This window comes from Nonomuraea sp. NPDC049141, from assembly GCF_040648415.1.
Classification (GTDB): domain Bacteria; phylum Actinomycetota; class Actinomycetes; order Streptosporangiales; family Streptosporangiaceae; genus Nonomuraea.
Genome location: NZ_JBEZDR010000038.1, coordinates 1 through 57472, shown reverse-complemented (window position 1 = coordinate 57472; position 57472 = coordinate 1). Strand labels below are relative to the sequence as shown.

At 68.9% G+C, this 57472-nt stretch carries 50 protein-coding genes and 5 pseudogenes (1 of these 55 cut by a window edge); 17 read left to right on the top strand and 38 right to left on the bottom strand.

Annotated elements, in window-relative coordinates:
• The 3 genes in view from AB0B91_RS60795 to AB0B91_RS60785 are tightly spaced (at most 2 nt apart) and all read right to left on the bottom strand, a layout consistent with a single transcriptional unit that may run on beyond the window.
• Positions 1 to 3006, bottom strand: partial view of a 5-oxoprolinase/urea amidolyase family protein gene (locus AB0B91_RS60795; RefSeq protein WP_358341715.1) — the 5' portion only. Its footprint begins 453 nt before the window's first position; 3006 of the gene's 3459 nt are visible here — the first part of the coding sequence; it begins with the start codon at positions 3004 to 3006; its stop codon lies off the left edge, out of view.
• A 2-nt stretch (positions 3007 to 3008) separates the two neighbouring features.
• Positions 3009 to 3599, bottom strand: a complete 591-nt coding sequence (locus tag AB0B91_RS60790) for an urea amidolyase associated protein UAAP2 (protein WP_358038926.1) — start codon at positions 3597 to 3599, stop codon at positions 3009 to 3011.
• Positions 3599 to 4393: an urea amidolyase associated protein UAAP1 gene (locus AB0B91_RS60785; RefSeq protein ID WP_358341699.1), complete on the bottom strand. Its 795-nt coding sequence runs from the start codon at positions 4391 to 4393 to the stop codon at positions 3599 to 3601. Before AB0B91_RS60785 ends, AB0B91_RS60790 begins: the two co-directional genes overlap by 1 nt.
• 122 nt (positions 4394 to 4515) lie before the next feature.
• On the opposite strand from AB0B91_RS60785, the gene AB0B91_RS60780 reads away from it, so the two are divergent.
• Complete coding sequence (locus AB0B91_RS60780; protein WP_358038932.1) at positions 4516 to 5175, top strand: helix-turn-helix domain-containing protein; 660 nt, start codon at positions 4516 to 4518, stop codon at positions 5173 to 5175.
• On the opposite strand, the gene AB0B91_RS60775 is transcribed toward AB0B91_RS60780, so the two are convergent.
• From AB0B91_RS60775 to AB0B91_RS60765, 3 genes are all read right to left on the bottom strand, one after another.
• On the bottom strand, positions 5098 to 6642 hold the full coding sequence (locus AB0B91_RS60775) for an amino acid permease (RefSeq protein ID WP_358341696.1): 1545 nt from the start codon (positions 6640 to 6642) through the stop codon (positions 5098 to 5100). The genes AB0B91_RS60780 and AB0B91_RS60775 overlap by 78 nt on opposite strands.
• A gap of 387 nt (positions 6643 to 7029) precedes the next feature.
• Positions 7030 to 8136, bottom strand: coding sequence for a M24 family metallopeptidase (locus AB0B91_RS60770; RefSeq protein ID WP_358341693.1), 1107 nt, complete (start codon positions 8134 to 8136; stop codon positions 7030 to 7032).
• Positions 8136 to 9239 carry an aminotransferase class V-fold PLP-dependent enzyme gene (locus tag AB0B91_RS60765; protein ID WP_358341690.1) on the bottom strand — a complete coding sequence of 368 codons (1104 nt, stop codon included), beginning with the start codon at positions 9237 to 9239 and terminating at the stop codon, positions 8136 to 8138. Before AB0B91_RS60765 ends, AB0B91_RS60770 begins: the two co-directional genes overlap by 1 nt.
• A 251-nt stretch (positions 9240 to 9490) precedes the next feature.
• On the opposite strand from AB0B91_RS60765, the gene AB0B91_RS60760 reads away from it, so the two are divergent.
• Positions 9491 to 10312 carry an IclR family transcriptional regulator C-terminal domain-containing protein gene (locus AB0B91_RS60760; protein WP_358341687.1) on the top strand — a complete coding sequence of 274 codons (822 nt, stop codon included), beginning with the start codon at positions 9491 to 9493 and terminating at the stop codon, positions 10310 to 10312.
• Position 10313: 1 nt separating this feature from the next.
• On the opposite strand, the gene AB0B91_RS60755 is transcribed toward AB0B91_RS60760, so the two are convergent.
• The 7 genes from AB0B91_RS60755 to AB0B91_RS60725 all read right to left on the bottom strand — a co-directional run bounded on the left by AB0B91_RS60755 (position 10314) and on the right by AB0B91_RS60725 (position 17106).
• A complete protein-coding gene (locus AB0B91_RS60755) occupies positions 10314 to 11084 on the bottom strand; it encodes an SDR family NAD(P)-dependent oxidoreductase (RefSeq protein WP_358341684.1) in 771 nt (256 codons plus the stop codon).
• A complete protein-coding gene (locus tag AB0B91_RS60750; RefSeq protein ID WP_358341681.1) occupies positions 11084 to 12067 on the bottom strand; it encodes a transketolase C-terminal domain-containing protein in 984 nt (327 codons plus the stop codon). Before AB0B91_RS60750 ends, AB0B91_RS60755 begins: the two co-directional genes overlap by 1 nt.
• Complete coding sequence (locus AB0B91_RS60745; protein ID WP_358341712.1) at positions 12060 to 12977, bottom strand: thiamine pyrophosphate-dependent dehydrogenase E1 component subunit alpha; 918 nt, start codon at positions 12975 to 12977, stop codon at positions 12060 to 12062. Before AB0B91_RS60745 ends, AB0B91_RS60750 begins: the two co-directional genes overlap by 8 nt.
• A gap of 148 nt (positions 12978 to 13125) precedes the next feature.
• Positions 13126 to 14184, bottom strand: a complete 1059-nt coding sequence (locus AB0B91_RS60740; protein WP_358341678.1) for an ABC transporter ATP-binding protein — start codon at positions 14182 to 14184, stop codon at positions 13126 to 13128.
• 86 nt (positions 14185 to 14270) lie between these two features.
• Entirely contained in the window at positions 14271 to 15041 is a 771-nt protein-coding gene (locus AB0B91_RS60735) for an ABC transporter permease (RefSeq protein ID WP_358341676.1), read from the bottom strand.
• A 17-nt stretch (positions 15042 to 15058) separates the two neighbouring features.
• Positions 15059 to 15946, bottom strand: coding sequence for an ABC transporter permease (locus AB0B91_RS60730; protein ID WP_358341673.1), 888 nt, complete (start codon positions 15944 to 15946; stop codon positions 15059 to 15061).
• Positions 15947 to 16065: 119 nt separating this feature from the next.
• Positions 16066 to 17106, bottom strand: a complete 1041-nt coding sequence (locus AB0B91_RS60725) for an ABC transporter substrate-binding protein (RefSeq protein WP_358341670.1) — start codon at positions 17104 to 17106, stop codon at positions 16066 to 16068.
• Between the two features lie 372 nt (positions 17107 to 17478).
• Here AB0B91_RS60725 and AB0B91_RS60720 point away from each other — a divergent pair.
• Positions 17479 to 17955, top strand: a pseudogene (locus AB0B91_RS60720) (DUF4158 domain-containing protein); the annotation flags it as partial.
• Between the two features lie 609 nt (positions 17956 to 18564).
• On the opposite strand, the pseudogene AB0B91_RS60715 reads toward AB0B91_RS60720, so the two are convergent.
• Both AB0B91_RS60715 and AB0B91_RS60710 read right to left on the bottom strand, forming a co-directional pair.
• Positions 18565 to 18966: pseudogene (locus AB0B91_RS60715) on the bottom strand (aminotransferase class V-fold PLP-dependent enzyme); the annotation flags it as partial.
• 70 nt (positions 18967 to 19036) lie between these two features.
• Entirely contained in the window at positions 19037 to 19447 is a 411-nt protein-coding gene (locus AB0B91_RS60710; RefSeq protein WP_358341667.1) for a RidA family protein, read from the bottom strand.
• Positions 19448 to 19618: 171 nt separating this feature from the next.
• Here AB0B91_RS60710 and AB0B91_RS60705 point away from each other — a divergent pair, with 171 nt between their 5' ends.
• Positions 19619 to 20005: a hypothetical protein gene (locus AB0B91_RS60705; RefSeq protein WP_358341664.1), complete on the top strand. Its 387-nt coding sequence runs from the start codon at positions 19619 to 19621 to the stop codon at positions 20003 to 20005.
• Positions 19984 to 21363: a M20/M25/M40 family metallo-hydrolase gene (locus AB0B91_RS60700; protein ID WP_358341662.1), complete on the top strand. Its 1380-nt coding sequence runs from the start codon at positions 19984 to 19986 to the stop codon at positions 21361 to 21363. The genes AB0B91_RS60705 and AB0B91_RS60700 overlap by 22 nt, the downstream gene beginning before the upstream one ends.
• Here the strand turns inward: AB0B91_RS60700 and AB0B91_RS60695 are convergent.
• From AB0B91_RS60695 to AB0B91_RS60675, 5 genes are all read right to left on the bottom strand, one after another.
• Positions 21336 to 22577 (bottom strand): glycoside hydrolase family 71 protein, encoded by a 1242-nt coding sequence (locus AB0B91_RS60695; RefSeq protein ID WP_358341659.1) that lies wholly within the window; start codon positions 22575 to 22577, stop codon positions 21336 to 21338. The two genes, AB0B91_RS60700 and AB0B91_RS60695, sit on opposite strands and share 28 nt — an antisense overlap.
• Before the next feature lie 52 nt (positions 22578 to 22629).
• Positions 22630 to 23097, bottom strand: coding sequence for a hypothetical protein (locus tag AB0B91_RS60690; protein ID WP_358341656.1), 468 nt, complete (start codon positions 23095 to 23097; stop codon positions 22630 to 22632).
• Positions 23098 to 23403: 306 nt separating this feature from the next.
• Positions 23404 to 26637, bottom strand: a complete 3234-nt coding sequence (locus AB0B91_RS60685) for a S8 family serine peptidase (RefSeq protein ID WP_358341653.1) — start codon at positions 26635 to 26637, stop codon at positions 23404 to 23406.
• 298 nt (positions 26638 to 26935) lie between these two features.
• The gene (locus AB0B91_RS60680; RefSeq protein WP_358341650.1) at positions 26936 to 27898 is read right to left on the bottom strand and encodes a CU044_5270 family protein; all 963 of its coding nucleotides are present in this window, start codon (positions 27896 to 27898) and stop codon (positions 26936 to 26938) included.
• On the bottom strand, positions 27895 to 28467 hold the full coding sequence (locus AB0B91_RS60675) for an RNA polymerase sigma factor (RefSeq protein WP_358341647.1): 573 nt from the start codon (positions 28465 to 28467) through the stop codon (positions 27895 to 27897). Before AB0B91_RS60675 ends, AB0B91_RS60680 begins: the two co-directional genes overlap by 4 nt.
• A gap of 315 nt (positions 28468 to 28782) precedes the next feature.
• On the opposite strand from AB0B91_RS60675, the gene AB0B91_RS60670 reads away from it, so the two are divergent.
• Positions 28783 to 29736, top strand: a complete 954-nt coding sequence (locus tag AB0B91_RS60670; RefSeq protein ID WP_358341644.1) for a M24 family metallopeptidase — start codon at positions 28783 to 28785, stop codon at positions 29734 to 29736.
• 299 nt (positions 29737 to 30035) lie between these two features.
• On the opposite strand, the gene AB0B91_RS60665 is transcribed toward AB0B91_RS60670, so the two are convergent.
• Positions 30036 to 30557: a hypothetical protein gene (locus tag AB0B91_RS60665; RefSeq protein ID WP_358341641.1), complete on the bottom strand. Its 522-nt coding sequence runs from the start codon at positions 30555 to 30557 to the stop codon at positions 30036 to 30038.
• A gap of 213 nt (positions 30558 to 30770) precedes the next feature.
• Positions 30771 to 31337, bottom strand: coding sequence for a TetR/AcrR family transcriptional regulator (locus tag AB0B91_RS60660; RefSeq protein WP_358341638.1), 567 nt, complete (start codon positions 31335 to 31337; stop codon positions 30771 to 30773).
• Positions 31338 to 31432: 95 nt separating this feature from the next.
• Between AB0B91_RS60660 and AB0B91_RS60655 the strand changes: the two genes are divergently transcribed.
• The 5 genes and pseudogenes from AB0B91_RS60655 to AB0B91_RS60635 all read left to right on the top strand — a co-directional run bounded on the left by AB0B91_RS60655 (position 31433) and on the right by AB0B91_RS60635 (position 39268).
• Positions 31433 to 32356 (top strand): NmrA family NAD(P)-binding protein, encoded by a 924-nt coding sequence (locus AB0B91_RS60655; protein WP_358341635.1) that lies wholly within the window; start codon positions 31433 to 31435, stop codon positions 32354 to 32356.
• Positions 32357 to 32879: 523 nt separating this feature from the next.
• Positions 32880 to 35510, top strand: coding sequence for a caspase family protein (locus AB0B91_RS60650; RefSeq protein ID WP_358341632.1), 2631 nt, complete (start codon positions 32880 to 32882; stop codon positions 35508 to 35510).
• Positions 35511 to 36288: 778 nt separating this feature from the next.
• Positions 36289 to 36510, top strand: a complete 222-nt coding sequence (locus tag AB0B91_RS60645; RefSeq protein ID WP_358341629.1) for a Tn3 family transposase — start codon at positions 36289 to 36291, stop codon at positions 36508 to 36510.
• Positions 36511 to 36986: 476 nt separating this feature from the next.
• Complete coding sequence (locus AB0B91_RS60640) at positions 36987 to 38297, top strand: DUF4158 domain-containing protein (protein WP_358341626.1); 1311 nt, start codon at positions 36987 to 36989, stop codon at positions 38295 to 38297.
• Positions 38276 to 39268, top strand: a pseudogene (locus tag AB0B91_RS60635) (Tn3 family transposase). Before AB0B91_RS60640 ends, AB0B91_RS60635 begins: the two are co-directional and overlap by 22 nt.
• Positions 39269 to 39359: 91 nt before the next feature.
• Here the strand turns inward: AB0B91_RS60635 and AB0B91_RS60630 are convergent.
• From AB0B91_RS60630 to AB0B91_RS60610, 5 genes and pseudogenes are all read right to left on the bottom strand, one after another.
• Positions 39360 to 39880, bottom strand: a pseudogene (locus AB0B91_RS60630) (M55 family metallopeptidase).
• A 132-nt stretch (positions 39881 to 40012) separates the two neighbouring features.
• A complete protein-coding gene (locus tag AB0B91_RS60625; protein ID WP_358341623.1) occupies positions 40013 to 40489 on the bottom strand; it encodes an isoprenylcysteine carboxylmethyltransferase family protein in 477 nt (158 codons plus the stop codon).
• A 57-nt stretch (positions 40490 to 40546) separates the two neighbouring features.
• Positions 40547 to 40753 carry a hypothetical protein gene (locus AB0B91_RS60620; RefSeq protein WP_358341620.1) on the bottom strand — a complete coding sequence of 69 codons (207 nt, stop codon included), beginning with the start codon at positions 40751 to 40753 and terminating at the stop codon, positions 40547 to 40549.
• Complete coding sequence (locus tag AB0B91_RS60615; protein WP_358341617.1) at positions 40754 to 42010, bottom strand: FAD-dependent monooxygenase; 1257 nt, start codon at positions 42008 to 42010, stop codon at positions 40754 to 40756.
• A gap of 222 nt (positions 42011 to 42232) precedes the next feature.
• Positions 42233 to 43282, bottom strand: coding sequence for an NAD(P)/FAD-dependent oxidoreductase (locus AB0B91_RS60610; protein ID WP_358341614.1), 1050 nt, complete (start codon positions 43280 to 43282; stop codon positions 42233 to 42235).
• 363 nt (positions 43283 to 43645) lie between these two features.
• On the opposite strand from AB0B91_RS60610, the gene AB0B91_RS60605 reads away from it, so the two are divergent.
• Both AB0B91_RS60605 and AB0B91_RS60600 read left to right on the top strand, forming a co-directional pair.
• Positions 43646 to 45286, top strand: coding sequence for an FAD-dependent oxidoreductase (locus AB0B91_RS60605; protein ID WP_358341611.1), 1641 nt, complete (start codon positions 43646 to 43648; stop codon positions 45284 to 45286).
• Positions 45287 to 45609: 323 nt separating this feature from the next.
• The gene (locus tag AB0B91_RS60600) at positions 45610 to 45819 is read left to right on the top strand and encodes a hypothetical protein (protein WP_358341608.1); all 210 of its coding nucleotides are present in this window, start codon (positions 45610 to 45612) and stop codon (positions 45817 to 45819) included.
• Between the two features lie 122 nt (positions 45820 to 45941).
• On the opposite strand, the gene AB0B91_RS60595 is transcribed toward AB0B91_RS60600, so the two are convergent.
• Positions 45942 to 46784 carry an alpha/beta hydrolase gene (locus tag AB0B91_RS60595; protein WP_358341605.1) on the bottom strand — a complete coding sequence of 281 codons (843 nt, stop codon included), beginning with the start codon at positions 46782 to 46784 and terminating at the stop codon, positions 45942 to 45944.
• A gap of 108 nt (positions 46785 to 46892) precedes the next feature.
• The gene (locus AB0B91_RS60590; RefSeq protein WP_358341602.1) at positions 46893 to 47708 is read right to left on the bottom strand and encodes an oxidoreductase; all 816 of its coding nucleotides are present in this window, start codon (positions 47706 to 47708) and stop codon (positions 46893 to 46895) included.
• 138 nt (positions 47709 to 47846) lie between these two features.
• Here AB0B91_RS60590 and AB0B91_RS60585 point away from each other — a divergent pair, with 138 nt between their 5' ends.
• The 4 genes from AB0B91_RS60585 to AB0B91_RS60570 all read left to right on the top strand — a co-directional run bounded on the left by AB0B91_RS60585 (position 47847) and on the right by AB0B91_RS60570 (position 51047).
• Entirely contained in the window at positions 47847 to 48470 is a 624-nt protein-coding gene (locus AB0B91_RS60585) for a TetR/AcrR family transcriptional regulator (protein ID WP_358341599.1), read from the top strand.
• 269 nt (positions 48471 to 48739) lie between these two features.
• Positions 48740 to 48940, top strand: a complete 201-nt coding sequence (locus tag AB0B91_RS60580) for a hypothetical protein (RefSeq protein WP_358341596.1) — start codon at positions 48740 to 48742, stop codon at positions 48938 to 48940.
• Between the two features lie 82 nt (positions 48941 to 49022).
• Complete coding sequence (locus AB0B91_RS60575; RefSeq protein ID WP_358341593.1) at positions 49023 to 49637, top strand: NADP-dependent oxidoreductase; 615 nt, start codon at positions 49023 to 49025, stop codon at positions 49635 to 49637.
• A 453-nt stretch (positions 49638 to 50090) separates the two neighbouring features.
• Positions 50091 to 51047 (top strand): tyrosine-type recombinase/integrase, encoded by a 957-nt coding sequence (locus AB0B91_RS60570; protein ID WP_358341590.1) that lies wholly within the window; start codon positions 50091 to 50093, stop codon positions 51045 to 51047.
• A gap of 224 nt (positions 51048 to 51271) precedes the next feature.
• Here the strand turns inward: AB0B91_RS60570 and AB0B91_RS60565 are convergent, their stop codons facing one another.
• From AB0B91_RS60565 to AB0B91_RS60525, 9 genes and pseudogenes are all read right to left on the bottom strand, one after another.
• A complete protein-coding gene (locus AB0B91_RS60565) occupies positions 51272 to 51805 on the bottom strand; it encodes a helix-turn-helix domain-containing protein (protein WP_358341587.1) in 534 nt (177 codons plus the stop codon).
• On the bottom strand, positions 51792 to 52070 hold the full coding sequence (locus tag AB0B91_RS60560; protein ID WP_358341584.1) for a hypothetical protein: 279 nt from the start codon (positions 52068 to 52070) through the stop codon (positions 51792 to 51794). Before AB0B91_RS60560 ends, AB0B91_RS60565 begins: the two co-directional genes overlap by 14 nt.
• Positions 52071 to 52184: 114 nt before the next feature.
• Complete coding sequence (locus AB0B91_RS60555) at positions 52185 to 52997, bottom strand: alpha/beta hydrolase (RefSeq protein ID WP_358341581.1); 813 nt, start codon at positions 52995 to 52997, stop codon at positions 52185 to 52187.
• An 80-nt stretch (positions 52998 to 53077) separates the two neighbouring features.
• Positions 53078 to 53464, bottom strand: coding sequence for an ATP-binding cassette domain-containing protein (locus tag AB0B91_RS60550; protein ID WP_358341710.1), 387 nt, complete (start codon positions 53462 to 53464; stop codon positions 53078 to 53080).
• On the bottom strand, positions 53416 to 53655 hold the full coding sequence (locus tag AB0B91_RS60545; RefSeq protein ID WP_358341578.1) for a hypothetical protein: 240 nt from the start codon (positions 53653 to 53655) through the stop codon (positions 53416 to 53418). Before AB0B91_RS60545 ends, AB0B91_RS60550 begins: the two co-directional genes overlap by 49 nt.
• A gap of 869 nt (positions 53656 to 54524) precedes the next feature.
• On the bottom strand, positions 54525 to 54920 hold the full coding sequence (locus AB0B91_RS60540) for a carboxymuconolactone decarboxylase family protein (protein ID WP_358341575.1): 396 nt from the start codon (positions 54918 to 54920) through the stop codon (positions 54525 to 54527).
• A gap of 261 nt (positions 54921 to 55181) precedes the next feature.
• Positions 55182 to 56180, bottom strand: a complete 999-nt coding sequence (locus AB0B91_RS60535; RefSeq protein ID WP_358341572.1) for an amidohydrolase family protein — start codon at positions 56178 to 56180, stop codon at positions 55182 to 55184.
• Positions 56177 to 57334 (bottom strand): FAD-dependent monooxygenase, encoded by a 1158-nt coding sequence (locus AB0B91_RS60530; protein ID WP_358341569.1) that lies wholly within the window; start codon positions 57332 to 57334, stop codon positions 56177 to 56179. Before AB0B91_RS60530 ends, AB0B91_RS60535 begins: the two co-directional genes overlap by 4 nt.
• A gap of 4 nt (positions 57335 to 57338) precedes the next feature.
• A pseudogene (locus AB0B91_RS60525) lies at positions 57339 to 57472 on the bottom strand (transposase); the annotation flags it as partial.

The window sequence follows — 57472 nt, the reverse complement described above, 5'->3', positions numbered from 1 at the left end:
GTCGAGCAGTTCCTGCGCGCCGACCGGGTACCAGCGGATGCGGTCGAAGAAGCGCAGCAGCCAGGGCGTGCCCTGCCCGTAGGTCGACCAGACCTGGACCGTGCGGCCGACGAACTGGTACCCGCCGGGCCCCTCCATGCCGTAGACGCACAGGTAGGCGCCGCCGATGCCGACGGAGTTCTCCGCGGTCCAGGTCCTGGCCGGGTTGTACTTGGTGGTGACCAGCCGGTGCCGAGGGTCGAGCGGGGTGGCCACCGGCGCGCCCAAGTAGACGTCGCCGAGTCCGAGCACGAGGTATTCGGCGTCGAAGACGGTGTCGTAGACGTCCTGCACACTGTCGAGCCCGTTGATCCGGCGGATGAACTCGATGTTCCACGGGCACCAGGGAGCGTCGTCCCGTACACCCGCCATGTAGCGTTCGATCGCCTCGCGTGTCGCCGGGTCGTCCCACGACAGCGGCAGGTGCACCGTACGCGAGGGGACCACCATCTCGTCGACGGGTGGCAGCCCGGCTTCGAGCTCCATCAGTACGTCCAGCAGCCGCTCCTGCGCCAGTACGGTCGGATCGAGGTGGACCTGGAGCGAGCGGATGCCGGGGGTGATGTCCACGATGCCGGTCAGCCGGGTCGCCGCCACCGCCTCGGCGAGGGCGTGCACCCGCATGCGCAGGGCCAGGTCGAGCTCCATGGGGCCGAACTCGACGAGGAGGTTGTCGTCGCCGCTCCGCCGGTAGGTGACGTCACCCCGGCGGGCCAGCACTCCTCCGTCACCGGGCCGGCCGACCGTTGAGGGCAGGCGGACGAAGCGCAGCGTGTCACCCGGCCGCAGCTGGCCGAGTTTCCATCGCTCGCCCGTCACGACGGTGGCGGGGCAGACGAAGCCGCCCAGCGAGGGCCCGTCGGGTCCGAGGATGACCGGCATGTCGCCGGTGAAGTCGATCGCCCCGACGGAGTAGGGGGTGTCGTGGATGTTCGACGGGTGCAGTCCCGCCTCGCCGCCGTCGGGCCGGGCCCAGCGCGGTTTGGGGCCGATGAGCCGGACGCCGGTACGTGCCGAGTTGTGGTGCACCTTCCATGTGGTGGCGTAGAGGTCGGCGATGTCGTCGTCGGTGAAGAACTCGGGCGCGGCGTGCGGCCCCTCCACGACGCCGATCTCCCAGGTGCCCGGCTGCCAGGCTCCGGTGGTTCCGGTGAGCCCCCGGCGGACCGTACCGCCGCGCAGCACGTCGCCCGCGCGCAGTGCCCGCCCGCCGTGACCGCCGAAGTTGCCGAGCGTGAAGGTGGCGGCGCTGCCCAGGTAGGCGGGCACGTCCAGGCCTCCGGCGACCAGCAGGTAGGTGCGCATGCCGGTCGGCGGGGCGCCGATGTCGAGCGTGGCGCCCGCCGCGACGGTCACCGTCTCCCACATCGGGATGGGCGTGCCGTCGAGGGTGACGGGAGCGGGCGCGCCGGTCACGCAGAGCGTGGTGGCGTGGGTGAAGCGCAGCGCCGAACCCTGCAGAGTGCACTCCAGCCCCGGTGCGCCCGGCTCGTTGCCGAGCGCCTGGTTGCCCAGGCGGAAGGAGCGGTCGTCCATCGGGCCCGACGGCGGCACGCCCACCTGCCAGTAGCCGGTGCGGCCCGGCCAGTCCTGGACCGTGGTCAGCACGCCGGGCCGGATGACCTCGATGCGCCGCGAGTCGTCGCCGATCCCGGCGAGGGTGGCGGTGTGGTGCGTGGCCGCCAGTACGGCGGGGTCCTCGACGACCGCCCGCAGCAGGGCGAGGTTGGTCTCGACGCCGTCGATCCGGGTGCCCGCGAGGGCCGTGCCCAGCCTGGCCAGCGCCGTCTCGCGGTCGGGCCCGTACGCGATCACCTTGGCCAGCATGGGGTCGTAGGAGGTGGTGACCACGGTCCCGGTCTCGATCCAGGTGTCCACGCGGACGTCGGCGGGGAAGTCCACCCGGGTGAGCAGCCCGGCGCTCGGCCGGTGGTCCTTGCTCGGATTCTCCGCGTAGACGCGCGCCTCGACCGCGTGGCCGCGCGGCCGCGGCACTCCCGCCTCCAGCGGCGAGCCGTCCCCCTGCGCCAGCCGCAGCATCCATTCGACCAGGTCGACGCCGTAGCGTGCCTCGGTCACCGGGTGCTCGACCTGCAGGCGGGTGTTGACCTCCAGGAAGTACGGCAGGCGCCGCACGGGGTCGTAGATGAACTCGACCGTCCCGGCCGATCGGTAGCCGATGGACTCGCACAGTCGAACCGCGCTGTCGGCCAGCAGGTCGCGTACCGAGTCGGGCAGGCCGGGGGCGGGCGCCTCCTCCAGCACCTTCTGGTTGCGGCGCTGCAGCGAGCAGTCCCGGTCGCCGAGGGCCACGACGCGCCCCCGGCCGTCGCCGAACACCTGCACCTCGACATGGCGGGCACCTTCGACGAGCCGCTCAAGGAACACTCCGGCGGTGGCGAAGTTGGCCGCGGCCACGTGCTGCACGCTCTCCCACGCCTCGGCCAGCTCGGCCGCGTCGCGGCAGGCCCGCATCCCGATCCCGCCGCCGCCTCCGGTGGCTTTGAGCATCACCGGGTAGCCGATCCGCTCGGCGGCGCTGCGCGCGTCCGCCAGGTCGGCGAGGAGTTCGGTGCCGGGCAGCAGCGGGACGCCCGCCGCGTGGGCCGCGGCGCGGGCGGTGTGCTTGGCGCCGAACAGCTCCAGCTGCTCCGGGGTGGGGCCGACGAACGCCATGCCGGCCGCCTCGACCCGGCGCGCGAAGGCGGCGTCCTCCGACAGGAAGCCGTAGCCGGGGTGGAGCCCGTCGGCGCCGGAGGCGATCGCGGCCTCCAGCACCCGGTCGGCGTCGAGGTAGCTGTCCTTGGCTGGCGCGGGGCCGAGCCGTACGGCATGGTCGGCCAGCCGGACGTGCGCGGCGCCGCGGTCGGGGTCGGAGTAGACCGCGACGGTCCGCAGGCCCATCCGGCGGGCGGTGCGGATGATCCTGACGGCGATCTCGCCCCGGTTGGAGACCAGAAGGGTCATGCTCACTGGATCGTGATCCTCACCGGGGTCGGGTCGAAGCCGTTGCACGGGTTGTTGACCTGCGGGCAGTTGGAGATGAGCACCAGGACGTCGGTCTCGGCGCGCAGCGTCACCCGCAGGCCGGGGGCGGAGATGCCGTCCACGATGCCGAGGACGCCGTCGGCCTCCACCGGGACGTTCATGAACCAGTTGATGTTGCTGACCAGGTCGCGTTTGCCCAGGCCGTGCCGCAGGCCCTCGGCCAGGAAGTTCTCCACACAGGCGTGCTGGGACCAGGTGTGCTGGCCGTAGCGCAGGGTGTTGGACTCCTTGGAGCAGGCGCCGCCGAGCGTGTCGTGCCGGCCGCAGGTGTCCTCGACGACGGTCAGCAACGGTGTGTGCTCGTTGGACAGCAGCACGGTGCCGGTGGTCAGGAAGACGCCGCCCTGGGCGTGGACGGTGTCCTGGGCGCTGTAGCGCACGGCGGTGTCGTGGGCGTCGTAGATCAGGCAGTCGACGGCCTGGTTGCCGCCGAGGTCGGTGATGGTCAGGTGCCGGCCGGCCCGGACCACCGAGGACCAGGGAGCCCGGGCGGGAACGGTCACGTCGGTCATCACATGCCCCTGGCGGTGAGGTGGTCGGCGGTGTTCTCGAAAGCGCGGCGGCCTTCAGGAGTGGCTGCCCAGAGCGGGTCACCGGGCGCGGTCGGCCTGCCGGGCGAAGCGGCGACCTCCAGCGGGCCACAGTGGTAGCCGGGACGAGGGTCGATCGGGTGGGCGGCGTTGGCGATGAGGACGGTTACCGGCATCTCCAGGCGGAGCGTGATGCTCGCGCCGGGGCCCGCCGAGCCGGTGAACTCCAGGCGTCCCGACTCGGGATCGACGCGGACGCCCTGGAAGAAGGAGATGGAGGGCGGCAGGTCGCGCGGGCTCAGTCCGTGCTTGGCCGCGGCCAGCGTGAACAGCTCCCGCCCGGCGGGCGAGCTGCTCTGCGGGGCGCCGTCGCCGTAGCGTTCGGTGTTGCGACGCAGCGTGGAGACGCCGCACAGGGTGTCGGCGGGCGCGGTCGACTCCAGCACCGAGGCCAGCACCCGGCCCTGGTCGGACAGCAGCAGGTGCCCCGCGCCGGGGTAGGCGTTCCACAGGACCTTGATGGTGTCGGCGATGTTGAGCCGTTCCCAGGGCCGGTCGGTCACGTAGAGCAGCAGGTGGGCGCATGCGTCGCCGGTCGCGTCGGTCAGCGTCAGCTCCGTGCCACGGGCCAGAGCGCGGTGCGTGTAGTTGCCGCCCGCGACCGTCTCCGACCAGGTCAGGCCTGCTGGGGCCGGTACGCGTGGCATGGCCGGGACCACCGTGCCCTCCTGGGCACGGGCGTGCTCACGCGCGCCGTACGTGGTGGCTGTCGCCATCGGGCTCCTCCTTTATTTTCTGTCGCTTGACAGAAATTAAGATCGTGACGTTTCGCCCGCGAATCGCGGCTGTTTCATTTCTGTGAAACGGAGGGGTCCGCGGCCTGTGGAAGGATCGGTACGTGACCAGACGAGGGGTAGGACGTCCACGGGCCGTCGCGCGGCCCGAGACCGGCCTGTCCTCGCGCGAGGAGCTCCTGGCGGCGGCGGCGGAGCTGTTCACGTCCAACGGCTACAGCGCCACCACCACCCGGGAGGTGGCCGAGCGCGCCGGGGTCCGGCAGGCGACTCTCTACCACTACTTCAAGGGCAAGGAAGAGCTGCTCGCCGAGTTGCTGGAGAGCACGGTGCGGCCGTCGCTGGAGGCCGCGCGCCTGCTTGCCGCCTCCGACGCGCCCGCGGGGGCGCGGCTGTGGGCGCTGGCGCACCGCGACGCGGCGCTGCTCTGCTCCGGCGAGCACAATCTGGGCGCCCTCTACCTGCTGCCCGAAGCCGACCGGTTCCTCGACTTCCAGGAGTTGCGGACCGCGCTCAAGCAGGCCTACGCCGGACTGCTCGCACCGATCACCGCCGAGCTGCCGCAGAACGAGCGTGACATGCGCGCGGACCTGGTCTACTCCGTGGTGGAGAGCGTCATCCTGATCCGCAGGAACGCCTCCGCCCTCGCGGTCGAGGCGATGGCGGAGGCGGTGGCCGACGCCGCGTTACGTGTTGGCGGCGTCGGTGAGGGCGACCTCGCCCACCTGCGGGAGCTGGGCCGCGCGCTGCTTGGCGGTGGCTGAGCGCCGATACAGCAGGCCCGCCCCTACCGCCACGACCAGGAACAGCGTCGTGAACCACTGGAAATACCACTCACCGCTGGCAGGGGCATACACCTCGGCCCGCGGCCAGGCCAGGTTGACCGCCATGCCGACGCCGTAGACCACGGCCAGCACGTTGACCGGCAGGCCCCAGCGGCCCAGGGAGAACAGCGGCTTGCCGTTCTCGTCCACCCCCTCCGGGGCGCCGCCCCGCCACAACCCGCGCAGCCGCTGCCACAGCAGTGGCCCGGTCACCATCGCGTAGGCGATGTACAGGGCCACGATGCAGGTGGTGCCGATCGCGACGAAGGCGTCGGGCGAGACGAAGTTGATCGCCGTGACGAGGGCCGCCAGGACGCCGGTGACCAGGGCGGGGCCGGTCGGCATGCCGCTGCGGGGCGAGACCCGCCCCAGCCGCGCGGCGAAGGGCACCACGCCGTCGCGGGCCATAGAGAAGAGCATGCGGGTCGCGGAGGTCTGGATCGCCAGCGTCGCCACGCAGATCGCCACGACGACGTCGGCCAGCAGCAGTTTGCCCACGCCGTCGCCGAGGGTGCTGGTCAGCACGTAGGACAGGCCCTCGGTGGCCAGGTGGCCGTCGGTGAGGCTCGGCGCGGCCAGCAGCGCGGCGAAGACGATCAGGCAGGCGAGCAGCCCGGCCGCGCCGAGCGCGGTGATGATCGTGCGCGGCGCGACGGTGGACGCCTTGCGGGTCTCCTCGCTCAGCTCGCCCGCGCTGTCGAAGCCGATGAACACATAGGACGCGGCGAAGGCGGCCACCAGCAGCGCGGCGAAGGCGCCGCCGGGCAGGCCCGTCTCGAAGGTGATGGTGGGCGAGCGGTCGGCGTGGGTGAGCAGCAGGACGACGATGAGGACGGCGCCGATGATCTCGGCGGTGACCCCGACGACGTTGACCCGGGCCATGATCTTGTTGTCGAGCAGGTTGACCGCGGTGGTGACGGCGAGCAGGAGCAGGCCGAACAGCGCGGCGTTGGCCGCGCCGTCCGCCGACACCGGCGAGGGGTCGGTGCCGATCAGCTGGAAGCCCGGCCAGATGGCCGGGAGCACGACCTGCAGGGCCAGCGCCGCGGCGGCGATCACCACGACCTGGCCGAGCACCATGATCCAGCCGGCGAACCAGCCGAACGTGGGACTACCCATGCGGCTGGACCACTGGTAGATGGCCCCCGAGATCGGGTAGCGCGCGGCCAGTTCCGCGAAGCAGAGCGCGACCATGAGCTGGCCGGCCAGCACCAGCGGCCAGGTCCAGAAGAACGCCGGGCCGCCGAAGGAGAAGCCGAGGCCGAAGAACTGGAAGACCGTGGTGAGGACCGAGATGAAGGAGAAACCGGCCGCGAACGAGGCGTAGCGGCCCATGCTGCGGTGCAGTTCCTGCCGGTAGCCGAACTTTTCGAGGACGCTCTCGTCGGCGGAAGGTGAAGACGCCATGGGCACTCCCGAGGGGGCAATTTCTGTCGATTGACAGATAATTAGTCTCGGTCTGTTGCCTCCACATGTCCCTGCAGTTCCCCAGCGGTAACGCTGCGCTCACATCAGCAGGTGCGCGGCTGGTCAGCGGCGCGTGTCGCACGCGGGGTCAAGCTTTGTAGGCGCTCGTCAGGCGTGACCGCGACGCCTCGAGGAGTCCCCGTAGCAAACGGCGAAAATCCAACGTATCGAGGCCTGACCTGGGGGTTCTCGCGTTCCACGGTTCTTGTTGATCATCTCCGCTACGGTTCGCCACGAACTGGATGATCTGTGACTCGTGGAGTGGCTGATTTGACAACATGATTACCTCATCTGATACGTACGGTACTTGCGCTCAGGGGTAACGCTTCATGTCCAGACCGCGTCCGGACAGAGTTCGCGTGCTCCGTCCTCGGTGATGAAGACGGGGCCGCCGATCATCGCGGTCTCCCCGCCAGGACGACGCACTGCTACGTGGACGGCGACGACGGCACCTGCGGTGACGGTCCGACCTGTGCCGTGGAGCAGGCGTGGGTGCTCGGGGGTGTCGCAGCCCAGGCCGTGGCCGAAGTCGTACTCCTTGAAGGCGAGTAGCGCATGTTCGGCCAACATGGTGTCGCCGGCCGTGACGACCGCGTCCACGGTGTTGCCGGGGCGCAGCGCGTCGATCAGCGCCGTCCGTGCCGCCCGGCACGCGGCGATTGCCCGGTGATCCACAGGGCGTGACGGGATCGGGGGAAGGGTGGTGTTGACGTGCATGAACGCGCCCGCGGCGTACAGGCTGACCTCCAGGCCGACTGGCTGGCCTGGAGCGACCACGGCGCCGGTCGCCTCGGTGATCACCGCGCCGTCTCCGATGCCGACCAGGCACAGGCAGCGCAGCGCCCCTGCGGCGCGCGCCGCTGCCTCGACCCGTGCGGCGATCTCGTAGTCACTCATGCCGGGAACCGCCACGTCTCCCGCGGCGCGTAGCGCCAGGTCGCCGATGTGTGCGGCGTGTGTGAGGAGCTGTCGTTCGGGGTCGGTCTTGTGCTGGCGTGCTTCTGCGGCCCACGCGACCAGATCGACAGGGTCGATGTTCCGGCTCCTCAGCCCCTCTAGCAGGGCGGGGGTTCTCTCGTCGATGACGAGGTCGCCGGCCAGGAGGCCGATCCTTTCGACGTCGGCCGGGATCAGGTCGAGCGGTGAGGACATGGGGACCGTGTGCAGCCCGCTGTGTTGGGCGCGCTCCACCTCGAAGGGGAATTCCACGCCCAGCACGGGCTCACCTGTGGTGGGCATCCACAGTGCCGCGCTGTTGGAGATGAATCCTGGCGCGTATCCGGTCAGCCACGTGACGGCCGACCGTCGGCGGGAGTACACCAGGGCTCCGCGCAAGCCCAGTCGGGCGAGGTGGTCGCGCAGGTGGGCGCGCCGGGTGGCGGCCGCCATGGCGATGATGTCCTTGAGGGATTCGGTGGGAGCAGGGAACCTCATCACAGCGTGGATTCACCTCGCAGGGCGCTCGCGGCCCTCTCGACATCGGAGTTGTTGTTGAAGTAATGGAAGCCGACTCGGAGTCGGTCGCCGAGCAAAGTCGCCCGTACACCGTCTCGTGCCAGTTGGGCGCTGACCGCGGCTGGATCGGTCACGCGCACCACGGCGATGTGGCTCTGGCCGCTGCCGACGGCGGCGCCGGCGTCGATCGCGCGGGCGCGAAAGTCGGCGGCGAGCTGTACACAGTGCCGTTCGACCTGCTCGGCGTCGAGGTCGAGCAGGAGGTCGAGCGCGGGCAGGGCGCCGATCCAGGACAGCCAGGCCGGCGAGGTGTCACAGCGGGCGGCGCCGCGGGCGGGGACGAACGGTCCGCCGAAGTATCGATGCGGCGGGTCGGTCGACTTCCAGCTCGGCAGCAGGGGGATGAGTTCCTCGGTCAGCTCCGGCGTGGTCGCCAGCCAGGCGGTGCCGCGGGGGCACAGCATCCATTTGTAGCCGTGCACTGCGAGGTAGTCGGGGCCTACCTTGCCCATGTCGAGGCGGAGGGCACCAAGTGACTGGGTCGCATCGACGAACAGACGGGCACCCACATCGTTCGTGGCCTGGCGCAGCGCCATGAGGTCGGCTCGGTGGCCGTCGACCGACAGCACATCGCTGATGGCGAGCAGGACGGTGCGCGTGTCGAGAGCGGCCACGATGTCCTCGGTGCGGGTGCGGCCATCCCGGGCCGGTATCAGGACTATCTCGTGGCCGGTCCGCTCCAGTTGCTGCCAGGGAAACAGGTTGCTGCGGAACTCTTGGGCGGGCACGATGATCCGGCCGGGCGGCAGTGACTTGGCGACGGTCGCGGCTGCTTCGGCGACTGAGCCCATGAGGGCGATCTGCTCCTCGGCGATGCCCAGCAGCCGGGCGATGGAACCCTTGCTCGCGGCGGGTGCGCGGTCCCACTCCGCCCAGTCGAACTCCCCGTACAGCCACGCGTCCATGGCGGACTGCAGCGCTCGCACGACACCGAGCGCTGCCGGCGGGCTGGCTGGTGTGTCCAGCCAGACGTGGCGCTGCAACGCGGGAAAGTGTGCGCGAAACTGCTCCGAGCTGAGCATGTGATCCTTTCTGTCCGGATGATGGCTGCGACACCTGTTCGGTGCTTCGCAGCATGACCCTTTCGTGGGCACCAGCCCCAGTTGGCGGCGAGTCTTTTCGCTATAGTCGAAAAATCGAATCGACAGTCCTAAGGTGTGCCTGGCCTGCGGCTTAGCGTGTGACCATAGGGGCCGACCATGGTGGCGGCCTTTCGCGAAGAGGGCACCCGCCGGTGCCCCTTCTATGGGCCAGCCTTCTCTGGGAGCGCATCATGACCGACCCAGTCGTATCGAGTACGGCCACCGAGGACGACGAGGATGGCGTCCTGCAGACCTTGGTACGTGGGCTCGATGTGTTGTATGCCGTCGCGGACATGGGCGGCGGGGCCACGGCCAAGAGCCTCAGCCGGCACCTCGACCTCAGTCTGGGCCGCTGCTACCACATCTTGAGGACGCTTAAGACGGCGGGTTACATCGTGCGGCTGCCTGGTGGAAGAGTTGACATCGGCGCGCAGGGCGCCTCGCTGGGACGGCAGTTGCGTGCGCGGTTCGAGCCGCTGCCCGAGCTGTTCGCGGTCCTGTCCCGGCTGCACAGCCGGACGCGGGAAACCTCCTATGTCAGTGGGTGGCACCATGGCGTCATCACGCTCTTGCAGTTCATCGCCGGCGAGCAGGCGCTCAGTGTGCGCGGGCTCGACGTGGGCTACACCGGCAACATGCACGCTCGGGCCTCCTGCAAAGCGGTGCTCGCCCATCTGCCGCATGAGCAGATCGACATCATGTTCCGCGGGGTCGACCTCCGACGGCTGACCGCCCACACCCACTGCGACGCCGACAGCTTGACGGTGGAGCTGGGCAATGTCCGCAGACAGGGCTACGCCCTCGACTTGGAGGAGTTCAGCGACGGCATCTGCTGCGCGTCGGCCGCTTACTTCGATCATGACGGCGCTCCCGCCGGCTCGTACACGGTCTCGGTGCCCGTGACGAGGTTCAGGACCTCTCAGCGTGAGCTGGTCGCTGCGGTGCAGGAGGCCGCCGCGATCGCGACGAACCTCCTGCGCACTCATCGCCTCACGGTGCCGTGCCGGGACTGACTCAATCACCGGTTGTGCCGGACGGCTTCGGCTGGAGGAAACCGGCGCTCTCCCCGCCGTCTACCGGGATCGCCACGCCGTTCACGTAACTCGCCTCGTCGCCGAGCAGCCAGGCGATCACGTTGGCGACCTCTTCGGGCCGGCCGAGCCGGGCTGCGGGGATCTGCGCTGTCACGGCTGCGCGCAAGCCGTCGTCGGCCTGCACTCTCGCCATCATCCTCGTGGCGATCTGCCCCGGGCAGACGGCGTTGAAGCGGATGACGTGGCCGAGTTCCAGGGCGAGCGACCTGGTCAGAGCGATGATCGCGGCCTTGGTGGCGCTGTAGACGGACAGATCCTCCGCGCCGACGAGGCCGGCCACGGAGGCCACGCTCACCACAGCACCGTGTCCGGCGCTCAGCCCCTCCAAACAGGCCTGGGTGAAGGAGAAGACGCTGCGGAGATTGACATCGTGGAGTCGCTGCCACGTCGCCTTGTCGCAGTCGGCGAAGCGGACGCGGGCGGTCTGACCCGCGTTGTTCACCAGAGCATGGAGCCGCCCCTGGCCGATCTCCAGGGCTCTGTCGACGACCCGCTGGACATCCGTGGGCGAGCGCACGTCGCAGGGCACGAACTCGGCGCCCGGCACTTTCGCGGTCACCTGGGGCCCGGCATCGGCATCAACGTCGGCCACGACGACGCGGAAGCCGTCGCCGGAGAGCCGTTGTGCGCAGGCCAGACCGATGCCGTTGGCGCCGCCGGTGACGACGGCCACCCGTGCACGGCCGTCCATCAGTCGTTCCCGGGCTTCAACAGCGACAACAGCCGGCCGGCCACCAGGTCAGAGCCGGGGATCGCGGCCCTCTGCAGCCCCGGCGCGGCGGGGATCCGCAGGTCATCGGTCGCGACACGCAGCGGCGGCGCCGACAGCGGGACGCCACGCTCGACGACGCGGGCGACGATCTCCGCGCCGAACCCGCCGGTGAGATTCGCCTCGTGGATCACGGCCAGCCGGCCGGTACGGGAGACGCTCTCCGTGACGGTGTCGGTGTCGAAGGGATTGAGCCAGCGGGCGTCGATCACCTCGATGTCGATGCCGTCGCCCTCCAGGGCATGGGCGGCCTCCAGAACGGTGTGCAGCATAGGCCCCCAGGTCACCACGGAGATGTCGGAGCCCGGCCGGACGATGCGCGCGCCGCCGATCGGCGACCGGGGTGCGTCGAGGTCCACCGTGTCCTTCAGCGAGTGATAGAGCGCCCGGCTCTCGATGACGACGACGGGATCGTCGCACTCGATCGCGGCCAGCAGCAGGTCGTGGGCGTCCTGCGGGGTGGCGGGCAGGCATACCCGCAGGCCCGGGATGTGCGCGAACAACGCCTCCACGCACTGGGAGTGCTGGGCGCAGGAGCCGGGGGTCGCGCCTTGTTGGGTGCGGATGGTCATCGGCGCCTTCAGGCGGCCGCGGGAAACGTACCGGACATTGGCCGCCTGGTTGATCAACTGGTCGAACGCGACGAAGGCGAAGTCCGCCCACATGATCTCGACGATGGGACGCAGCCCCATCATGGCGGCGCCCACGGCTCCGCCAAGGATGGCGGACTCGGAAATCGGTGTGTCGAAAACCCGGTCGCCGAACTCCCGGCGCAGGCGACGGGTCACTCCGTGAACGCCTCCCGGCAGGGCGACGTCCTCGCCGAACAGCAGGGTCTTGGGGTCTTCGGCCAGAGCGCGACGCAGCGCGGCGTTGATGGCCTGGGCATAGGTGATCTCACCCATAGAGGTGCTCCTTCACAGCAGTGGGGTCGGCCGGCGGCGCCGCCAGGGCCGCGGTCGCGGCCGCGGCGACTTCGGCGCGGACTCGGGTCTCGATTCCGGCGAGTTCGTGTTCAGAGACGCCGTCGGCGCGCAGGGTCGCGGACAGGACGATGATCGGCTCCTTGGCCCGGGCTTGCTCCACCTCATCGTGTGGCCGGTACACCTGCGCGTCTCCGATGTAGTGGCCGACCAGGCGCTGAGTGAGAGCCTCGATGAGTACCGGCCCTTGGCCGGCCCTGCAGGTGGCGACCGCCTCGGAGATGGTCTCTCGGACGGCGTTGACGTCGTTTCCGTCGATTCGCGATGCCCGCATGCCGTACGCGGCGGCCCGCGAGACGAGGTCGTCGCGGCGCACCATCGCGGCGATCGGCGTGAGCTCGGAATAGCGGTTGTTCTCGACCAGGAAGACGACGGGCAGGTCGAAGGCGCTGGCCATGTTCATGGCCTCGTGAACCGCGCCCTGGTTCATCGCTCCATCACCGAACACGGTGAGTGCGACGCGTCCGGAGTCGTCGTATCTGGCAGCCAGCGCGGCGCCCATCGCGATGGGGGCTCCAGCTCCCACGATCGAGTTCTCGCCGTAGAACCCGTGATCCGGATCCGACAGGTACGCTGAGCCGGCCCGGCCGCCGTTGGTGCCGGTCTCGCAGCCCAGGAGTTCGGCGAACAGCGCTACCGGATCGGTACCGCAGGCCAGCGCCCAGCCGTGGCCGCGGTAGGTGGCGAACACGGCGTCGCGGGTCAGGTCGAGCGCCGCACAGGCGCCGACCGGTATGGCTTCCTGGCCGATGCACAGATGGACGGAACCGACGATCTTCTCCTCGATCCGCATCCGGGTGACTTCTTCTTCGAAGCATCGGATCCGCCACATGTTCGTCAGATCGGCTAGTGCTGCTTCGGTAGGGAGAGAGGACAAGTCGTCCACCTTTCATGGGTTGGTCCTACAGTGCGGTCGCAGCCACACCAGGCCGCCGAAACGGGATGCCGTGTGGCGATGCCTAGGAGCGAGCCGTCGTCGCTCATGACGTGGACTCGACGAGCGCATCGCCAGGCAGGCCGGCCACCGGCACGCTCTGCGCGGGTACGATCACCCCGTCGCCGACTCTCCAGCACAGCGTCACCCGGTCACCAGGCATGGCGGAGGACTCCGCTCCGGCTGGTTCGCGCGCGCTTCCCGTCGTACCGGCGTCGGTCCGGAATGCCACTTTGCGATACGAACCCTGGTAAACGATGTGGGTGACGGTGGCGGTCATCGCGTTGACGTCGTGCTCGACGGCGACGTCCCCGACTGTCAGACGGATCCGTTCGGGGCGCACCACGACGACGCCGGCCGTGCCTACGAGCCCCGCGCTGCCGTCATCCGTCAGCACCTCGAATCCTTCACCGACGAGGGACACGCGTCCGCGCCGTTCGGTGATCATCCCGTGGAACACGTTGGACTCTCCCAGGAACTCCGCGGCGAACAGAGAAGCAGGGTGCGCGTACAGTTCCTGCGCAGTGCCGACCTGCTCGATCCGGCCGCCCTCGAAGACCGCGATGCGGTCGGACAGGGCAAGCGCCTCCTCCTGGTCATGGGTGACGAAAACGAAAGTGATCCCCAGCTCGCGGTGCATACGGGCGATCTCGCCCTGGAGTTGCTCCCGCAGCTTCTTGTCCAGCGCGCCAAGCGGCTCATCCATGAGCAGCACGTGGGGTTCGAAGACGACGGCGCGGGCCAGGGCCACCCGCTGTGCCTGGCCACCCGAGATCTGACCGGGCAACCGGTCGCGCAGGTGTGCCAAACCGACAAGATCGAGCACGTCGTCCACGCGCCGCTGGATATCGTGCTTGCGCATCTTGCGCTGTTGGAGGGGGAAAGCGACGTTCTGTGCGATCGTCATGTGCGGGAACAGCGCATAGTGCTGAAAGACCATGCCGAGGCCGCGCTTGTACGGCGGCAGAGACGCCACGCTCACGCCGTCGATGAGGATGTCCCCGGCGGTGAGCTGTTCGAACCCGGCGATCATGTTGAGCGTGGTCGACTTGCCCGAACCACTGGGGCCAAGCAGCGTGATGAACTCGCCGGCGGCGATCTCCAAGCAGACATCGTTCACTACTGGTGGCTGGTGCTCCGTATACCGTTTGGTAACGCTGGAGAGCCGAATAGCGGCCCCTCGCATGTCGGTCATTGGGGAGCCCTCCGTTTCAGGAAGTCAGGAAGGAGGATGAGCGCGGTGGTAACGACGAGGATCACCGTCGATCCCGCGGCGATGGTGGGGTCGACGTCAGAGGTAACGCTGGTGAACATCTGCACTGGCAGCGTGCGCAGGTGCGGGGACTGCAGGTACAGCGAGATGACCGCTTCGTCGAAGGAGGTGACGAACGCGAATACCGCTCCGGACATCACGCCCGGCGCGATCAACGGCAACGTGACGAGCCGGAAGGTGGCCAGCGGCGAAGCTCCAAGGCTCGCCGCCGCACGCTCCAGCCGAGGATCGAGGGTACGCAGACCAGCGCTCACGGTGATCACGACGAACGGCAGGGCCAGCACGACATGGGCGAGTACGAGGCCTTCCACCGTGCCCACGAGGCCCCATCGAAGGAACGCCGTATAGATCGCCAGAGCGACGATGACGTTCGGCACGATCATGGGCGCCAGAAGGAACCCCTGAAGGACGGCTACTCCACGACGGCGGCTTCGCGTGATCGCGAATGACGCCAGTGTTCCGATGATCGTTGCCATCAGCGTGACCATGACGGCGACTCTCAGCGAGGCCAGCAGTGGTTCCCTCCACGCCGGGTCGGTGAAGAACCGCTCGTAGTAGTGCAGCGACCAGCCGCGCGGCGGAAACTCGAAACTGTCCTTGTCGGTGAAGCTCAGAGGCACCACGACGAGGACCGGCGCGATGAGGAACGATCCGACCAGGACGCTGAACAGCCGCAGCGCCGGATTCACGTGCCGATTGACGCCCATCAACGCTCCCCCCTCGTCGACATGCCGAGGGCGGCACTCGGTGAGAGGAAGCGCGAGACCAGGGCCAACAGCAGGAGCGTGAGCAGGAACAGCACCGTGGCGAGGGCTCCGCCCGCGCCGAAGTCCAGCAGTTGGGTGATCCGCACCGTCATCAACTGGGAGACCATCGACTCGCTTGGCGAGCCGAGCATCGCCGGCGTGACGTAGAAGCCCAGCGCGAGGATGTACACCATCATCGCGCCCGCCACGACCCCCGGCATGGAAAGCGGCAGGTAAACGCGGCGGAATGCGGTAAGCGGCCGCGCGCCCAAGCCGATAGCCGCGTCGAGGAGGCGTCGATCGATGGTTCGCAGCGTGCCGTACAAGGGCAGGGTCATGAAGGGCAGCAGCACTTGCGTCATCCCGATCGTCACGCCGGCCTCTGTCCCGGCGAGTTCCAGCGGCCCGAGCCCGACCATCGCAAGCAGGTCGTTGATGGGTCCGTTGTCCTGAAGCAGGACGATCCAGGCGAACGTCCGTGCCATGAGACTCGTCCAGAACGGCAGCAGCACCAGGGCGACCATCACCGAACGGGCACGTCGACCGACCAATGTCATGAGGTAGGCGTACGGATATGCCAACAGCAGCGTGACCAGCGTGACGATGGTGGCCATGCGCAGGGTCCGCAGCAAGACCAGCAGGCTGACCCCGTCGGTGAGCAGCCGATGATAGTTCTCGAGCCCGAGAGACGGATCAGCGAAGCTCAGCCAAATGAGGGCCGCCACCGGATAGGCGAAGACAGTGGCAAGAAGACAAACCGCGGGCACGACGAGAAGAACGCCGTACCAGGGCCTGGCGCTCAGCCACAGCAGACGGCGTACAGGCCGTTCAGGTGCTGAAGCGGACATGATGGGAGTGGACGAAATGGGCATGACGCCCCTACCTCCGAAACGTGACTTCTTCGCGTTTTGGCTTCACAGGCACCGCCGGGTCCGACCTCCTGAGCGGGGCGGACCCGACGGGCGACTCAGCGGGAGATCCAGGCCGTCCACTTCTGCGTGGCGGTGTCCAGGTTCTGCGCCCACCACGACATGTCCCGCAGGAAACCGGTTCCCTTGTCCTGACCGAGTGGCAGGTATTGCCGTGTCACCTCGTCCGACGGCAGCTTCGCGTCGGGGTGAATCGGCGCGTAGGCGATGTGCTCGGTCAGCGTGGCCTGAGCCGCGGGAGTGATCGCGTGCGCGATGAACTTCATCGCCTCGGCCTTGTGCGCCGTTCCCTTCGGCACCACGAGCACGTCCCAGTAGAACATCGGCTGGTTCCACACCGGCGCGATCTTCGCGCCGTTGTGCGCAGCCTGGCTCGCTCTGCCCGGCCATGCGAGCACCATGTCGACCTGCGCGGTCTCCATCGCCTGCTGTTGCTCCGCACCGGTGGTGAAGAACTTCAGATCGTTTCTGATGGTGTCGAGCTTGCGGAGGGCCCGCGTGTAGTCGATCGGATAGAGCTTGTCCGTCGGCACGCCGTCGGCGACGAGCGCGATCTCCAGACCGCCCTCCTTGGCGTCGTTCATCATCCCGCGCTTACCGGGAAACTTCTTGGTATCGAAGAAGTCTCGCCAGGACGCGGGTGGGTTCTGGCCGAACTTCTCGGTGTTGTAGACCAAAAGAAAGGCCGACTTCATGTCGGGGATCCCGCAGTCCGACACAAGCTTCTTGTCGATCCTCGAGACGTCGACGACGGTCAGGTCGATCTTCTCGACGTACCGCCCGCAGTTGGCGATCGCGTAGAACGGATCGGCCTCGGCCACGTCCCAGGTGACGCGGCCGCTGTCGACCATGGCCTTGAGCTTGGCGTAGGTCACCGGCTGATCCTCGACGACCTTGATGCCGGAGGACGCGGCGAACGGCTTGACGAACGCCTCCCGCTGGGCGGCCTGATACGCGCCGCCGGTCCCGACGAAGACAACCGATCGGTCGGTGGCCGCCGGGCCGGTTCCGCCGCCGCACCCGGCGAGCAGCACGACGGCCGCCAAGAACGCAGTGGCGCGTGGAATGATTTTGATCATGACTGTACTCCGTCGGTGCATGTGCATGGGAGGCGGCCGGTCCGCCTAAACCTGCCGTTTCATATGAACAGGCAGGCTGACGAGGTGAACATCAGATGGATTCACCGTGGATCCGGCGGACTCTTTTCACCAGAAAGTGTCAGCCGAATTTCGACTATCTCAAAATGAATCATCTATCCCACCATCGCCCCGGCTCCGCGATCTTGCCTCGCACGGCCGCCTTCAGCTTTCAGCCCGCCCACATCGACGGTAGGAGGCAGACCAAGTACGGGAGAAAGGGACAGTGGGCTGCTGAACTGCTCGTCGGGGGGGTGTTCCGTCGCTACGGTTTCGGCGTCTGGACGCCGGGATCGAGGCGAGGGACGGCCTTGGATGACGTGGATCGAGCGGACCGCCTATCCGCAGTTCAAGCGGCTGACGTCGGCGCGGGTGCTGCATGTGTTCTTCACGCCGTCGCCGGAAGAGGTGGATTGGGCTGAAAAACGGACCGGCAGCCCGGAGTCGTGTTTCGCGCTGGTGCTGGCGTTGAAGTGCTTCCAGAAGATGGCGCGGTTTCCGTCCCCGGACGAGATTCCCGAGGTGGTGATCGACCACGTTCGGCGCTGCCTGGACCTGCCCGAGGACGTCGGGCCGGACCATGGCTCCTCCGGCAGCGCGAAGGTGCATCGCAAGCTGGTGCGCCAGCGTCAAGGCGTGAAGTACGACGCGGGCCGGGCCCGGGCGATCGCCGCGGTGGCGATCCGGAAGGCGGCCCAGGCCAAGAACAACCCGGCGGACCTGATCAACGTGGCGATCGAGGAGTTGCTCCGGCTCCGGCTGGAACTGCTTGGGTACACGACGCTGGAGAACCTGGCCACCAGCATCCGCGCCGAGGCGAACGCGACGATCTTCGCCACGATCCTGCGGCGGATGGGCGAGGCCGGCCGGGCCCGGATGGAAGGTCTGCTCGTCGTCGGGCCGGACGGCAAATCGACGTTCAACCGGCTCAAGAAGCCCGCCCAGCGGGCCACCTGGTCGCGATTCCGTGACCAGATGAGATGGCTGGACCAGGTGGACGCGCTCGGCTACACCGACGCGTGGCTGGACGGCATCGCACCGCCGAAGATCGCCGACTTCGCTGGGGAGGCCGACGCCCAGAACACCGACTACTTGTCGCGCTACGAGGCGGTCAAGCAGGTGGCGTTGCTGGCGTGCCTGACGCACACCGCCCGGATGCGGGCGCGCGACGACCTGGCCGAGATGCTGTGCAAGCGGATGGCCTCCCACGTCAAACGGGCGCAGCGCAGCGCAGGCGCCGAGCCAGGAGAACCAGGCGGGGGACGTGTTGCACCGGCCGGCGTCGTCGGCCAGCCGCATGGGGCCGCCGAAGTAGCCGTGCGGCGGGCTGGTGGACTTCCAGCTCGGCGCGAGCGGCATCAGGTCGCCGAGCCGGTCCGGCCTGGTGACGAGCCAGGCCGCGCCACGCGGGCACAGCATCCACTTGTAGCCGTGCACGGCCAGGTAATCGGGACGCACGATCGCCGGGTCGAAGCGCAGCGCGCCCAGCGACTGCGTCAGGTTGACGAACAGTCGCGCGCCCACCCGATCGGTCGCCTCCCGCAGGCTGGCCAGGTCGAGCCGCTGCCCTTCCCTGCTGGTCACCTCGCTGACGGCGAGGAGCACGGTGCCGTGGTCCAGCGCGGCGATCAGGTCCTCCACCCGGGTCGCGCCGTCGCGGGCCGGGACGGCAACCACGTCGTGCTGTGCCAGCCACGGGAACAGGTTGCTGCGGAACTCCTCGGCCGCCACTACGACTCGGCCGCGCGGCAGGGATCCGGCGACCGTGGCGGCGGCCTCGGCGAGTGAGCCGAGCGTCGAGATCGTGGCGGGGTCGGCCCCGACCAGCGGGGCGAACAGGGTGCGGGGAAGAGTCCGCGGAAGTCCTCCGGGCTCATCGACGCGGCAGGGCGGCCACGCCCTCGATCTCGACGGTCAGCTCCGGGGCGGCCAGGGCCGTGACCACGGCGAGCGAATGGGCGGGCCAGTCGCCGTCGGGGTACCACTTCGCGAACGTCTCCGCCCGCGCCGCGCGGCAGCCTTCGACGTGTTCGGCGCCCGCGACCAGGGTGAACAGCTTCACCACATGGTGTGGCCCCGCGCCGAGCGAGTCGAGCAGCCGCTCGATGTTGGCGAAGATCTGCCGCGTCTGCGTCTCGGCGTCCGGGCCCGCGAGCGTGCCGTCCGGCAGCGCGCCCACCTGGCCGGAGATCATCACCAGCTCGTGGCCGGCCGGTACGGAGGCGAGGTGGCTGTACTGGCCGATCGGAGGGGCCAGCGTGTCGGGGTTCCAGCGGCGGATCATCGGTGAGCTCCTCCTCGGAGACCGGGTTTGAGACATGAGCACGCTAGGCAAGTGTGACCTGCCATTTCACGTGTCCGCATACTGAATTTCAGATAGTCGAAAAACGGTTTCATTCTGATGCGGTGCAGCGAGGCGACAGCGCACAGTAAACGGCCAAAGGGAGGTGACCGGATGCCACCGCAACCGAGCAACGCCGAGGTGCTGGCCCAGGTGGAGGCGCTGGCCGAGGACATGCTGGAGCTGCTGTCCGCGAGCGTCCGCCAGGCCAGCGAGAGCGGCTGGGAGGACCGGGTGACCGGCCTGTACGCGGAGTGGTTCGCACGCCGGGGCTGGCCGGTCATCCGGCAGCCGATCGCGTCGACCGGGCTGGCGGACGGCGAACCGCGGGCCGAGTGGAGGGAGAACCTCATCGCCTGGTTTCGCGGCCGCCGCGGGCGGCCTTGCATGGTGCTCAACGGCCACCTCGACGTCGTGCCGCGGGCGATGAGCAGGCGTGGACGCATCCGCCGTACGCCGGGGTCCGTGCCGACGGCCGGGTGTACGGACGGGGCTCTGTAGACATGAAAGGCGGCATCGCAGCCGGCCTGTGCGCGCTGGCCGCGCTGGAGGACCTCGGCGTCGAGCCGAACATCGACGTGGCCATCGAGCTTGTCGTCGCCGAGGAGACCACCGGCGTGGGCACCCGGGCAGCGGCCCTGGAGGTCCCGGATCCGGTCGCAGCCCTGATCCTGGAACCCACCGGCGGCGCGATCGTGCCGATCGGCACGAGCCTGCAGTTCTTCACCGTGGAGGTCACCGGGCGCTCCGCGCACACCTCGGCGCCGTGGCGCGGGGTGGACGCCTTCGAACGGCTGATCTGGGTGCGTGAGTCCCTGGTCGAGCTCGGCCGCAAACGGGGCGAGGGCTACCGGCATCCGCTGTTCGCGGACGTGCCGACCGCGATCCCCTTCGCCATCGGCACCGCGAGCGCGGGGAACTGGCGGGCGGCAGTCCCCGACCATGCCACGATGTCCGGCCGGATCGGGGTCGCGCCGGGCGAGCCGGTGGCGGCGGTGCGCGGCGAGTTCCAGCGCGTCCTCGACCAGGTCGCCGCCACCGACGACTGGCTGCGCGCGCACCCGCCGACCGTGCGCTGGGACGGCGAGGGCAGGACCGGGTGGGAGACGCCCGTCGAGCACGAGCTGATCGTCTCGCTCCGAGACGCGCACCGAGTTCGTCGAGGAGGACGCGGTGGTGCAGGCCGCGGGAGTGCTCGCCCTCGCCCTGCGAGATCTGACAGGGCGAGACCTGCCGGGGAGGCGGGCATGAGCGAGAAGACGGTGGCCTCCGCCGACGGCACTGCCACCGCGAAGGTGCTCAGCCGCCAGCTCGGCATCAAGCTCGGCACCTGCTACCACCTGCTGCGCACCTTGCTGGCCAGCGGCTACGTGGTGCGCCTGCCCGGCGGCCGGTACGACGTCGGCCACCGCGCGGCGTCGCTAAACAGGCACCTCCAGCGCAGGTCGGGACCGTCACCGGAGCTCGCGGTGATCCTGACCCGGCTGCACAACATGACGCACGAGACGTCCTACATCTCCGGCTGGCACCACGGGACGCTGACGCTGCAGCAGTACATCTCCGGGCTGCACGCGGTCAGCGTCGGCAATCTCGACGTGGGCTACACCGGGCACATGCACGCCCGTGCCTCCTGCAAGGCGGTGCTCGCTTTCCTACCAGAGGAGCAGGTGGCGGCGATGTTCAAGGGAGTGGAGCTCGCGGCGGTCACCCCGCGCACAATCGTCGACTACGACCACCTCACCGTCGAGTTGGCCCGGGTGCGCAGGCAGTCTGAGCCCGCCTACCCTCCGGATCCCCGGGACGCCCGGCCCCGGGGATCCGGCGCGCCGCGTCAGCGTTCGCTGGAGGCCGCGCGGTAGTGCAGGTCCTGCACGTACGGGGTCGCACTGATCGCGTACGGCGAGACCACCTTTGCCACCACGGCCGAGCTCCTGGTGACCGTTGCCGAAGCGGTGCCCGCCTTCAGCGGGAACGTCTTGGCGTACACCCCCGCGGGCGCGTCGTAGGTCTGCGTCGTGCCGCCGATCGTGATGGACACCTTGCCCGCCGCGGTGAGCATGGTGAGCACCTCGACGGTGTCGCGGGCCGCGCTGCTGCCAGCGCGCAGCTTCATCAGCTTGGTCTGCGCGTACGACGGCGTCGCCGCGACCGGCTGGACCCGGTGGGTCAGGTACGCCGTGTCATTGGCGATCTTCGGGCAGCCGAGCTTATAGCAAGTCAGGTAATAGGCGTTGATGTCCAGATAGGTCCAGCCGGCGTTCCTGGAGGGGGCGAACTGGGTGTTCTCCGAGTAGTCGTTCCAGGTGGCGAGCTGCACCCACTCCGCCTTGCCGTCGATGGCCCCCTTCCAGGTGGCCCGCAGGTTCTCGGTGTTGCCCGCCTCGTCGAACACGCTCTGGTTGGGACGCTCGTCCTGGACGGACACCGGCTGCATCCAGATCTTGCCCATGCCGTGGGCGCGGTCGATGTTCGTCTTCAGGCCGGCGTTGGCCGCGGGACTGCGGCTGCCCCAGTTCGAGAAGCCGTAGCTGATGGAGGCGAAGGCGTCGCGGTGCTTGTTGAAGTCGACGAACGTGGGCACCAGGGCGACCTTGATGTCGTGCTGCGTCTCCATGGTCTTCATCCAGTCCGACCACCAGGCGGCGGTGCGGCCTTCGGCCTTGAAGGGCGCGACGACGAGGCGGCCGTCGGCGAGCCGGTAGACCGACTTCGACGCGGCGAGCTTGGCCATGGCGGTGGCGAAGGCGGAGCTGTCGGTCGAGGCCAGACCGTTCATGTCGGGCATGAGCACGATCTTGAAGCCGGCATCCACGGCCTCGGCCGCCTTGACGAGGTCCTGCACCCGGGTCCACTGCGCGCTGGTCACGGAGAGGATGTCGACGGTGAAGCCGTCGATCGGATAGGGGCTGAAGTAGTGCGCGAACACCTTCTTGGCCGAGGCCCGCAGTGCCGCCGTGCCCGGCAGGGTGAAGGGCAGCGACCCGTCGGTCTGTTCGTTCCCGGTGCCCCCGGTGCCATCCGTGTAGGTGACCGTGAGTTTCGGTCCCCGGTTCCCGGTCTCGCGCGAGGACATCAGGACGGTCGTGGTGGCGTCGGTCCCGGTGAGGGCGAACGCGTACGTACCGTCACCCTGGACGGCCGAGGAGACATCCAGCTTGGCCGCCTGGCCGGTGGTGAAGCCGGTGTGCGAGTCGATGACCGGCGCGGTCAGGGCCGGACGGGTGTTCCAGGTGGTGGCGGCCTCCCGCCACCGGGCGGGCGGAGACGGTGCTGTCCGTCGTTCTGGCCGAGACCACGTCCAGCGTGACCTTGACGTCCTCGGCGTCCTGCGGGATGCCGGTGACCTTGAAGCGGGTCAGGGCGGCGCGCTGCCCGGCGGTGGCGCTGCCGCACGCGGTGCCGCAGACGCTCATCCAGGTCGCGGTCGCGAAGCTCTTGGCCGGCTCGGCCTGGCTGACGAACACGTCCTCCGCCGCGGCGAACGTCACGCTGACGGGGGCGACGGCGGACGCCTGCGCAGGGGCCACGGCGGCTGTCGCCAGCGTGGCGATGCCAGCCACCGCCGCCAGCAGCGTCCGATATCGGTTGACCATGAAACTCCCTTGGATCACGATACGGCTTCGCCTCGGCGGAGCTATCTTGCACATCAAAGATGGATCACTTTCGGGCCTGGGCGATGAGGGTCACCGTCGACATGAATTCAGGCCTCGACGATCACCAGTTCGAGGTGATCGTCACCATGGCTGGCGCCGGTCCCTGCACGAGCAGGTCAGCGAACCCTCGATGCCCGCCTTGGTCGTCGAAGATGGCCTGGATCGCGGCGTTCCGTCCGTGTCCCCCACTTGCCCCGCATTCCGCTTGGCCAGCACCCTGGGAGCTGGCCGCTGATGGTTACCGGGTCACGACGGCCGGATGCGGTAGGCCCGGATGACCGTCTGCTCCACCGTGTTGCCCGCCCCGTCCACCGCCCAGGCGCGCAGCGACACGAACCCGTCGCCGGCCGGGTGGCGCAGGACGGCCGCCGACCCGTGGACCTCGGCCTTGGTCCAGGTGGCGCCGTCGTCGTAGGAGACCTCCACCGAGAGCCGCTTGACGGGGCGAGCGGTGCTTCCCTCCAGCGGCTGAACGGTCACCGGCACGGTGAAGCGCCGTCCGGACGGGGCGGAGTTCTCGGCGTCGAGGGCGGGGCTGAAGCGTACGACCGACACGGGCAGTCGCGCGGGCGTGTCGCCCGCGACGTGCCCGGACCGGAACGTCCACATCCCAGACACACAGGTGGACAGCGTCGCGGGTGCTCCCCGCTCGCTCTCGACGACGAGACGGTAGGCGGCCTCCCGCGCGGGCACGGTGAAGCTCGTCCTGGTCTCCGGCTGCTCGCCGACGAGGGTGCCGTCGCGGTAGAGGGCGGTGCGCTGCGTGGATCGGGTGGAGGAGCCGAGCGATCCTCTGCCGTCGCCGTACATGAGCAGGTCGGTCGAGATGACGTCGCCGGTGCGGCTGACGCCGTTCAGGTTTTCCGCGCCCGCCCAGGGCAGCGCGGGCGAGAAGACGCCGCGGTTCCACAGCTCCGTGTATGTCCTCCCGGATCGGTAGACCGTGAAGGGCGAGTCGAAGCGGTTGAGCCGGCCGTCGGAGCCGTACTCGAACAGGTGACGCTGCCAGCGGATGCCGTCGTCGGTGTTGACGTACTCGGCCTGTTTGAACGGCGTGCCGAACGTGGTGGGCGAGAGGAAGGTGAAGACGGCGCCGTCGCGCGGCCAGGCGCCCCTGTAGGCGCGGGCCTCCGCGTCGGGCAGGTGGCGGGCGTAGTCGGTCTGGATGGCGGCCAGGTCCTGCTGCGCCACGCGCCGCTCGAATCCGTTGACCATGCCCCCAGAGTGGAACCAGGCCAGGCTGTAGGCGTACGGGCTGCCGGTCCGGGCGGCGGCCCACAGCCCGGCGACCTTGGTGCGTACGCCCGGATAGGCGTGGGCGGGGCCGAGCTGAGCGGTGTACCTCCCCTCGTAGGAGCTGCCGAGCCAGCCCCAGGCCCGCGACGTCCCGTCGTCCATCTGGTACTGGTAGACCATCTCGGACTGCAGCGAGACGGCGTCCGCTCGGGGAAGCGTCAGCGAGATCGGCCGGCCCAGCCGCGCGTCGGCGTCCAGGGTCTGCGACCGGTTCAGGTCGAGGCCCGGGTGGACGAGGAGCGTCTTGGTCTGCTCGTCGAGGATGGTGGTCCTGACCAGCCATCTGCCCTTGGGCAGCCGCACGGTGACCGGCCCCTCGGGGTTCTCCACGTCGATCGGCGTCTGAGCGGCGTCCATGGGGTACAGGGTCGCGAAGACGTCGGTGGCCGGACCGCCGTTCCTTCCGGTGAACGTGAGGGTGAGGTCGTAGCTCTCCTTCTCCTTGTCGACCCCGACCGGCGTGCTGAGGACCAGGTCACCGTCGCCGGTGGCGACGACGTGCCCGCTGAGGAGGCCGTCGGGCCCGCCGGCGCGGGTGTCGGAGGTGGCGACGGCCTCCGCCTGCCCGCCCGCGGGGACGGTCAGCGTCGCGGGTGCGACGCTGAAGGCCTTGTCGCCCCGCGCCTCCAGGCGCAGGGTCACCGGCTGCTGCTGGTGGTTGCGATAGACGATCTTCTTGCTGGCCGGCTGGTCGTCATCGTGCGGCCATGCCTGCTGTCCGAAGCTCAGCGCGGACGGCTCGACCGTCACGGCCTGGCGCGTGCCGCGGTCGGCGTCCACGAGCCCCGCGCCCTGCGCGAAGACCCCGATCCCCGGCAGCGGCCGGGCGGCAGCCATGAGGGCCGCCTTGAGCAGGTCGCCCTTCCAGTCGGGATGTGCCCCGGCCAGCAGCGCCGCGACGCCGGTGACGTGCGGCGTGGCCATGGAGGTGCCGGACATGGCGACGTAGGAGCCGTCGCCTGGGCTGTCCTTGCCGCGGGCCGCGGTGATGTCCACGCCGGGGGCGGTGATGTCCGGCTTGAGGCCGTCGTCACCGGCGCGCGGCCCGCGGCTGGCGAACTCGGCCTGCGCGCCGGACTTGCTGACGGCGCCGACCTGCAGCGCGGCGTCGGCGGTGCCGGGTGAGATGAGCGTGCGATCGGCGCCGTAGTTGCCGGCCGCCGCAACGAACAGGGTGCCGTAGCGCTCGCTGAGCGTCTGTACGGCCTCCTCCAGCGGGTCGGTTCCGGGGGTGTCGGGGCCACCGAGGCTCATGTTGACGACTCTCGCGCCTTGCTCGGCCGCCCATTGCATGCCCGCCAAGATGGCCGAGTCCGCGCAATAGGTCGACTCGCACACCTTGCCGTCCAGCAGCGTCACGCCGGGCGCGACACCACGGTATCTGCCATCCGATGCGGCGCCGCTGCCCGCGATGGTGGAGGCCACGTGGGTGCCGTGGCCGATCACGTCGCGCTCGTCCTGGATCTCAGTGAAGTCGGCCCGCGCCGCGACCCGCCCGGCGAGGTCGGGGTGGGTGGCGTTGATCCCGGTGTCGAGCACCGCCACCTTGACGCCGGCGCCGGTGTGCCCGCGCTCCCACGCCTGCGGCGCGCCGACCTGCTTGACGCTCACGTCCAGCGTGATCCGTCGGCGCCCGTCGAGCCAGATCTTGCCCGTCCCGCTAGCGAGTGCCTGCCACGTCCGTGTGGCCTCGCCCTGGCGCTGCCGTACGGCGAAGCCGCGCACCGCGGCCAGCGACCTGTACCCGCTCATCGCGCGGACGGCCGGTGCGGGACCGGAGGCGCCGGTCACGAGCAGAGGAAGATCCTTGCGGCTGTCGTCGTATCCGAGCTCCAGCAGTCCGGTCACGTCGAACAGCCGGGGATCCAACCGTCCGGCCCGCACCAGGGGCGCAGCGTCGTCGGGTAAGACGCGCAGCCGTCCCCGCACCACGTCGGTGAGGAAGGTGACCTGCTCCCTGCCCTCGCCCGGCTCGACCGCCGCGCTCGTGGGGCCGGTCACGGTCACCTTGTCGCCGGTGACCAGCGTGACCGTCCGCACGCTGGTCACCGGCTGGTCGCCGGCCGCCGCGACGGCCTGTGACGGGGCGGCCGGCTCCGCGGCCGCTTGTGGCAGGGCGGCCGACTGGACGGTCATGGCCGCGGCGAGCACGGCGACACCAGCCCACCTTGTCGTTCTTTGCACTCAGTTCTCCGATCATCAGGGAGATATCACTACGTAGTGGGCTGATTAGGTTTAGTTCCACGGCATGTCAGGAACGTCCGCAGGACAGCGGAGACCGGGGCCGGGGTCAGGCGCGTTGCGCACCCCCGTTCTCACGCATCCATTCCGGGGCGAACGCCAAGGCCCACATCCGCATCGTCGCCAGCGACACACCGGCCCAGAACCCACTCCCGCAGACTGCATCGTGTCTAGTGCGGCCAGTGCCGCCAACGCGCGCTCGCTGCAGAACAGCCGGGCGGGTCCCTCAGCCGTGGGTGTTTCAGCCGCGGGCGGGGCCGGTTCGCTCTGGTTCGGGGACCACGGGGGGCAGCGTGTCGGTCCACTCGGAAACTCGGACCGTGGTCGTCCCCTCCTTGTAGATCTTGCCGTCCTTGCCACTGTGGTAGCTGCGGCTGACGACGAGCGAGGTTTCCGGGTCGATGATGACCTTCAGGTCCACGCCGAGGTCGGAGATCTCCAGGCCGTCGCCGGCGCGGCCCAGGTCGTCCTTCATGGTGCCGATGCTCTTCACGATGGGAATCGTGGCCAGCGCCCGGAAGGCCGCGGCGCGAACCTCCGGTGGAGCCGGCAAGTCGCCCAGCAGGTTGACCAGGGAGTTGGCCACGAACCACTCGCGTGCGGCGGGATCCGCATCGCCATCGCCGTTGTCGACCTTGTCGGCGATCCACGCCTTCAGCGCCTCCGGATCGGTCGGCAGCTTCTCAATCTGGGAGAAGCTGACGTGGTTGTCGGCCAGGGAGAACGTCTTGGAGCCCTTGGCCGCGTAGACGGTGTCGCCCTCGTCGGAGGGCACCCATGCCTGCCCATCGCGCCTGACCCAGCTTTCGGAGGACTTCGTGGGAAGTGTCTTCTTCCCGGCACGCACGCTGTGGTCGGCCTTGATATGCCAGTAGGTCCCTGAGCCGGACCTGTTCTGCGCGGTGGAGGCGGCCGCGAGCAGGATCTGAGTGCTGGACAGTTGCGCAGGCACAGCCGACGCACTGTGAGGCGTTCCGTTCGGCGAACCGGTGGTCACCGCCACAGGCGTTCCGCTGGTGGTGATTACCACGGCCACAGCTGCGGCCGCGGCCGCCGTGAGGCCCATACCTCCGGTCAGCCAAACGAAGCTCCTGCGCCTCGGTCGTGCCTGGGCGTTTTGGAGCCGGAGCCGCCCTTCGCGTACGACGGTGTCGGAGGGATCGGGCTTGTGCAGCATCTTGCTGATCATCTCCAGTTCGTTCATGGTTCGATGTCCTTCAGTTCGATGCGGAGCTTCTTTCGGGCCCGGCTGAGCCGGGAGCCGACAGTGCCGTACGAGATCCGCAGGCTCTGTGCGATCTCCTCATGGCTGAGCTGGCCGAGCGCCATCAGCAGCAGCACGTCCCGCTCGCCTCGGGTCAGCTTCATCAGCGCCTTCGCCAGCTGAGGCTGCAGTAGTTGGGCGCTGACCGCGCTGACCACCTGGGTCTCGTGGCTGTCGGCATCCCGTTCCGCCCCCACGCGAGCCAGGGCTCGGTAGTGGCGGGCCTCCTTGCTGCGGTGCCGCGCCACGAGGTTGGTGGCGATCCCGAACAGCCAGGGCCGCAGGCCGCCACGCTTGGGGTCGAACTTCTCTCTTCCGCGGAGAGCGACGAGGAAGGTTTCGGCGGCCAGGTCGTCGGCGGCCTGTACGTCCAGCCGTCCGGCGATGTACCGGTAGATGTCTCGGAAGTGCCGGTCGTAGACGGCCGAGAAAACGGCGGGATCACGACCGGCCTGGGCGGCGAGCTGGGCATCTATGACGTCCTCGACCGCGCCTGGTCCAGGGGTCACGTGTGGGTCTCCGTCATGCGGGCACCTCTCGGGATCGGCGATACTCACCTGAACTTCTTCCAACCGCCCGATCGCTTTCCCGCATGGTGCCGTACGGTCCGACGCTCACCGTGGCTCAGGTCTCCGGGCCGGCGGACCGGATATCGGGTCAGCGGTTGCGGGCGCTGGTCTTTTGACGGCCTTCGCGAGCGTGCTGTCGTGACGCCGGTGCAGTCTCGGCGGAGGGAAACATCAAGAGATGAACCGCTCCGACTTTGATGGAGACTCCGCTGAAGCCGGGACGCTTCAGGTGTATTGGCGGCCGGCGTCGGAGTGATGAACCAGGCCCGGCGGGGCGTCCGGTGCGGCCTGGACCCCCGGGTCGACGCGGTCGTGCCCACCACCGGCATCCGCGACCGTGAGCTCGCGGCGGCGATTTCCGAGCTGAAGCTCGTCAAGGACGAGTGGGAGATCGCCCAATTGCAGGACGCGATCGACGCCACCGTCCGCGGCTTCGAGGACGTCGCCCGTGTGGTGCCGGCCGACCGCGGCGTGTCCGAGCGCCTCATCGAAGGCGTCTTCGGCTTGCGCGCCCGCCACGACGGCAACGACGTCGGATACGGCTCGATCGTCTGTGCCGGCCCGCACGCCACGATCTTGTGCTGGAAGCGCAACGACGGCCTCACCGTGCCCGGCCAGTTGCTGCTGATGGACATGGGCATAGAGAACAACCACCTCTACACCGCCGACGTGACGCGCACCCTGCCCGTCTCTGGAGCCTTCTCCCCGCTCCAACGCGAGGTCTACGACATCGTCTACGCTTCCCAGCAGGCCGGTATGGAGGCCATCAAACCAGGCGTGAAGGTCGCCGACGTTCACCTCACCTGCATGCGTGTGCTCGCCGAGGGACTGGCTGAGCTGGGCGTGCTGCGGGTAAGCGCCGACGAGGCGATGGATCCCGCCTCCATGCTCTACCGGCGCTGGACGCTGCACAGCTTCGGCCACATGCTCGGCATCGACGTACACGACTGCGCCGCAGCCCGCCCGGACCACTACCGCGAGGGCGAACTCAGCGCAGGCAACGTGCTGACCGTCGAACCAGGGTTGTACTTCCAGCCCGAGGACGACATGGTGCCGGCCGAACTGCGCGGGGTCGGCATCCGGCTGGAGGACGACATCCTGGTCACTGCCGAGGGCGCGGTCAACCTCTCTGTCGGCCTGCCACGGCGGGCCGAGGAGGTGGAAGCCTGGCTCGCCACCCAGCGGGACGCCGGCCCGCGACTGCCCTGAACCCCGCCGCCACATCATGACGACGAATGTGAACAGGAATGCCATGCCGATACCAGTGGACGTGGCCCGCGCCCGCCATGCTTATCTTGGGTTCTCGGCCCCTTATCGCAGGTCAGAGCGAGATGATCTTGTCAGGCAGGTAAGGCACGGTGCTGAACCGGGCAGCCATAAGACGTCGTCTCATTTGGCGAGTCGGCGGTTGCAAATGACGGCGGCGGCGATGGCGACGACCGGGTAAGTGCCCGGCTCGCCGCTTGAGGCGACGGCGGAGCCAACGACAGTCCCTGACTGTTCTCCCCTCAGTCGGCCAGGTAGGAGATCGAGCGAACCTCGTAGCCGGCGTTCCTGGAGCCGCGTACGTGCATCGGCATCGCGCTGCCCTCATAGGAGTAGGCGCACGAGTAGCCCTGCGGTTCCTTGCTGCAGCCCTGGAAGAAGTGGGTGGCGCCGCGCGGGCCGTAGGTGACCTTGAACAGTTTCTGCACCGTGGTGGAGGTGGCGACCTCGATGCCGCTGTACTCGTCGCCGCGCTTCCAGGCGGCGAAGAGATGCTTGGCCACGGTGGGCGGCTCGGTGATGTGCCGCGACAGGTAGACCTTGCTGACCTTCGAGTCGATGACCACCATCGCGATGCCGTCAAGCCCGCCGGGCACGCGCACGCTTGTGTGCACGAACCGGCACACGTTGCTGGAGCAGCCGTCGAAGCGATCGGGTGCGCGGTAGACGTAAGCGAAGATCGTCTTGACCGCAGCGGGGGTGGCCGCCTTCGCCGCGGCCGCGCGGTCGGCGGCCAGCCAGGCGCGGAACAGCTTGTTCGCCACCGTGCCGGGCGCGGGCGTCCCCGCCGAGGACCAGTCGTTTGAACACGCTGCGACGCTAAGGGTGGCGCCTTGCGCAGGGATTGAGCCTGGCTTGCAGTGGTCCGGGCGGCTTGCGGCGGTTGCGATCACCCGGCTGGCACGCACTGACGATTTCGCCGCCTGACGGTTCGCATCAAGCAGGCAGGACGAGGGACGGTCTTTCGAGCAGGCTTCTCAGCCCCGCGGGCTCAGGCCCGCCACGGCCAGCCGGAACAGCCGGTCCGCGCGGGCCGCCGGGTCAGGGTGGTGCTCCGTCGCGAGGACGACGCCGACGATCAGCGCGATCAGGTCGGCGACGGTGACACCTTCCGCCACTGCCCCGTCCTGCACGGCGCGCTGCAGCAGGGGGTTCCCCGCCTCTGCCATCATCGCCGAGCAGGTGTTCTCGTGTACGGGGTCGGGCTCGGCCCCGTCGTAGGCCAGTGCCGCCGCCAGCCCTCGGGCCGCGACGCAGTAGGCGACGACGTCACTGAGCCATTCCAGGAGCGCATCGCGGCTGTCGCCCTTGTCTGTTAGCTCGCGGGCGCGGGTGGCCAGGGCCTCGATGCGTTGATGGGAGACCGCCTCCAGCAGCGCCCGGCGGGTCGGGAAGTGGCGGCGTACGGTGGCCGAGCCGACCCCCGCGATGCGCGCGATCTGTTCCAGGGAGGCGCCGGCCCCGTGCGCGGCGACCTCCTCCTCAGCCACGGTGAGGATGCGCGCGTAGTTGCGCCGGGCGTCCGCGCGCTGGCGGTCGGGCATGGGCGTCATCTCCAGGGTTGCTAAATGGCGGGGCCCGCCATATCTTATCGCACAGAAAACGGCGGCCCCCGCCGTTTATAGCCCTGAGGAGCACCATGTCTGCAGATTCCGCACCCGTCCTGGTCACCGGCGCCACCGGCAGGCAGGGCGGCGCCACCGCTCGTGCCCTGCTCGCTGCAGGCGTTTCCGTACGCGCTCTGGTGCGTTACCCCGACACCGAGCGAGCCAAGGCCGTCGAGGCGCTAGGCGCCGATCTGGTCACCGGTGATCTCCACGATCGCGATTCGGTGGTGCGGGCCGCCAAGGGTGTCCGCGCCGTCTTCTCTGTTCAGATGCCCGCCATGGCCGCCAAAGGTTTCGATTTCGATGGAGAGGTGGCCCAGGCCGTCAACCTCATCGAGGGCGCGCAGGCTGCGGGAGTGCCGCAGTTCGTACACACGTCCACCAGTGGCGCCGGTCAGCACACCGAGGCTCCTGGCTGGATCGCAGGCCGCTGGGGCTCCTTGGACGCCAGTCTGGGAGCCAAGAGCACGATCCAGGACCGGGTTCGCGCGGCTGGCTTCTCCCGCTGGACGATCCTCAAGCCGGGTTTCTTCATGGATAACTTCCTGCCGTCCATGGCTTTCCTGTTCCCGCGGGGTGTTGAAGGAGGTCTGGTGAGCGTCGTGAAGCCGGACACCCGGCTGTCCCTCGTCGCGGTGGACGACATCGGCAGCGCAGCCGCCGCAGCCATCGCCGAGCCGGAGCGGTTCCACGGGGTCGAGCTGGAGCTGGCGAGCGACTATCTGTCGATGACGGAGGTCGCCGAGGTTCTCTCCCGCGCGCTGGGCACGCACCTGTCCGCGCCGGACATGACCGAGGAGCAGGCACTCGCCGCCGGAATGCCGGCGATGGGCGCCTCACACGAGTGGATGAACATAGCCGGCCAGCCGGCCCGCCCGCAGTACGCCAGGGACCTCGGCCTTTCGCTCACCAGCTTCGAGGAATGGGCTCGGCAGCACCTGCGGCCCGCGGCTTGACACAGAGGGGGCGGCCGGCTGCTCGGCGTCATCCCGGACCTGGTCCTCATCCCTACCCTGGCCATCGTCTTGCTGATCTCAGCCGTCAAGATGGCCCGCCACGCCTGACTGCTGCGCACCTACTTGCCTTACGTGCCTGACACGCCTTTAAGCAGCTGACCATCTATTTCGCTTGACAACCCAAGATAACGATCACTGCCGCTCCTCGTCCGGGGCGCGACCGCGACCGGCGTCTGGGCGAGCGGCGCTGCACCAGCTGCGCTGACCGCTGCCAGCCGTGTGAAGTCATCGTTGACCTGCGGTTCGCCAGTTGTATCTGGGGTGGTCACTGGTCTTGCTCTCTCATTTCAAGTGGCGATTTCGGGGAACGGGACGACAGCGTAGGTGTCGCGCCGACTGTCGGCCGCGCGCATTCCCGGTGACGGGAGTCCATGAGACGACCCCCGGAAAACGTGGCGCGCGGCTGGTTCCTCGGGCAGCATCGGGGTGTCTGCCACGTTCGACATCCTGATCCGGAGCGGCGATGTCAGAAGAGAACGGTTTCTCACTGCGGATCACCCCGGCCGGGGCCGACGTCGATCCGGCGGAGGTCGAGGAGCTGGCCATCCAGTTCCGCCGGGACCTGATGGCGTCGGGGATCTCCGGGGTCACGCGGGCGGTGGAGGGGCCGGCCCCTGACGGGACCCGGTCGGCCGAGCTGCTCGCCGCCGGGATCGGCTTCCTGGTGACGGGACTGTCCACGGCGGCGTCCGTGGCGCAGATCGCGGACTACGTCCAGCGGTGGCGGCAGGCGCATCCACGTCGTCGCCGGGTCCTGGTCTCCGTCGAGGCCGGTGCTACGTCTGGTGGTGCGGCTGCTTCCGGTACGGCCGGCCGGCGGAGCGCGCTTCTGGTGGCCAACGCGGTCTACCAGGATCCCGGGCTGAGCCGGTTGCGTTCGCCGGTCTCCGACATCATGGCGCTTGCCCAGGTCCTCGGCGAACCGGGCATCGGTGCCTTCGATGTCGAAACGCTCACCGATGCCAGTGAGTCCGTGTTGCGCCGCCGGGTCGCGGCTCTCTTCGCCGACCGGCGGTCTGACGACGTCCTGCTCCTGCACTTCTCCTGTCATGGGCTCAAGGACCAGCGGGGTCGGCTCTACCTGGCGGCGGCCGATACCGAGCTGGACTCGCTCGCGGCGACCGGGCTGCCGGCGTCGTTCATCTCCGAGCAGATGAGCGAGTCCGCGTCGCGGTCGATGCTGCTGGTGCTGGACTGTTGCTACAGCGGGGCGTTCGCGCGCGACACTCCGGTGCGCGCGGACCGCACCGTCTACCTCGGGGACGAGTTCCGCGGGGGTGGGTCCGGGCGTACGGTGCTGACCGCGTCCAGCGCGACCGAGTACGCGTTCGAGGGCGGCCGGCTCACCTCCTACGAGGCTCAGCCGTCCGTTTTCACCGAAGCGCTGGTACACGGGCTCAGGACCGGGGGCGCCGATCTGGATCACGATGGTGAGATCACCGTTGACGAGCTGTTCGACTACGTCGCCCGGCGCGTCCGCGAGGCCGGGGTCGGGCAGGTGCCGCGTAAGTGGAGCTTCGAGACGACCGGGGCGCTGGTGGTCGCGCGCAGCGTCCGCCCGGCCGTGCTGCCGGAGGAGGTCCGCGCCGATCTCGGCAGCGATCGGCCCGTGCTGAGGCTGGAGGCGGTGCGAGCGCTCGCCGAGCTGCTGGCCGGGGGGCGCGAGGGCTATCGGCGGGCCGCCCGTGAGGCGCTCGCCGGGTTACGCGACGACGATGACAGCAGGCAAGTGCGGGAGGCCGCCGCTGCCGCCCTGGGTGACGTCGCGCCGCCCCGGCTGTCCCCGCCCGCCGTACCTCCGCCCACAATCGAGACGCCTGAGGTCGAGGCGCCTCAGGTCGAGACGCCATCGCCGTCGCCACCCGGCAGCGCCCCGGTGGCCGTCACGAAGCGCCGACGCGTGTTGGTCTTCGGCGCGATCGGCCTCGTCGTCGCCATCGCCATCGCCGCGACGATCGGTACCTTCTCCGCACTGCCCAAACAGCGCACTACAGAGAGCGGCAACGGCCCGGCAGGCTTCGGGGCGACGCTGGGGATGATCACGCTGAGTCACGACGGCTCGATCGAGTCCGCCGAGCTGAGCCCCGACGGCCGCTGGGTGGTCACGCTCGACCCGCCGGTCGACCAGGCCGCCGCGCAGATCGCGAGGTTGTGGGACACATCGACCGGCCAGAAGGTGGCGACGTTCGACACGGACCACGACGTCGTCTTCAGCCCGGACGGCAAGCTGGTCGCCGCTGCCTACTTCGACGGCAAGCGCGAAGTCACCACGGTGGACGGCGAGTCGCTGGGTGTCCTCTCGGGTGGCACGACGACCGTCTCGCTGCGTAACACCAGCAGGGGCGACGTCATGGCCTCGTTAACCGGCCACCAGGGGGCGGCCGTGGCGTTCAGCCCGGACAGCAAGACCGTCGCCACGGCCAGCGCGCTCGCCACCGACCAGCCCTTTGACGCGCCGATCCGCTTGTGGGACCCCTCGACGGGCAAGCTGCTGGCCACGTTGACCGGCCACCATAACGGGATCCAGAGCATGGGGTTCAGCCAGGATGGGAAGGTGCTGGTCACGGGTGCCGCCGGCGGGGTGACGAAGGTGTGGGACGTGGTCGGCGGCAAAGCCACGGCGACGCTGGACAACGCTTCATCCCCGGTGTGGATCAGCCCCGACGGCAAGACGCTCGCCGACACGCTGCCGAGCGGCAAGGACGGATTCGAGCTGAGGCGCGTGCCCGACGGGAAACGGCTGGCTTCGGTCGCCAAGGCCGGGCGCTTCGCCGGCTTCACGCCCGGCTCCAAGGCGTACGCGACCGACAAGGACGGGGGCGTCCGCCTCTTCGACCTCGCGACCGGGAAGGTTCGCGCGACTCTGACCGCGATGGTGCGGGGCGATCTGGCGTTCAGTCCGGACGGCAAGCTCATCGCCGCCGTGACGAAGGAGGGCGAACCGGCTCTGTTCGATGCCGCGACCGGTCAGGGGCTCACGCCGCTGACCGGCCACACCGGCAAGGTCACCGACCTCACGTTCACGGCGGACGGACAGGCGCTCTTCACCACCGGGACGGACAAAACGGTGCGAAAGTGGAACGTCAAGCGCTGATCATGGCCAGAGATCGGCCGGGTCGCTCAGCGGACGGCTCTGAGAGCGTCGATTATTGCGCCTGCCGAAAACTACATCCATGCAGTTCAAGTGGCATGTCGGTATGCGCGGTGGTCTCCGCCGAGACAATCGCCATCGCGCGATCGGCCAAAACGCCTGGCGACGCTATCGATGCAACATGCCTTCAAGATCGGTCAACATGCCTTACGCGCCTGAAAAGATCATCTCATCTCTGACCTGCGAGAAGAGGTCAAGAACCCCAGATAACGATCGCACGCGCAGCGACCGTTATCTGGGGTTGTCAAGCGAACCGGCTGGTCAGCCGCTTGGAGGTCTGTCAGGCACGTCAGGCAAGTAGGCTTCCCGCAGTTGCCGCGCCGGTGGATCGTTGAGAGCTTGACCAGCCGTTCTCTGTCAAGTGCTGCGTGTTGACCAGAGAGCTTGCGATCTTCCGTGAGCGCGCGCTCGGCTATGAAGGGTTTGGCTGGTGTGGCCGGGTGCGGTGGGAGCGCCATGGCCAGGGGCGGGAGGTTCTGGACGGTTGGCCAGCCAGCGCAGTAGACGAAACGCGCGTTCGCTGATGGTCTCGCTGCCTAGCAGCGCTGCCAACAGGATGGTCACCATGATGACCGTCTCCAGAACTCCGAGCGCAAGTCCGAGCAAGGGGTGGGCGAAGGAGACGCCGGCGGGGGCGCCCAGCACGCCAGCGGCAAGGCCCACCTGACTCCAGATTGGTCGGGGCGCGCTGACGGCGGGGACGTTACTGGCCGGTGTCGGGGTGGTCATCGTCACGGCGCTGGACATGATGGAGGTGATGCGCCGACTGCTGGCCGAGGGCTGGGAAATCAGCGCCGAGGACGTGGCGCAGTTGTCGCCCTACCTGACCGCGCATATCGGCCGGTTCGGCCTGTACGCCACCGACGTGCTGCGGCTGCGCCCCGACGACTTCGACCCCGACCTGCCCGAGATCGACTTCACCGCTCTGGCTGAGGCTGCCTGAAAGGGGCTGGCCGAGCGTGCGACCCGCGGGGAGCGAGCGCTCCGCCCACTCCACCTCAGCCAGCGATGGGGTGAACAACTCCGCCAACTCCCGAGCAGACACCGCCCTCACGAACCTCGGATAGGCCGTCCGATCGATCGACGCCACCCGAACCCCCGGAAACCGTTACCAACCAGCGCGAACCACCAGATCCTAACGACCGGTGATCAGCCCGCGGCCCGTTTCGTCTTCCGGTGACACCCCAGGTAGGCGCCAGGCGTCGATGTCGGCCTGGCCACAGCTTGGCAGCTGACGATCGCGCTGGCTCAGCCGGAAGTTCTCGAGATGCGGCCACGACCAGGGGTCCCGGTAGCAATGAAGAAATTTCCAACGAAATAGCCCCTGAACTGGGGAAACGGTTGCATTTGACGAGTTAGTGATCACTGCCGCTACGTTCGTTCCGGTTTCGTCCGGTACGGCAGGTAGAGGTGGTGCGTTTGTCCGAGAAGATGTTCTCCGAGGAGCAGCTGGAGCAGCTGCGTTCGTACCCGGAGATCGCCAGCGATGAGTTGATCCGGTATTTCACGCCGACGGCGGCGGATGTGGCGTTCGTCGATCCGGGCAAGGGGCGGGGGACCATCGACCAGCTGGGCATGCTGGTTCAGCTGTGCACGCTGCCCTGGCTCGGGTTCGTGCCCGACGACGTGGCCGCGGCACCGGCCGTGGCGGTAGCGCGGGTGGCCGAGCGGCTGGGGGTGACCCCGGCGGCGCTGCGGCTGTACGGCAAGCGCGATCAGACCCGCTCTGATCATCTGGGCCTGATCGCCAAGTATCTGGAGTGGCAGACCGCGCCGGCGGGCAGCCAGGCGATGAAGGAGCTGGAGCAGTTCCTGCTGGACCGGGCGATGGAGCACGACTCGCCGACGCTGCTGTTCAACCTGGCGCGCGAGTATCTGATGGCGGCCAAGGTGATCGGGCCCGGCGTGCTCATCTTGGCCAAGATGGTCGGCACGGCGCGCAAGGCGGCCTCGGATCTGACCTCGCAGCTGGTGGGGCATCTGCTGACCGCTGAGGTCCGCTCCGACCTGGAACGGATGCTGGCCGTCGATGAGGGGTTGGGGATGACCCGGCTGGAGTGGTTGGTCAGCCCGGCCCGGGACGCCTCGGCGACGTCGGTGAAGACGTCGATCGACAAGCTGACCTGGCTGCGCGCGATCGACGCGCATCAGATGGATGTGTCGGTGCTGCCGAACGAGCGGCGCCGGTTCCTGGCGCAGGTGGCGCGCCGCTCGACCAACCAGGGGCTGGAGCGGCGCAAGGAGCGTAAGTTCCCGATCCTGCTGGCGTTCGTCGCCCAGGCCGCGGTCGACCAGCTCGATGAGGTGGTGTCCCTGTTTGACCAGGCCGTCAGCGCGCGGGAGTCGCGGGCGAAGTCCAAGACGGATGAGGCGCTGGTCGAGCGGGCCAAGAAGGGTGAGGCCCGGCAGCTGGTGATGGACGTGATCCTGCCGGTGCTGGCCGATCCGTCGATCCCTGATGATGAGGTGGGCGGGATGCTGCGCGAGCGGATCGGCATGCAGCGGCTGCGGGAGATCACCTCCGATGCGTGGAAGCCGCTCCCCCGGGACCACGGCCGGCTGTCGGAGCTGGAGTCCTCCTACACCTACCTGCGCCAGTTCACGCCGAACGTGCTGGCCGCGATCGACCTCCAGGGCGGGCCGGGCATGGCCGGCGCGAGGCCAACACGGTCATCGTTGACCACCACTACGGCTTGGAGTTGGCCAAGGTGTTCGGCGGTGGCACCATGAGCTCCTCCGACGGCCAGCGCTTCCCGGTCCGCGGCAAGACGCTGACCGGCCGGAACATGGTCATTCACGGTGGTCAGGTGCTGTCCACGTACACCCATGTCTCCGATCAGTGGTCGACGTACGGCACGAAGATCATCGTGCCGACGGCGCGGGAGGCGCACTTCGTCCTGGACGACTTCCTGGGCAACGCGACCGACCTTCCGATCGCCGAGCACGCGACCGATAGTCACGGAGCAACGTTGATCGACTTTGCGTTGTTCGACCTGGTCGGCAAGGCGCTGACCCCGCGGTTGCGGGATCTGACCCGGGTCACCCTGGTGCGGGAGGAGACTCCGACCGAGATCGCCAAGCGCTATCCGCATGCCGGGCCGCTGCTGGGCGCGCGCTGGAACGAGGACCTGGTGGCCGGCTGCTGGCCGGATCTGCTGCGGATGGCCGGGTCGCTGAAGTACGGGCAGGCCACCGCCTCGCTGATCGTCGGCAAGTGGTCGGCCGCTTCGCGGCAGAACACCCTGGCCGCCGCGCTGAAGGAATGGGGCATGCTGCGCAGGACCGTCCACCTGGCCAAATACCTGTCGGACCCAGCATTCAGAAGGAAGATCTCCCGTCAGCTGAACAAGGGCGAGAGCCTGCACGCGCTGCGCCGTGACCTGCACTACGCCCAGTAGGGCACGATCACCCGCCCGCATCTGGAGCAGCAGACCGAGCAGGCGTGGTGCCTGACCCTGCTGACCAACTCCGTGGTCGCCTGGACGACAGAATATTATTCCAGAGCGGTGCTGGAGCTGCGCTCCCAGGGCCGGGAGGTGAGCGACGAGATCCTGTCGCACATCTCGCCCGGCCACAGCGACAACATCAACTTCTTCGGCGTCATCAATGTTGACGTGGAGGCGGAGCTGGCCAAGCTCGACACCAGCGGCTGGCGGCCGCTGCGGCCCGCGCAACTTCGCGAGCTGGGGCTGACGCCCTGACAGGTTCTGCGCCGCGCCTTCCGCAGGGAGGGGGCGCAGGCGGTTGATCGTAGGGGTGGCTTGCGCCGGGCGCGGGCCACCCCCTGGGTACCTACGGCCCGTTCTGGGTGAGCGCGGCGATGACGTGGAGCATGCCGTAGGCGGCCGTCATGGTCTCGGCGTCGAAGGCGCCGGTGCGCCCGCTCCGGGTGAGGCCGGACAGGAGAGCGGCCAGGTCCGCCGTGCGCGGCTGGTGCAGGTCGACCTCGAGGCGGAGCGGCTGTGGCACCGAGGCCGGTGCTGTGGTGGCGTGCGATCGCATCGCCTGGCTGGCGCCGCGCTGCAGGCGTTCGTGCGCTTCGTCGGGGTGCATGCCGTCGGCCGCGTGCTGGCCGAGACCGCGTTTGACCGGCACGGTGCGGCCTGGGGCGCCGGGGCTTTGAACTCCGCGTATGCCGCCTCATCGCCGCTGGCCAGCACGACGGGCACGCCGTAGGAGCCGGCCAGTAGCGTGTTGATACCGATCTCGCCGTGCGAGGTGCCGTTGATGCGGACGTCGAGGACGGCGTCGGCCATGGTGTGGGCGAGCACCGCGCCACCGGTGCCGGCGCGGGCGTGGTAGCCCACGAACATCGCCGCCTGGGCACCGGCCTGCAGGCCGGCCATGCCCCGAGATCCTGCACCCGCACGCCTGCGGGGGAAGCGATGAGATGTGGTGCGGTCGGCTCACGGGCAGAGCCCGGCCTGTCGGCCCTGCAGGGTGGGTCAGAGCCAGCGCCGCACCTGAGCTCGGTAGCGCTGGTAGTCGGCGCCGAAGCGGTCGAGCAGGTAGGCCTCTTCGGCGCGGATCACCCACCGGTAGGTGGCCAGCATGCACAGCGGTGCCACGATCAGCGGCCACCACGACCCGGCGCAGAGGCCGGCGCCGACGAGGGCGACCGACAGTCCGGTGTACATCGGGTTGCGGCTGACCCGGTACGGGCCGGCCACGACCAGCCGCGACACCGGCAGGTGCGGCGCGAGCGTGGTGCGGTGTGCGAGCACGGTCACCACACCGGACAGGCCCAACCCCAGCCCCGCCACGACCAGAACCAGCCCGGCGTAGGTGAGCCCCGGCAGCGACAGCGGCAAGGGCAGTACCCACTGGTGCACCGCCAGCGCCGCAGCCAAGGAAAGGCCGTACAACAGCGGCGGCGCCTTGACCTGCACCGCGGCGCCGCGGGCTAGGGCCGGGGCGTTCATAGCCGGATCCCCACCGAAATCGAGCAGCTCTGGTCGGATGCAGCGACGGCGATGCCCTCAACGAGGTGCTGCGGTGACACGTTCTTCGGTTTCATCCCGACCTCCGATGGCAGTTGCACTGTGTTCGTTGCAGTGATCCTGCGTTGTGCGCAGTGATAGTGTGCGGAAAGCCTCAGTGCGCGGCTTGCGTCCGAGCATTCGTTCGACGAAGTCGTTGCGGGCCCAGACGACCTCGTTCTCCCGCTCGTATTCGAGGAACTCCACTCACGCTGCAGCGGCGGCGATATCCAGACTTTTCATCCGCGCCCTGTTGGTCATCATCTTGGCGAGCAGCCGGCCGGCGATCGGCAGCCGGGCGAGGCGGATCATCACGGACCGAAGCAGCAACTCGGCGCGGTTGCCTGGGGTGAAGAAACCGCGCATGCTCACACCGCTGCCGAGGTGGTGGTCGATGAACGGGCGCAGGTGGTCCTCCCAGTCCTGCAGCGCTCGTGGCACGTCGTGCGGGTGGCGTTCCAGCATGGTGCCGAGCAGGTCCGCCCCGGCCAGGCCGGTGGATGCCCCCATGCCGGAGTAAACGGTCAGGCACCACGCGGCGTCGCCGACGAGCACGACTCGGCCGCGGTGCCAGTGGTCGAGGTGCACCTGCTCGGCGGAGTCGAACAGGTGGTCCGGGGCCTTCTCGAACTGGTCGAGCAGCCAACCGAGCGTGGAGCCGGTGGGCTCGGGGCCGTAGGCGGCGCGCAGCGAGTCGATGGCCGGCCGGGTGAACTCGGCGTCCACGTCGTCGGTGCGGTAGGAGAACAGCACCGACGGCGGACGGTCGGCGAATGAGAACACCCACGCCGATCGGCCCGCCTCGGCCATGTACAGCCCGTCCTGTAGGCGGTAGCCGGGTACCGGCTCGGGCAGGCTGTACACGGCGATCATGTAGTTCAGCCGACGGATCGGGCTCTGCTCGGGCTCGAACGCAAGCCGGCGCACCGTCGAGCGCAGTCCGTCTGCCCCGACCACCAGGTCGAACCGTTCGACGGTCGTCGTCTCCGTCGTCAGGTCGCGGATCTCGACGTCCACCCCGTCGAGGTACTGGTCCAGCGCGATCGGCACGGTCGAGTACCGGATCTCGACCTCGTCGGGCAGGGCGGTGAAGGCCGCGTCTTCGATGTCGCCCCGCATCACCATTCGAGACCCGCCGAACACATCGGCGTAGCCTATACCGCGGCGGCGCCGGCCCGTGCGGTCGACGTCGTAGCTCACGCCTTCCGGAGCGAAGCGATTCGGTACCGCATCGGCGATGCCCAGCCGTTCGGCGGCGGCGAGCCCGGTCCCGAACAGGGCGATGAAGTATCCGCCGCGGCGCCGCTCGGGGGCCTTCTCCAGCACCACCACGTCCCAGCCCGCGCGATGCAGTCGCAGCGCGGAGGCGATCCCGCTGATCCCGAGGCCGACCACCAGGGCCCGCTGTCGCGATGTCGTGTTCTTGTCCATGGGATTGCGCTCCGACATTGTCGTGTCCTGCATCTGGTTGGGGTGGGTCGGCTATTCAGGAAGCCTGAGGGTGTGGAGTCGTCGAGGCGGGCGAGGAAGTCGAGGAGTGTGGCGTTGACCTCGGCGGGACGCTCCTGCTGCTTGCTTGCTGGGCATGGCTGAAAACCGTCTGGAAACTGATCGGTTTCCAGTCTGGGAAAACAGATCGGTTTCCCCACCAACGAAGGTGAGGCGAGCGGGTGACGGGCTGAGATCTCAGGGCTCAAGATCATCCTGTGGCCCTTTTGGGCCTACCTCGGCGATCCCCTGGAGGGCCGCGTCGGTGTCCGCGATGGCCAGCATCCTGTTGATGTCGGCGCCGGCCAGCGCGCCGGCCGCTGCGGAGGCCCCGACCTGGGCGACCGGATCGGTGGCGTTGCCGGCCACCCACACACCCGGCACCTCGGTGGTGCCGGCCAGGCCGGAGGCGAAACCGCGGCCCATGTTCGGCAGGTCCTGCACCGGCAGGCTCAGGCCTTCCAGGCCCTGGGTGCGGGCCTGCATCTGCGGGCCGACCGCCAGGACGCGGCGGGCCACGACCCGGCCGTCGGCCAGGCGCACCCCGGCGAGGGCACCGTCCTCGTCGTTGACGACCTCGGTGACCGGGGTGTCGATGATGCGGATGCCGCGGGCGGCGAAGCGGGCGCGGCTGTCCTCGTCCAGGTCAGTGCCGTGGGTGAAGTAGGTCAGGTCCTCGGTCAGCTGACGGAACAAAAACGCGTGGCCGATGGATGCCGCGCCGATGGCGAGGACACCGATGGGCTCATCGCGCACCTCCCAGCCGTGGCAGTACGGGCAGTGCACCACACTGTGCCCCCAGTGCTCGGCGAGCCCGGGCACCTCCGGCAGCACATCCGTCAGGCCGGTGGCCACCAGGATGCGGCGAGCGGTGATGCTGCGGCCGTCGGCCAGGGTGACGGTGAACCGCAGGTCCCCGTCCGCCGACGGGGTGGCAGACTCGGCCGAGACCACCTCGCCGTGGACGACGCGTCCGCCGTACTGGCGCACCTGCTCCCGGCCCCGTCGAAGGATCTCGGGCGGCGGGGTGCCGTCCAAGGCGATCAAGCCGTGCACGGCCTTCGCGGGCGCGTTGCGCGGGGAGCCGCTGTCGATCACGACGACCGAGCGGCGGGAGCGGGCGAGGATCAGTGCACCGTTCAGCCCCGCGGCGCCCCCGCCGATCACCACCGCGTCGACGGTCCCCTCGGCCAGCGCATCGCTCGCGGAGTCCTCGCCAAAGGGCGGTCGCTGGGTCACCTGTGTCATGAGTTCAACCCCCAAGCCGCCTTCGCGGCGTCGCGGTCCTGCACGCCTGGACCAAGCCGGTCCGGCAAGCTCAGGACGGTTGTGTACTGAACAGTCAGAAACCTAGGCGGTTCTGTACTGAGTTGTCAAGTACGGCAGTTCGGCCTAACCTTCTGCGTATGGGGCCGCCCGTAGTTTCCAGCGCAAAAACAACGATTAGGCTGGTCAGGGTCCAGGAAGGGCTCTCGCTGTGGTGGTTGGGCACGGTCGCGATGGCCGTGGCGAGAGTTGAGCCTGGGGAAGCGGAAGTCGGGGCCGACGCCGGCGAAACGAGCGGAGGAGAATCGTGACCGGAGCGATTCGCCTGCCAGGTAAGGGAGAAGCATGAGCATCATCCCCGTGCCGGACGAGCTGACCCATTACTCGTCCCGTCGGCTGGACGAGGTTGATGAGGCCTGGCCGGTGTTGAGCCAACACGCCCTGGACCTGTTGCGGTCATCCGGTGAGGAGCTGCACCCCACGCCCGGCGAGTTGCTGTGGGACGCCGGTGATCCCACCGACTTGCACCTCGTGCTGACCGGTGGCGTGCTCCTCGTGGACCGCCGGGACGACCGGGTCGTCTTCGTGATCGAGGCCGGTGACTTCGTCGGCGAGCTGGGCATGTTGATGGGGCAACGCGCCGTCTTCCAGGGCGTGGCCATGAAAGACACCGCGATCCTGCGGGTTCGGGTGGAGGAACTGCGCCGGCTGGTGGAGATCTCGGGGGAGCTGAGCGATGTCGTGCTGTCCGCTTTGGATGCCCGGCGGCGCTTCCTGAGCAGGAAAGGCGAGGGCGGTCTGGTACTGGCCGGAGACGACGACCGCGACCTGCACCGCCTCCAGGACTTCGCTGAACGCAACCAGATTCCCTACCGGACGGTGCTGCGCTCGAACCCGTCGGCGTGGTCGGAGCTGGCGCAGACCTGTGCCTTGCCCGAGACCGGTACGGCCGTTGTCACGCCACAGCGCCGCGTAATGACAGCGCCGACCACGCGTGACCTGGCAACCGCGCTGGGAATCGACCTGTGGGGCATCGCCGACGATTCCCGGTGTGACCTGCTGGTGGTGGGCGCCGGACCGGCGGGGCTGGCCGCTGCTGTGTACGGGGCGTCGGAGGGACTGGACGTGGTCGTCGTCGAGGACGTCGCCATCGGCGGCCAGGCCGGCAGCTCGTCACGGATCGAGAACTACCTCGGCTTCTACCGCGGCGTGTCCGGGGTTGAACTGGCACGGGCGGCGATGCTGCAGGCGGTCAAGTTCGGGACCAGGCTTCTATCACCCCGCTCAGTCACTGGGCTGTCGGAGGTGCCCGGCGGGTTTCGGGTGCGGCTCGACGACGAGTACGACGTCCTCGCCTCAGCGGTGATCATCGCCAGCGGCGTGCGCTACCGGCGCCTGGACCTGCCTGGCCTGGCCGACCTGGAGGGCCGTGGCGTCTACTACGCCGCAAGCCAACTGGAGGCCAACTCGGTCTCCGGGCGGAACGCCGTCGTGGTCGGGGGCGCCAACTCCGCCGGCCAGGCGGCCCTGTTTCTCGCGCGGAACGCCGGCCACGTCCACGTCCTGATCCGCCGCGATGACCTGTGCGACACCATGTCGAACTACCTGGCGCAGCGCCTGACCCACCACGAGCGGATCACCGTGCACCCTCGCTGCGAACTGTCCACCGTCCATGGCAGCAGCCGGCTCAGCGGGCTGACCTGGCACGACCGCGCCCGCGACCGGGACGTACGACTCGACGCGGCCGCACTGTTCCTGATGATCGGCGCGGACCCCTGCACGACCTGGCTGCACGACATCGGTGTCGACCTCGACGCCAAGGGCTTCGTGCTCACCCACGACAGCTTCGCCACCTCGATACCCGGGCTGTTCGCCGTCGGTGACGTGCGCGCAGACTCCGTCAAGCGGGTGGCATCGGCCGTCGGCGAGGGATCCGTGGTCATCTCCGCAGTCCACGCCTACCTCGCCAGCAGAAGGACGTTCTGACCCGAGCCTTACGGCGAGCCATGGTTGAACAGCTCCGGATGCCGGGTCAGCTCGACCCCGGTCCGGCGGATGTGACCGGAGCGGAATCGCGCTCGGCGTCCACCGAGCCCCAGCGCCGGATCGCATCCAGGAGCAGTCGATGCTCCTCGCGGGGCCTTGCCGGTTTGATGCCGCATTCTTTCTGAGTTGGAAGGGATGCATGTCATGCCGAAGCAGTTGGATCCCGAGCTGTCCGGCTGGTGCTGTAGCACCGTGCCGAGTACCCGACCAAATACCGCGGCGGTGCTGACGGTGTCCAAGAAGGTCGGGGTAGGCAGAAGTCGTTGTGGCGCTGGGTCGCCCAGGCCGAGATTGACGGCGGCGAGGCGCCCGGGGTCACGATCGAGGAGAACGAGGAGAACCGTCGGCTGCGTGAGGACGCGATTCTGAAGGCGGCCAACTTTCTTCGTCGGGGAGCTCGACCTCTGCAACGGCTGATGGTCGCCTTCATCGACGAGCAGCGTTCACCTGACGGTTCTGACCGACCGGGTTGAAGGTTGCATCGCTGGTCACCGGGCGGCGATCCGCCCCATCCCGCCGTCCGCGACAACGCCATGTCAGAGTCCGCCCCGCGCCGCCCATCCCGGTGGTCTCGCCGCGAGGGCCGAGTGATCCGCTACTGGGCCCATGCCGCGATCCGTTCCGCGATCGCCTCGGGGGCCTCGATGTGCAGGAAGTGACCGACGTCGGGGACGACCTCCAGCGCGTGCGGGGCGGCGAACCGATGCCGGTCGTCGACCTGCGGGGGGAGGAAGCAGCCGTCGTCGGCACCGTGGAGCTGCAGCAGGGGCACCGCGATCGGCTGAGATAGGCGGCGCGTCGCCCCGAGCATGCCGGGTCGCAGCATCGCCCGGTAGTACTTGATGGGCGCGGGCATGCTCGCCCGCAGGTGCTCGTGTAGCTCCACCTGCAGAGCTGGATCGAGCGAGAGGCTGGGCGACCATTGACGCCAGAGGCGGTCGATGAGGGCGAGATCGCGGGCGGTGGCCATCAAGCCGCTTCCCGGCAGTTGAAAGAGCCCCATGTACCAGCTTCGGCGTAGCTGAGCGAGACGCGGCCGGGTCAGGAACGTGATGGGGTGGGGGATGGCGAGCGTGACCGCGCGTTCGATCCGCTCCGGCGCGGTGACGCAGGCATCGTATGTGATCAAGGCGCCCCAGTCGTGGCCGATCAACTCCACGGCTCGCCCGGGAGACCAGCGGTCGATCAGCGCGAGCACGTCGCTGGTGAGGGCTGCGAAGTCGAACGGCCCCGCGGTCGGGGACGGCGCGTAACCGCGAAGCCAGGGTGCGACGACGTGACGTCCGCGGCGGCCGAGCTCGGCGAGGAAGGGCGTCGCGGTCGGCGGATGGTCCGGGAAGCCGTGCAAGACGAGCGTCGGTTGACCATCGGGATCACCACCCTGCAGCGCGTGAAAGGTGCCATGTGGCAGGTCGAAGGTGACGCGTTCGAACTCCATGTGCGTCAGCCTTCTCCAAGAGCGCTCGGACGACAGATGCTGATGCTGGCTTCGGTGTCTCTGGTTTTGGACATGTGCGTCTCCTCAGGCGCCGGGTGTACTGCGGGGTCAGCCGGCCAGCCGGTTGAGCTTGCGGATTTGGTTGTCGAAGGCGCGCGAGGGCACGATCCGGCGCAGGAGGCTCACGCGTGCGGCCATCGAGCCGGCGGTGTACCGGAGCTTGGGCTTGGAATCGGTGGCGGCCGCGACGATCACCTTCGCGACAACGTCCGGGTCGTCGGCGGTGCGCACGGCGGTGGCCAGCACGTCTCGAGCGATCTCCCGCTGCGCGGCGTAGACCGGCAGGGGCGAGTCGGGTGCCAGGCTGCTCGCCTCGAAACTCGTGCTCGTGTAGGCCGGCTCGACCAGCAGCATCCGGACGCCGTGCTCGCGAAGCTCGTGGTCGACGGACTCGGAGTAGCCCTCGACCGCATGCTTGGCGGCAGCGTAGACGGCCATGAAGGGCGCTGGGATCAGACCGAGTACCGAGGAGACGTTGACCACGCGGCCACTGCCCTGGGCGCGCATGTGGGGCAGCACCGCGTTTGTCATCCGCATCAGACCGAAGACGTTGATGTCGAAGACCTCCTTGGCCTGGTTGATCGAGCTCTCCTCGCCGGCGCCGACCGCGCCCACGCCTGCGTTGTTGACCAGGACGTCGATCCGACCGAACCGCTCGATCACCTCCTCGACCAGGGAGCGGACCGACTCGTCGCTGGCCACGTCGAGATCGAGGAACGTCACCCCGGCCAGCGGCCCGGCATTCGCCGCGTTGCGGCTCGTGCCGACCACCGCGAAGCCGGCGTCCACGAGGGCGAGCGCTGCCGCCCGCCCGATCCCCGAGGAGGCGCCCGTCACAAGGGCCACTGGGGAAGCTGTCTGCATGTTGGTTCCTTCGGTTGCGGGCATGACTTCGTCGTGCCCAGTGCGGGGTCCCAGGATGGTTGTGTACTGAACTGTCAGAAACTTAGGCGGTTCTGTACTGAGTTGTCAAGTACGGCAGGTCGGCTCTACCTTTTGTGTATGGCGAGACCACGAAGCTTCGACCACGACCACGTCCTGCATGCCGCCGAGCGGCAGTTCCGCACCACGGGCTACAACGGCACGAGCGTCGACGACATCAGCGCCGCCACCGGCATGGGCCGCGGCAGCCTCTACGCCGCGTTCGACGGCAAGCACGGCGTATTGCTGCAAGCGATGGCCGGCTACTTCGCCCGGCTGGGGCAGTTTGCGCCGAAGGCGCTCGCCGGACCGGACGAGGGCGCCCTGGAACGACTGCACAGATACTTGCTCCGCGCCGTCCACGGGGTGCCACTCGCCGCCGATGTACCCCCCGCCCCTGACCGGGCGGCGGCGGCCTGCTTCGCCGCCAAGATGGCCCTGGAACTCGGCACCTCCGACCCCGAGGTGCAACGCCTGGCCAACGACTGCTTCTCCGTGCTCACGACGGCGGTGGCCGACTGTGTGCGAGCGGCGCAGCGCAACGGCGACATCGACCCCGACGCGGATCCTGACGACCTCGCGTACCTTCTGCTGACCATCATCCGCGGGACCGATGTCGTCGGCGCGTACGGCCACAGTCCCGCCCGCCTGACCTCGATTGCGGAGAGCGCGTTCGCATTGCTGCCTCGCCCGCACCACCGCTGAGAACGGCACGGCCGGCCTCGTCGCACAGGCATCTGATGCGGTCGGCCCACTTCGACGCCGCGGAGACACGGCCCGTAGGTTTACGCGCCGCAGGGCGGTCGTCTGGGCGGTTGGCGAAGAACTGCGCCCGCATCCAGTCGAGTTGCTCCACCGCATGCGCGCTGTCGCCGGGCTTGAACTGCACGGTCAGTCGCCGAACGCCTCGCCGCCAGCAGACGATGGTACTTCGGCCGCCGCTCCGCCCACTCGGACCGCGTTTGCAGGAATTCGTGAGCCTGCATGGCGACCACGACACGGCCCAGATCAGCACCGGCGGCCAGCCGGTTGAGCAGAACCTGCTGGACATCGACGTACAGGTCCACCACGTCGACCAACTCGTCCGGGTAAGGCTCACTCATAGCCACGATCTTTATCCCCGCGCGACCAGGGCGGGGCCGACTTCGCGACGAGATCTACGCACGACCACGTGACCTGCGGATCGGCACCTTCGCCGAGTCGATCGCGATCAAGCCCTCCTCGCTCTCCTTCGCCGAGGCCGCCGCCGTACCCCTGGTGGCGCTCGCCGCTCAGCAGAGCCTCGTCGACCTCGCCGACGTCCGCCCCGGACAGAAGATGCTGGTGCACGCCGGCGCCGGCGGCCTCGGCTCGACCGCCATCCAACTCGCCAAGCACCTCGGCGCGTACGTCGCCACCACCGCCCACACCCGCGACATCGACAAGGTCCGAGACCTCGGCGCCGACGAAGCCATCGACTACACCACGACCCACTTCGCCGACGTCCTCAACCGCTACGACGTCGTCCTCGACTCGCTTGGCCCGGCCAGCCTGGAGAAGTCGCTGACGGTCCTGAAGCCCGGCGGACTGGCCATCAGCGTGGTCGGCCCACCCGACCCGGCCTTCGCCGCACAGCTCGGCCAGCCGCTCCTCAAGCCGGTCATGGCCGTGCTGAGCCGCAAGGTCCGCAGCCGGGCGAAGCGACTGGGCGTCCGGTACTCGTTCTTCTTCATGCGCGCCGACGGTGCCCAGCTCAAGGCCCTGGCAGCTCTGTATGACGCCGGCACGCTGCGCCCCGTGCTCGACCGCACCTTCAACTTCGACGAAACCCTCGACGCCCTCGCCTACGTCGAGCAGGGCAAGGCCAACGGCAAGATCGTGATCACCCATTGACCAAGACGCCGGTGGACCCCCGTTGCCTTTTGACCGTCCCCAGCCGGGACGGCTCGGTGGGCACCAGGTTCCCGAACGTCGTTGCCCCGGTGCGGTGTAAAGCGCGGGTGGCGCTCTGTGTCGGGTCTGGGGGTAACCATCTGCCAGGCGCTGGCGCCGTTGGCGAACGTGCTGGCGAGCCATGCGGCACGCTGGGTGGGGCCGTGTGATCGCCCTGGTCAACGACATGACTATCCCTTTCTCTCGTACTTGGTCTGCCCCCCTCATTGGGCCGCCGAGGCCCGGTCGCGAACGACCACCTAGCCACTGCCCATGGCGCCGCACATTTGTGACACAGAACTTGCATTATCTGTCACTCAACCTTGCCGGCCCATGTCCGCCCAGCTCGGCATCCGCCGCCACGACGGCGACTCGGCAACATTATGTGTCACATCGCCCTGGAGGAGGTCGCCCGTGTCCGTCGTCGCCTTCCCCGGCCCGCCGACCGACCCCGCGACCGGCTCGACGGTCGCCGCCGCCGCCGACCGTTTCCTGGAGTCCCTCACCGCGGCCACCACCCGCACCGGCTACGCCGAGACCCTCGCCCGCCTGACCACCGTGGCCGGGCCGCAGCATCCGGTCGCCACACTCACGCCCGAGCAGTACGCCGCGGTGATGGACCAGTGGAAGAGCGCGGCCGCCGCCACCTGGAACCGGCACCTGTCCGCGCTGGTCTCCTTCACCACCTGGGCCCAGCGCCAGGAACTCCTGGTCACCAACCCGGCCCGGCGGCTGGAGCGTCGCAAGCCCGCCCGCCGCGGTGATCGGGCCATCCCGGCCGCCCGGCTGGAGAAGCTGTTCACCGACCCCGCGCACGCGCTGCGAGAACGGGTGCTATGGCGGCTCCTGTACGACACGGCCGCCCGAGCCGAGGAAATCCTCACCCTCAACATCGGGGACCTCGACCTGGAGTTCCGCCGCGCCCGCGTCGTCTCCAAGGGCGGCGCCCTCGAGTACGTGCACTGGGCCACCCCCACCGCCCGGATCCTGCCCCGCCTGCTGACCGGCCGCACCGCCGGGCCGGTGTTTCTGGCCGACCGGCGCGCCCCCACCTCCGGCCGCCGGGCGCCCGCAACCGGCGACGTCTGCCCCGTAACCGGCCATGGCCGGCTGTCCTACCCGCGCGCCGAATACCTGTTCAAGACCGCCACAGCCCAGCTCGACCCGCACCGCCAGGGATGGACCCTGCACCAGCTCCGTCACTCGGCCCTGCAGCATCTCGCGCAAGCCGGCCGCACCGCGCCCGAGCTGCAGGCCAAGAGCCGCCACCAGCACCTGGCCAGCCTCGGCCGCTACGTACAACTCGGCGAGGAGACCTCCGCCCGCGTCACCGCTGAAGCCAACCCCATCCAACGCCGACGTCCTCGCTGAAATTAGGGATCGTCGCTCCATGATCCGCACCGTAAGCGAATCGAGACCTTAGCCGCAGAGACCGGGCTATCCGCAGGTCAGACGCTATTTCGTTGAAAACTTCTTCATTGCTACCGGGACCCCGACCAGCGAACCTTCCGCGGGGACTTTGACGAAACCGCCCTGACACGGCGGGTCTCTCCACCTGCACGGCGCGTGGCAGCCGCATCGTGGAGGCAAGCTGTTCAACGAAGGTCGCGGATGCGTTCGCCATCCTTCGCCGGGCGCTGGGTCGGCGATGAAGCCGGCCACGCAACGTCGTCGACCGCGAGCCACGGCGCGACGGCCAGGGCCGTGGGCGTGAGCCCGGCAAACGTCGCGACCTCGCGGTGAAGGTGGGACTGGTCGACGTAGCCGTTCTCGGCGGCTATGCGGGCGGCGGCGTGACCCGCCGCGAGTAGGTGGGCGGCGTGGTCGAAGCGCACCAGCCGGGCGGCGCGTTTGGGTGTGATGCCGAGCTGGGACTGGAAGCGGGACCACAGGCGCTTGCGGCTCCAGCCGACCTCGTCCGCCAGGCCGTCGACCCGCACCCGCCCCCGGCTGGACAGCGTCCGCCGCCAGGCGTAGGCGACCTGCGGATCGACCGGTGGGTGGGCACCCAGCCGTCGGCCGAGGATGTCCACCGCGATCGTGAACCGTTCGTCCCACGACGCGACGGCGCGCAGCCTGTCCTCGGCTCGTTCGGCGTCGCGGCCCCAGACCTCCTTAAGGGCTACCACCGTCCCGCTGAGCTCGGTCGATGCGCCGAAACAACGCAGCCGCCGCGACCGGCTCCAGCCGGATCTGGAGGCACTGGCCGGCTCCCCAGCCAGCCGCCCGGAGATCGCCGGGGAGGAGCCCGACGACGACACTGCCGCGCTCGTGCCGGCCATGGGTTTCGTAGACGACGCCTCCCTCGCTCAGATCGACGAGCAGGGTGACGGACGGGTACGCGACCATGGCGATGTCCACCAAGGCCGGGGCACGATGGCGAAACCCGGCCATGCTGACCCCCGGCAGCCGAACCGACGGGCGTGGGACTGCGACGTCCACCCACGCCCGGTCAGGTGGCGTCCCGGTCGGCAGCACATGGCCAGTCTAGGCATCAGGGATCACGGGTCATCGGCGGCCCGTTGCCGTGAAGCTCAGCAGCAGTTTGCTGGTCGTCTCGGGCTCTTCCACCATGGGTAGGTGCCCGACGCCGGGCAGCAGCTCGACCCGTGCGTTCGGCACCGCGTCGTACTGGTGCGCCGACGACGGCTCCCAACGGGGGTCGGCAGAGCCGAAGATCACCTGAACGGGGACCCCGAGGGCGGCCAGACGCTCGGGCATGCTCCGTTCGGCGATGTAGGCGGTGTTCCGGCGCAGCACCGTCCTCATCACGCGGTAGGTGATGCCCCGTACGTCGGCGACCACGTCGTCCGGGAGGTCCACCGGGCGAACGGCCGTCGCGCTGATCCCCTTGCGGATCATCGTATCCGAACGCCTCGGCCACAGGAGCGGGCCCAAAGGCGGGGCCAGCAGGAGCCGAAGGATGAACGGCTGCCGGAGGAGCGCATCCGGACTTGGGCCGCTACTGATCAGTGCGAGCGAACCCACGAGGTCGGGACGTTGTTCGGCCAGCGCGGTGGCGACGTAGCCGCCGCTGGAGTGCCCGACCGCGGCGACGTGACGAAGGCCGAGGTCGTCCAGCAGCGCCGCCACCTGACCCGCCTGCGCGGGCACGTCAAACGACGGCGCGGGCGGGGACTGACCGCAACCCGGCAGGTCGACCCGGATGACGTGATGGTGACCAGCCAGCGCCGGGACCACCGGACCCCAGAAACCGCCCGAGGCCCCCGACCCGTGGATGAGCAACAACGGCGGCGCCTGCCGCGGGCCGTCATGGACCACGTGCATCCCATGCGAACGTTCAATGTCGTATTCACTCATGCGGAGACTATGCACGCGCGGCCCGCCGCCAGTCTTGGACAAATGTTCCCGCAGAGTTGAAGACCGACGGCCTGCCACCATCAACGGTTGTACCGATGTCCCCCAAGGCCGGAAAACGGGCCTAGCGGATCGCCCGATACTCCGGCTCTTTTCCGCGCAGCGGGAGCCATGGAGATGTTCCAGAAGTCGGCGTAGCGGCCACCGTGGTCGAGCAGTTCGTCGTGGCTGCCTTCCTCCACGATCCGACCGCCGTCCAGAAAGACGATGCGGTCGGCGCGTTGGACGGTCCGCATCCGATGCGCCACCATCACCACCGTCCGGCCCGCCACCAGGCGCTGGATGCCCTCGTGGACGGCCGCCTCGTTGACCGGGTCCAGCGCCGAGGTCACGTCGTCCAGCAGCACGATGGGCGCGTTCTTCAGCAGCGCCCGCGCGATCGAGACACGCTGGCGCTCGCCCCCTGACAGCAGCGCGCCGCCCTCGCCGACGTTCGCCGCCCATCCGCCGGGCAGAGCCGCTGTCCCTCAGGGACGGTGAGCGACACCTCGTCGAACACCGTGTGCACGCCGTGCCAGAAGGCGACGGCGTCGAACTCCAGGCCGTGGTGCGCCGGCTGGATCGGCTCGCGGGGTTCCCGCAGCGGCTCGGTGCGTAGCACCGTCTCGAGTCTGGCCAGCTCCGAACGCGCGCCGCGGAGTTTGCCGCCGATGTCCGACAGCGACAGCAGCGGGCGGCCAGATGCTCGCCGAGCCGGTGATACATGCCGCGCAACATGGTGGTCCCGACCCGCATACCGGACAAGTCGCTGATGTAGCGCAGCACAGCGTAGAGGGCGACCGCGGACCCGAACGCGACCAGCCAGGGCACGGCGTCCGCGGGCGTGCTGCCGAGCAGCGCCCGCAGCTTCTCAGGATGGCACGCCGCCGCCGGTCTCCAGCTGGCGCCGGTACATGCGCTGGCCAACCTCTATGGAGGAGCCCCGCCTCGTTGATGTATCGGGTGCCGCCCGAGTCGACGATGATCGCTCTTGGCCTGGCCCGTTGAGACGACTGCGGCTCCTGTCCGCGATCAATACGCTGACTTCCTTGAGCGGCCGTAACTCCCGACTCGCTACGCGAACTCGTAGATGCCCGCCTAGCGCTCTCCGCGCAGGTCCAGGCATTCCTCCTCACCAACCGGCTAAACGATCAGGGCCAGTTTGCGTCGGAGCGTACGGGCGAAGCCCGTTCCTGCTGTGTTCCGGTTGGTTAGTAGTTCATCAGCCGAGCGCCTTTACATTGTAGATTTTTAATGAGAACGAAGATAGAGCCCCCCGCTTCTCCCAACAGCGGCCAGCCTGCGATTGATGTTCAAGGACGGCCAGGCCCCGGATTACATCCCTCAACCCCTGCAGCCAGCCCAAGCCGCTGCTGTATACGCTGCTCTCCTTCGCCGTGCTGGCCACCCGCCAGCCCATCCTGCAGTTCCTGGCCGAGCTCGGTGGCCACGGTCAGGCCGGGCCCAGCCCCTACGACGCTCACATCGGCGTCAAGCTCGGTCACGGGTGGATTCCTTTTGGGAGGATGGCGCACCGATCGCGAACACCTCCATCAGCTGCGCGAGGGTGCGGTAGTACCCGATGAGGACGACCAGCTCCACCACACCCTCGCGTCCGAGCGGTGTGACCGCGGCCTCGTACTCGTCGTCGTCCAAGGGGCGAGGGTCATCCTGCAGCCGTCGGCACAGGCTGTAGGCCGCCGCCTCGGTGGGATCCTCGGAGGTGAAGGTGCCGCAGGCCAGAGTGGACAGCTCCTCTTCGGTGAGTCCTGCCGCGCGTCCCACCCGCTCGTGGGCATACCTCTCGAAGTCGCTCCCGGTTGCCGCGGCGACGGCGAGAATCTCGATCTCGCGGGTGCGGGCGCTCATCCGCGTGCGGTAGCGCACCGCCGCTCCCAGTTCCTGGAGTCGGCCGCCGAGGGCAGGCGCGTACAAGCATCACGCCGAAGGGTCCGTTCAGCGCCCCATCCTGGTCCTGGAGCGCGAAGTGCTGGGGTCCTGTGACGCCGACACCCGAGGTGATCTGCTGGTAGAGGGCCAGTTGCTCCTCGTTCAGCTTGGCTTCGGTGAGTTTCGGTAGCCGGGGCGTGGTCGTGTTGTGCACGTCGATGTCCTGTTCGCCGCCGTCGTGGCGGAGTCGCCGTCGTGTCAGAGATGTGTGGTGAAGAAGTCCGCGACGGCGGCGATGGTCTCATGCTCGTCGAACGCGGGATCCTCATGGTTGGCGCCGTCCAGGAGCAGGGTCCGGGCCTGGCCGCCGACCGCCTGTACCGCTTCCGCGAGCCACTGGCTCTGCTGCGCGGAGGTGATGGCGTCGCCCGTCCCGTGCAGAAGCAGCATTGGGGGACTCCCGGGGTGGACGTGCGTGACCGGGCTCAGCGCGCGGAGGTGCTCCTTGGTGAGCTCGGACTCCGGTACGCCCGCGAGCAGCGCGTGGCGCAGACGTGCGCTCGGTGGTCGCGGCAGGTCCGCGGGCCAGTTCGCCTTGAGTAGTTCTTCGGGCACCGGCAGCGTCGGGCCGGGCCGGGCCGAGTCGGCGCGGGCCGTGAAGTCGTAGCTGCCGAAGTAGCCCACCATCGCCTGGATCGCGCATTCCGGCCCGTCGGAGGCGAAGTACTGTTCACGCAGGCGGCGGATGTCCTGCGGGTGGCCGAGTGCGCTGTCGCGCGTCCACTCGGGTGTCAGCGGCCAGCCGTGGGCGAAGACGGCGCGAATGCCGGACTCGGTCAGGGCCTGGACGGCGGCGTCGGAGTGATCGGGAGTGTTCTGGATGTGGGACCAGTCGACCAGCGTCGTGATGCCGGAGTCGAGCGCGGAGAGCGCGCCCAGGAGGTTGCCCGCGTACACGCCCTCCGGGCGGTAGCCAGCGCCGACCGGCCCGAGCATCTCGGCGAAGTACTGCAGCGGGTCGGTGTCGACGTAGTAGTGCCGCACCGCCGTCTGCCAGGTGTGCCGGTGGGTGTCGACGAACCCCGGCATGACGATCATCGACGTGGCGTCGACGACTTCGGCGTCGGGGCGGTCGATGGACGGGGCCACCTCACGGATGACGCCGTCCTCGATCAGCACGTCACCGACCGGCAACTCGCCGACCGCGTCGTCCATGCTCAGGACGTGGCCGTTGGTGATGAGGGTCGCCGTGGTCATCGCCGGCCCCTGATCCAGTGCTTGATCTGGTCGGCCGCATTCTGGGGGTCGGGGGGGTCTTCGTCAGCCCAGGCGACGTAGGCGTCGGGCCGGATCAACAGGCTGCGCACGGCCCGCAGCTCGGGGGTGGTCACAACAAGCACCCCGCTGACCACGCGCAGTGGCAGGCCGGTGATGTCGAGGTCGGCGTAGCTGTTGTCACCGGTGCAGTCGATCAGCAGGAAGCGTTGGTCGCGCAGCAGTTCTCCGACCCTTCGGATGCCATCGGGAGTGACCAATTCGAGGTCGGGGGCGCGGTGACCGGTGAGGAGATGGCTGCCGCGCAGACTCGGATACGGCTGGGTCAAACCGTTGAGTTCCAACGCGATACGCCGGTTGACCTCCGGCAATGGCAGCAGATGCTCCTGGAACATCCGCTTGAACGCCACGCCCTCCGGCGTGAAGTTGAACTGCACGGCGCACTGCGCCTCCACGCTGCGCAGCAGCTCCTCGGCGACGGGCCGGCGCTCCTGTTCGTAGGTGTCCAGCAGGTCGTCGCCGGCGTGACCGTTGATAACGGCGGCGAGCTTCCATCCGAGGTTGAACACGTCCTGGATGCAGAAGTTCATCCCGACGCCGCTGGCCGGATAGTGGATGCGGGCCGACTCCCCCACCAGCAGGATGCGGCCGTTGCGGAACGCCGTGGCGATGCGCAGGGCATCGGTGAACCGTGACGCCCACCGCAGGCCGTCGAACTCCACATCCTGCTGCAGGATGTCGCGCAGGCAACCGCGCACCTCCTCCTCGGTCACCGTCTCGGACTGCGGGGCATGACGTCGCCGCGCGTGCACGATGTTGAAACGCGTTACCGAAGCGCCGTCCGCGTCCTGGCCGAAGGGGAACGAGGTGATCCAGCCGTGCTCGTTGTCGGTCATCAACCGCCCGCCCGACCACAACCCGTCCATGCGCAAATCGGCGACTATGCCGGTGAAGGTCGCATCGTGGCCCTCGAAGCCGATCCCGGCCTGCCGGGGTACCAGGCTGCGGCCGCCGTCCGCACCCACGACATAGCGCGCCATCAGTTCGAGGCGGTCTCCCCCATGCACGGCGGTGACGATCGCCGCCTCGCCGTCCTGGGTGACCCGCTCGACCAGAGCGCCGTGCCTGACGTCCACCGCCGCCGTTGAACTCGACCAGGACGGCGCCGAAGTTGTCGCTTACCTCGATCATGATGGCTTCACAGCGGCGCAGCATCTCGTCGGTGAACACTTTCCGCCGGTATTTGGGGGTGAAGACCAAATGGGCGTGGAGGC

Coding starts and splice junctions, on each gene's coding strand:
- AB0B91_RS60595 (WP_358341605.1), bottom strand. CDS start 46,784: ATGGAGTTCGAACGCGTCACCTTCGACCTGCCACATGGCACCTTTCAC.
- AB0B91_RS60725 (WP_358341670.1), bottom strand. CDS start 17,106: ATGATCAAAATCATTCCACGCGCCACTGCGTTCTTGGCGGCCGTCGTG.
- AB0B91_RS60535 (WP_358341572.1), bottom strand. CDS start 56,180: ATGACCACGGCGACCCTCATCACCAACGGCCACGTCCTGAGCATGGAC.
- AB0B91_RS60705 (WP_358341664.1), top strand. CDS start 19,619: ATGCCACCGCAACCGAGCAACGCCGAGGTGCTGGCCCAGGTGGAGGCG.
- AB0B91_RS60695 (WP_358341659.1), bottom strand. CDS start 22,577: ATGTCCTCGCGCGAGACCGGGAACCGGGGACCGAAACTCACGGTCACC.
- AB0B91_RS60605 (WP_358341611.1), top strand. CDS start 43,646: ATGAGCATCATCCCCGTGCCGGACGAGCTGACCCATTACTCGTCCCGT.
- AB0B91_RS60625 (WP_358341623.1), bottom strand. CDS start 40,489: ATGAACGCCCCGGCCCTAGCCCGCGGCGCCGCGGTGCAGGTCAAGGCG.
- AB0B91_RS60650 (WP_358341632.1), top strand. CDS start 32,880: ATGTCAGAAGAGAACGGTTTCTCACTGCGGATCACCCCGGCCGGGGCC.
- AB0B91_RS60585 (WP_358341599.1), top strand. CDS start 47,847: ATGGCGAGACCACGAAGCTTCGACCACGACCACGTCCTGCATGCCGCC.
- AB0B91_RS60775 (WP_358341696.1), bottom strand. CDS start 6,642: ATGGCGTCTTCACCTTCCGCCGACGAGAGCGTCCTCGAAAAGTTCGGC.
- AB0B91_RS60785 (WP_358341699.1), bottom strand. CDS start 4,393: ATGGCGACAGCCACCACGTACGGCGCGCGTGAGCACGCCCGTGCCCAG.
- AB0B91_RS60710 (WP_358341667.1), bottom strand. CDS start 19,447: ATGATCCGCCGCTGGAACCCCGACACGCTGGCCCCTCCGATCGGCCAG.
- AB0B91_RS60770 (WP_358341693.1), bottom strand. CDS start 8,136: ATGAGGTTCCCTGCTCCCACCGAATCCCTCAAGGACATCATCGCCATG.
- AB0B91_RS60730 (WP_358341673.1), bottom strand. CDS start 15,946: ATGTCCGCTTCAGCACCTGAACGGCCTGTACGCCGTCTGCTGTGGCTG.
- AB0B91_RS60555 (WP_358341581.1), bottom strand. CDS start 52,997: ATGAGTGAATACGACATTGAACGTTCGCATGGGATGCACGTGGTCCAT.
- AB0B91_RS60760 (WP_358341687.1), top strand. CDS start 9,491: ATGACCGACCCAGTCGTATCGAGTACGGCCACCGAGGACGACGAGGAT.
- AB0B91_RS60560 (WP_358341584.1), bottom strand. CDS start 52,070: ATGGCCGGGTTTCGCCATCGTGCCCCGGCCTTGGTGGACATCGCCATG.
- AB0B91_RS60790 (WP_358038926.1), bottom strand. CDS start 3,599: ATGACCGACGTGACCGTTCCCGCCCGGGCTCCCTGGTCCTCGGTGGTC.
- AB0B91_RS60655 (WP_358341635.1), top strand. CDS start 31,433: ATGTCTGCAGATTCCGCACCCGTCCTGGTCACCGGCGCCACCGGCAGG.
- AB0B91_RS60590 (WP_358341602.1), bottom strand. CDS start 47,708: ATGCAGACAGCTTCCCCAGTGGCCCTTGTGACGGGCGCCTCCTCGGGG.
- AB0B91_RS60610 (WP_358341614.1), bottom strand. CDS start 43,282: ATGACACAGGTGACCCAGCGACCGCCCTTTGGCGAGGACTCCGCGAGC.
- AB0B91_RS60765 (WP_358341690.1), bottom strand. CDS start 9,239: ATGCTCAGCTCGGAGCAGTTTCGCGCACACTTTCCCGCGTTGCAGCGC.
- AB0B91_RS60755 (WP_358341684.1), bottom strand. CDS start 11,084: ATGGACGGCCGTGCACGGGTGGCCGTCGTCACCGGCGGCGCCAACGGC.
- AB0B91_RS60670 (WP_358341644.1), top strand. CDS start 28,783: ATGAACCAGGCCCGGCGGGGCGTCCGGTGCGGCCTGGACCCCCGGGTC.
- AB0B91_RS60745 (WP_358341712.1), bottom strand. CDS start 12,977: ATGTGGCGGATCCGATGCTTCGAAGAAGAAGTCACCCGGATGCGGATC.
- AB0B91_RS60615 (WP_358341617.1), bottom strand. CDS start 42,010: ATGCAGGACACGACAATGTCGGAGCGCAATCCCATGGACAAGAACACG.
- AB0B91_RS60660 (WP_358341638.1), bottom strand. CDS start 31,337: ATGCCCGACCGCCAGCGCGCGGACGCCCGGCGCAACTACGCGCGCATC.
- AB0B91_RS60750 (WP_358341681.1), bottom strand. CDS start 12,067: ATGGGTGAGATCACCTATGCCCAGGCCATCAACGCCGCGCTGCGTCGC.
- AB0B91_RS60680 (WP_358341650.1), bottom strand. CDS start 27,898: ATGAACGAACTGGAGATGATCAGCAAGATGCTGCACAAGCCCGATCCC.
- AB0B91_RS60690 (WP_358341656.1), bottom strand. CDS start 23,097: ATGGTCAACCGATATCGGACGCTGCTGGCGGCGGTGGCTGGCATCGCC.